Annotated in this window: 65 protein-coding genes, 1 tRNA gene and 1 pseudogene (2 of these 67 cut by a window edge); 57 read left to right on the top strand and 10 right to left on the bottom strand. The window is 40.0% G+C overall.

Features of this window, described 5'->3' with window-relative positions:
- The 17 genes and pseudogenes from rplU to CFH81_04150 form a co-directional block, all read left to right on the top strand.
- Window positions 1-279 carry the 3' portion of a 50S ribosomal protein L21 gene (gene rplU, locus CFH81_04230; GenBank protein DAB40705.1) on the top strand. 27 nt of this gene lie to the left of the window's left edge, so 279 of the gene's 306 nt are visible here — the last part of the coding sequence; its start codon lies off the left edge, out of view; its stop codon occupies window positions 277-279.
- Between the two features lie 9 nt (window positions 280-288).
- Window positions 289-543 (top strand): 50S ribosomal protein L27, encoded by a 255-nt coding sequence (locus CFH81_04225; GenBank protein ID DAB40704.1) that lies wholly within the window; start codon window positions 289-291, stop codon window positions 541-543.
- 447 nt (window positions 544-990) lie between these two features.
- Window positions 991-2103, top strand: coding sequence for a GTPase ObgE (locus CFH81_04220; protein ID DAB40703.1), 1113 nt, complete (start codon window positions 991-993; stop codon window positions 2101-2103).
- The gene (proB, locus tag CFH81_04215) at window positions 2104-2865 is read left to right on the top strand and encodes a glutamate 5-kinase (GenBank protein ID DAB40702.1); all 762 of its coding nucleotides are present in this window, start codon (window positions 2104-2106) and stop codon (window positions 2863-2865) included. It begins immediately after the preceding gene.
- A gap of 16 nt (window positions 2866-2881) precedes the next feature.
- Window positions 2882-3775, top strand: coding sequence for a methionyl-tRNA formyltransferase (locus tag CFH81_04210; GenBank protein ID DAB40725.1), 894 nt, complete (start codon window positions 2882-2884; stop codon window positions 3773-3775).
- Window positions 3756-4391 carry a biotin--[acetyl-CoA-carboxylase] ligase gene (locus CFH81_04205; protein ID DAB40701.1) on the top strand — a complete coding sequence of 212 codons (636 nt, stop codon included), beginning with the start codon at window positions 3756-3758 and terminating at the stop codon, window positions 4389-4391. Before CFH81_04210 ends, CFH81_04205 begins: the two co-directional genes overlap by 20 nt.
- Complete coding sequence (locus CFH81_04200; GenBank protein DAB40700.1) at window positions 4388-5173, top strand: sporulation initiation inhibitor Soj; 786 nt, start codon at window positions 4388-4390, stop codon at window positions 5171-5173. The genes CFH81_04205 and CFH81_04200 overlap by 4 nt, the downstream gene beginning before the upstream one ends.
- Before the next feature lie 2 nt (window positions 5174-5175).
- Window positions 5176-6115, top strand: a pseudogene (locus CFH81_04195) (chromosome partitioning protein ParB).
- Between the two features lie 35 nt (window positions 6116-6150).
- Window positions 6151-6573 (top strand): F0F1 ATP synthase subunit B', encoded by a 423-nt coding sequence (locus CFH81_04190; protein ID DAB40699.1) that lies wholly within the window; start codon window positions 6151-6153, stop codon window positions 6571-6573.
- Between the two features lie 15 nt (window positions 6574-6588).
- Window positions 6589-7134, top strand: a complete 546-nt coding sequence (locus CFH81_04185; protein DAB40724.1) for a F0F1 ATP synthase subunit B — start codon at window positions 6589-6591, stop codon at window positions 7132-7134.
- Entirely contained in the window at window positions 7134-7661 is a 528-nt protein-coding gene (locus CFH81_04180; GenBank protein DAB40698.1) for a F0F1 ATP synthase subunit delta, read from the top strand. Before CFH81_04185 ends, CFH81_04180 begins: the two co-directional genes overlap by 1 nt.
- Window positions 7662-7683: 22 nt before the next feature.
- Window positions 7684-9198, top strand: coding sequence for a F0F1 ATP synthase subunit alpha (gene atpA, locus CFH81_04175; GenBank protein ID DAB40697.1), 1515 nt, complete (start codon window positions 7684-7686; stop codon window positions 9196-9198).
- Between the two features lie 13 nt (window positions 9199-9211).
- A complete protein-coding gene (locus CFH81_04170) occupies window positions 9212-10099 on the top strand; it encodes a F0F1 ATP synthase subunit gamma (GenBank protein ID DAB40696.1) in 888 nt (295 codons plus the stop codon).
- Window positions 10100-10113: 14 nt separating this feature from the next.
- Entirely contained in the window at window positions 10114-11517 is a 1404-nt protein-coding gene (gene atpD, locus CFH81_04165) for a F0F1 ATP synthase subunit beta (protein ID DAB40695.1), read from the top strand.
- A 15-nt stretch (window positions 11518-11532) separates the two neighbouring features.
- Window positions 11533-11919 carry a F0F1 ATP synthase subunit epsilon gene (locus tag CFH81_04160; protein ID DAB40694.1) on the top strand — a complete coding sequence of 129 codons (387 nt, stop codon included), beginning with the start codon at window positions 11533-11535 and terminating at the stop codon, window positions 11917-11919.
- 55 nt (window positions 11920-11974) lie between these two features.
- The gene (locus tag CFH81_04155; GenBank protein ID DAB40723.1) at window positions 11975-12496 is read left to right on the top strand and encodes a biopolymer transporter; all 522 of its coding nucleotides are present in this window, start codon (window positions 11975-11977) and stop codon (window positions 12494-12496) included.
- A 2-nt stretch (window positions 12497-12498) separates the two neighbouring features.
- Entirely contained in the window at window positions 12499-12885 is a 387-nt protein-coding gene (locus CFH81_04150) for a biopolymer transporter ExbD (protein DAB40693.1), read from the top strand.
- Between the two features lie 196 nt (window positions 12886-13081).
- On the opposite strand, the gene CFH81_04145 is transcribed toward CFH81_04150, so the two are convergent.
- A complete protein-coding gene (locus CFH81_04145) occupies window positions 13082-13339 on the bottom strand; it encodes a hypothetical protein (protein DAB40692.1) in 258 nt (85 codons plus the stop codon).
- A 73-nt stretch (window positions 13340-13412) separates the two neighbouring features.
- On the opposite strand from CFH81_04145, the gene CFH81_04140 reads away from it, so the two are divergent.
- The 5 genes from CFH81_04140 (at window position 13413) to CFH81_04120 (ending at window position 17055) form a co-directional block, all read left to right on the top strand.
- Window positions 13413-13757 (top strand): hypothetical protein, encoded by a 345-nt coding sequence (locus CFH81_04140; GenBank protein ID DAB40691.1) that lies wholly within the window; start codon window positions 13413-13415, stop codon window positions 13755-13757.
- Window positions 13758-13835: 78 nt separating this feature from the next.
- Window positions 13836-15089: a translocation protein TolB gene (locus tag CFH81_04135; protein DAB40690.1), complete on the top strand. Its 1254-nt coding sequence runs from the start codon at window positions 13836-13838 to the stop codon at window positions 15087-15089.
- A 25-nt stretch (window positions 15090-15114) separates the two neighbouring features.
- A complete protein-coding gene (locus CFH81_04130; GenBank protein ID DAB40689.1) occupies window positions 15115-15642 on the top strand; it encodes a hypothetical protein in 528 nt (175 codons plus the stop codon).
- Window positions 15643-15649: 7 nt separating this feature from the next.
- On the top strand, window positions 15650-16486 hold the full coding sequence (locus CFH81_04125; GenBank protein DAB40688.1) for a hypothetical protein: 837 nt from the start codon (window positions 15650-15652) through the stop codon (window positions 16484-16486).
- A 32-nt stretch (window positions 16487-16518) separates the two neighbouring features.
- On the top strand, window positions 16519-17055 hold the full coding sequence (locus CFH81_04120; GenBank protein DAB40722.1) for a L,D-transpeptidase: 537 nt from the start codon (window positions 16519-16521) through the stop codon (window positions 17053-17055).
- Window positions 17056-17067: 12 nt separating this feature from the next.
- Here the strand turns inward: CFH81_04120 and CFH81_04115 are convergent, their stop codons facing one another.
- Window positions 17068-17829: a pyrroline-5-carboxylate reductase gene (locus CFH81_04115; protein ID DAB40687.1), complete on the bottom strand. Its 762-nt coding sequence runs from the start codon at window positions 17827-17829 to the stop codon at window positions 17068-17070.
- A 171-nt stretch (window positions 17830-18000) separates the two neighbouring features.
- On the opposite strand from CFH81_04115, the gene CFH81_04110 reads away from it, so the two are divergent.
- From CFH81_04110 to CFH81_04100, 3 genes are all read left to right on the top strand, one after another.
- Window positions 18001-19233 carry a glutamate-5-semialdehyde dehydrogenase gene (locus tag CFH81_04110; GenBank protein DAB40686.1) on the top strand — a complete coding sequence of 411 codons (1233 nt, stop codon included), beginning with the start codon at window positions 18001-18003 and terminating at the stop codon, window positions 19231-19233.
- A gap of 62 nt (window positions 19234-19295) precedes the next feature.
- On the top strand, window positions 19296-19811 hold the full coding sequence (locus CFH81_04105; protein ID DAB40685.1) for a peptidylprolyl isomerase: 516 nt from the start codon (window positions 19296-19298) through the stop codon (window positions 19809-19811).
- Between the two features lie 97 nt (window positions 19812-19908).
- A tRNA-Pro gene (locus CFH81_04100) sits at window positions 19909-19986 on the top strand.
- Window positions 19987-20229: 243 nt separating this feature from the next.
- Here CFH81_04100 and CFH81_04095 read toward each other — a convergent pair.
- Window positions 20230-20622, bottom strand: a complete 393-nt coding sequence (locus CFH81_04095) for a hypothetical protein (GenBank protein ID DAB40684.1) — start codon at window positions 20620-20622, stop codon at window positions 20230-20232.
- A 232-nt stretch (window positions 20623-20854) separates the two neighbouring features.
- Between CFH81_04095 and fabD the strand changes: the two genes are divergently transcribed.
- The 17 genes from fabD to CFH81_04010 all read left to right on the top strand — a co-directional run bounded on the left by fabD (window position 20855) and on the right by CFH81_04010 (window position 37983).
- On the top strand, window positions 20855-21793 hold the full coding sequence (fabD, locus tag CFH81_04090) for a [acyl-carrier-protein] S-malonyltransferase (GenBank protein ID DAB40683.1): 939 nt from the start codon (window positions 20855-20857) through the stop codon (window positions 21791-21793).
- Complete coding sequence (locus CFH81_04085) at window positions 21793-22488, top strand: 5'-methylthioadenosine/S-adenosylhomocysteine nucleosidase (protein ID DAB40682.1); 696 nt, start codon at window positions 21793-21795, stop codon at window positions 22486-22488. The genes fabD and CFH81_04085 overlap by 1 nt, the downstream gene beginning before the upstream one ends.
- A complete protein-coding gene (locus CFH81_04080) occupies window positions 22478-23281 on the top strand; it encodes a tRNA 2-thiocytidine(32) synthetase TtcA (protein ID DAB40681.1) in 804 nt (267 codons plus the stop codon). Before CFH81_04085 ends, CFH81_04080 begins: the two co-directional genes overlap by 11 nt.
- A gap of 3 nt (window positions 23282-23284) precedes the next feature.
- The gene (locus CFH81_04075) at window positions 23285-24244 is read left to right on the top strand and encodes an RluA family pseudouridine synthase (GenBank protein ID DAB40721.1); all 960 of its coding nucleotides are present in this window, start codon (window positions 23285-23287) and stop codon (window positions 24242-24244) included.
- Window positions 24195-24860, top strand: coding sequence for a hypothetical protein (locus CFH81_04070; GenBank protein DAB40680.1), 666 nt, complete (start codon window positions 24195-24197; stop codon window positions 24858-24860). Before CFH81_04075 ends, CFH81_04070 begins: the two co-directional genes overlap by 50 nt.
- Window positions 24861-24870: 10 nt before the next feature.
- Entirely contained in the window at window positions 24871-26046 is a 1176-nt protein-coding gene (locus CFH81_04065; protein ID DAB40679.1) for a tRNA (guanosine(46)-N7)-methyltransferase TrmB, read from the top strand.
- On the top strand, window positions 26039-26713 hold the full coding sequence (locus CFH81_04060) for an ABC transporter ATP-binding protein (GenBank protein DAB40678.1): 675 nt from the start codon (window positions 26039-26041) through the stop codon (window positions 26711-26713). Before CFH81_04065 ends, CFH81_04060 begins: the two co-directional genes overlap by 8 nt.
- Window positions 26700-27515: a cell division protein FtsX gene (locus tag CFH81_04055; GenBank protein DAB40677.1), complete on the top strand. Its 816-nt coding sequence runs from the start codon at window positions 26700-26702 to the stop codon at window positions 27513-27515. Before CFH81_04060 ends, CFH81_04055 begins: the two co-directional genes overlap by 14 nt.
- A gap of 8 nt (window positions 27516-27523) precedes the next feature.
- Window positions 27524-28822 carry a peptidase M24 gene (locus CFH81_04050; GenBank protein ID DAB40720.1) on the top strand — a complete coding sequence of 433 codons (1299 nt, stop codon included), beginning with the start codon at window positions 27524-27526 and terminating at the stop codon, window positions 28820-28822.
- A gap of 58 nt (window positions 28823-28880) precedes the next feature.
- On the top strand, window positions 28881-29588 hold the full coding sequence (locus CFH81_04045) for a UMP kinase (GenBank protein ID DAB40676.1): 708 nt from the start codon (window positions 28881-28883) through the stop codon (window positions 29586-29588).
- Between the two features lie 23 nt (window positions 29589-29611).
- Complete coding sequence (locus CFH81_04040) at window positions 29612-29815, top strand: DNA-directed RNA polymerase subunit omega (GenBank protein DAB40675.1); 204 nt, start codon at window positions 29612-29614, stop codon at window positions 29813-29815.
- Between the two features lie 5 nt (window positions 29816-29820).
- Complete coding sequence (locus tag CFH81_04035; protein DAB40674.1) at window positions 29821-31977, top strand: bifunctional (p)ppGpp synthase/hydrolase; 2157 nt, start codon at window positions 29821-29823, stop codon at window positions 31975-31977.
- A gap of 17 nt (window positions 31978-31994) precedes the next feature.
- Entirely contained in the window at window positions 31995-33194 is a 1200-nt protein-coding gene (locus tag CFH81_04030; protein ID DAB40673.1) for a tyrosine--tRNA ligase, read from the top strand.
- Complete coding sequence (locus CFH81_04025) at window positions 33194-34294, top strand: 2-nitropropane dioxygenase (protein DAB40672.1); 1101 nt, start codon at window positions 33194-33196, stop codon at window positions 34292-34294. Before CFH81_04030 ends, CFH81_04025 begins: the two co-directional genes overlap by 1 nt.
- A 79-nt stretch (window positions 34295-34373) precedes the next feature.
- Window positions 34374-35507, top strand: coding sequence for an N-acetylmuramoyl-L-alanine amidase (locus tag CFH81_04020; GenBank protein DAB40719.1), 1134 nt, complete (start codon window positions 34374-34376; stop codon window positions 35505-35507).
- Between the two features lie 168 nt (window positions 35508-35675).
- Window positions 35676-37547 carry a hypothetical protein gene (locus CFH81_04015; GenBank protein ID DAB40671.1) on the top strand — a complete coding sequence of 624 codons (1872 nt, stop codon included), beginning with the start codon at window positions 35676-35678 and terminating at the stop codon, window positions 37545-37547.
- A 1-nt stretch (window position 37548) separates the two neighbouring features.
- A complete protein-coding gene (locus tag CFH81_04010) occupies window positions 37549-37983 on the top strand; it encodes a CPBP family intramembrane metalloprotease (protein ID DAB40670.1) in 435 nt (144 codons plus the stop codon).
- 121 nt (window positions 37984-38104) lie between these two features.
- Here CFH81_04010 and CFH81_04005 read toward each other — a convergent pair whose 3' ends face one another.
- The 4 genes from CFH81_04005 to CFH81_03990 all read right to left on the bottom strand — a co-directional run bounded on the left by CFH81_04005 (window position 38105) and on the right by CFH81_03990 (window position 42632).
- The gene (locus CFH81_04005) at window positions 38105-38623 is read right to left on the bottom strand and encodes an inorganic diphosphatase (GenBank protein DAB40669.1); all 519 of its coding nucleotides are present in this window, start codon (window positions 38621-38623) and stop codon (window positions 38105-38107) included.
- A gap of 190 nt (window positions 38624-38813) precedes the next feature.
- Window positions 38814-40001 (bottom strand): MFS transporter, encoded by a 1188-nt coding sequence (locus tag CFH81_04000; protein DAB40668.1) that lies wholly within the window; start codon window positions 39999-40001, stop codon window positions 38814-38816.
- A 3-nt stretch (window positions 40002-40004) separates the two neighbouring features.
- On the bottom strand, window positions 40005-40763 hold the full coding sequence (locus CFH81_03995) for a molybdopterin-binding protein (protein ID DAB40667.1): 759 nt from the start codon (window positions 40761-40763) through the stop codon (window positions 40005-40007).
- A gap of 3 nt (window positions 40764-40766) precedes the next feature.
- Window positions 40767-42632 (bottom strand): RNA polymerase sigma factor RpoD, encoded by a 1866-nt coding sequence (locus CFH81_03990; GenBank protein ID DAB40666.1) that lies wholly within the window; start codon window positions 42630-42632, stop codon window positions 40767-40769.
- 243 nt (window positions 42633-42875) lie between these two features.
- On the opposite strand from CFH81_03990, the gene CFH81_03985 reads away from it, so the two are divergent.
- The 8 genes from CFH81_03985 to CFH81_03950 all read left to right on the top strand — a co-directional run bounded on the left by CFH81_03985 (window position 42876) and on the right by CFH81_03950 (window position 51205).
- Window positions 42876-43406, top strand: a complete 531-nt coding sequence (locus tag CFH81_03985) for a 3-isopropylmalate dehydratase (protein DAB40665.1) — start codon at window positions 42876-42878, stop codon at window positions 43404-43406.
- 3 nt (window positions 43407-43409) lie between these two features.
- A complete protein-coding gene (gene leuB, locus CFH81_03980; GenBank protein ID DAB40664.1) occupies window positions 43410-44477 on the top strand; it encodes a 3-isopropylmalate dehydrogenase in 1068 nt (355 codons plus the stop codon).
- Between the two features lie 110 nt (window positions 44478-44587).
- Window positions 44588-45763 carry a polynucleotide adenylyltransferase gene (locus CFH81_03975; GenBank protein DAB40663.1) on the top strand — a complete coding sequence of 392 codons (1176 nt, stop codon included), beginning with the start codon at window positions 44588-44590 and terminating at the stop codon, window positions 45761-45763.
- 48 nt (window positions 45764-45811) lie between these two features.
- A complete protein-coding gene (locus tag CFH81_03970; protein ID DAB40662.1) occupies window positions 45812-46369 on the top strand; it encodes an AMMECR1 domain-containing protein in 558 nt (185 codons plus the stop codon).
- A 137-nt stretch (window positions 46370-46506) separates the two neighbouring features.
- Complete coding sequence (purU, locus tag CFH81_03965; GenBank protein DAB40661.1) at window positions 46507-47343, top strand: formyltetrahydrofolate deformylase; 837 nt, start codon at window positions 46507-46509, stop codon at window positions 47341-47343.
- Window positions 47344-47838 (top strand): RNA methyltransferase, encoded by a 495-nt coding sequence (locus CFH81_03960; protein DAB40660.1) that lies wholly within the window; start codon window positions 47344-47346, stop codon window positions 47836-47838.
- A gap of 209 nt (window positions 47839-48047) precedes the next feature.
- Entirely contained in the window at window positions 48048-50096 is a 2049-nt protein-coding gene (locus tag CFH81_03955; protein ID DAB40659.1) for a glycine--tRNA ligase subunit beta, read from the top strand.
- Window positions 50096-51205, top strand: coding sequence for an FAD-dependent oxidoreductase (locus CFH81_03950; GenBank protein DAB40658.1), 1110 nt, complete (start codon window positions 50096-50098; stop codon window positions 51203-51205). Before CFH81_03955 ends, CFH81_03950 begins: the two co-directional genes overlap by 1 nt.
- Before the next feature lie 8 nt (window positions 51206-51213).
- Here the strand turns inward: CFH81_03950 and CFH81_03945 are convergent, their stop codons facing one another.
- Window positions 51214-51930, bottom strand: a complete 717-nt coding sequence (locus tag CFH81_03945) for an arginyltransferase (GenBank protein ID DAB40718.1) — start codon at window positions 51928-51930, stop codon at window positions 51214-51216.
- Between the two features lie 200 nt (window positions 51931-52130).
- On the opposite strand from CFH81_03945, the gene CFH81_03940 reads away from it, so the two are divergent.
- The 4 genes from CFH81_03940 to CFH81_03925 are packed head-to-tail and all read left to right on the top strand — an operon-like array spanning window position 52131 to window position 55310.
- The gene (locus CFH81_03940) at window positions 52131-52844 is read left to right on the top strand and encodes a methyltransferase (protein DAB40657.1); all 714 of its coding nucleotides are present in this window, start codon (window positions 52131-52133) and stop codon (window positions 52842-52844) included.
- A gap of 9 nt (window positions 52845-52853) precedes the next feature.
- Window positions 52854-53231 (top strand): zinc/iron-chelating domain-containing protein, encoded by a 378-nt coding sequence (locus CFH81_03935; protein DAB40656.1) that lies wholly within the window; start codon window positions 52854-52856, stop codon window positions 53229-53231.
- A complete protein-coding gene (locus CFH81_03930; GenBank protein ID DAB40655.1) occupies window positions 53213-54469 on the top strand; it encodes a hypothetical protein in 1257 nt (418 codons plus the stop codon). Before CFH81_03935 ends, CFH81_03930 begins: the two co-directional genes overlap by 19 nt.
- A 46-nt stretch (window positions 54470-54515) precedes the next feature.
- Window positions 54516-55310: an indole-3-glycerol phosphate synthase gene (locus CFH81_03925; protein DAB40654.1), complete on the top strand. Its 795-nt coding sequence runs from the start codon at window positions 54516-54518 to the stop codon at window positions 55308-55310.
- A gap of 84 nt (window positions 55311-55394) precedes the next feature.
- Here the strand turns inward: CFH81_03925 and CFH81_03920 are convergent, their stop codons facing one another.
- Window positions 55395-55838 carry a glutamyl-tRNA amidotransferase gene (locus tag CFH81_03920; GenBank protein ID DAB40653.1) on the bottom strand — a complete coding sequence of 148 codons (444 nt, stop codon included), beginning with the start codon at window positions 55836-55838 and terminating at the stop codon, window positions 55395-55397.
- A 141-nt stretch (window positions 55839-55979) separates the two neighbouring features.
- Here CFH81_03920 and CFH81_03915 point away from each other — a divergent pair, with 141 nt between their 5' ends.
- From CFH81_03915 to CFH81_03905, 3 genes are all read left to right on the top strand, one after another.
- On the top strand, window positions 55980-56246 hold the full coding sequence (locus CFH81_03915) for a phosphomannomutase (protein DAB40652.1): 267 nt from the start codon (window positions 55980-55982) through the stop codon (window positions 56244-56246).
- Between the two features lie 61 nt (window positions 56247-56307).
- Window positions 56308-56964 (top strand): hypothetical protein, encoded by a 657-nt coding sequence (locus CFH81_03910; protein DAB40651.1) that lies wholly within the window; start codon window positions 56308-56310, stop codon window positions 56962-56964.
- Window positions 56951-57178 (top strand): hypothetical protein, encoded by a 228-nt coding sequence (locus CFH81_03905; GenBank protein DAB40650.1) that lies wholly within the window; start codon window positions 56951-56953, stop codon window positions 57176-57178. The genes CFH81_03910 and CFH81_03905 overlap by 14 nt, the downstream gene beginning before the upstream one ends.
- On the opposite strand, the gene pdxA is transcribed toward CFH81_03905, so the two are convergent.
- Window positions 57175-57671 carry the 3' portion of a 4-hydroxythreonine-4-phosphate dehydrogenase PdxA gene (gene pdxA, locus CFH81_03900; GenBank protein DAB40649.1) on the bottom strand. Its footprint extends 424 nt past the window's final position, so 497 of the gene's 921 nt are visible here — the last part of the coding sequence; its start codon lies beyond the right edge, outside the window — the gene reads right to left on this strand; its stop codon occupies window positions 57175-57177. The two genes, CFH81_03905 and pdxA, sit on opposite strands and share 4 nt — an antisense overlap.

Here is a 57671-nt window from a genome sequence, read left to right as displayed (position 1 = left end):
CAACAATTCAAAGTCAAAGAAGGCGATATCGTCTGTTTTGACAATATGAATCTTGAGCCTAAAAGTGCAGTAGAATTCAAAGAAGTTCTTGCACTTGACAATGGTGAATTAACTGTAGGTACTCCTTTCGTAGAAGGTGCCGTAGTTAAAGGTGAAGTGATCAATGAAGGTAGAGATAAAAAAGTGATCATTTACAAAAAGAGAAGAAGAAAAGATTCTAAACTTAAAAGAGGTTTCAGAAGAGACTTCACTAGAGTAAGAATTACTAAAATCGCATAAGGAGCAAAGATGGCACATAAGAAAGGTCAGGGATCTACCCAGAATAACCGTGATTCAGCTGGACGTCGTTTAGGCGTGAAAAAATTTGGTGGGGAAGCAGTGATTCCTGGTAATATCATCATCAGACAAAGAGGAACAAAAGTGCACCCGGGTACAGGTGTAGGTATGGGAAAAGATCATACTCTTTTTGCACTTATTGAAGGTGTTGTAAAATTTGAAAACAAAACAGCTACACGAAAAAAAGTTTCGGTAGTTCCTGCTTAATTTAAAAAGTTCGGCTATAGCCGAACTTTTTGTTTTCTTCATTTGTTTAATTCAATCGGCATTTATTCCGACCCAGAAACCATCCCTCTCGATAATATTCGTTGGTGTTGAAAAGAGTATGTGATTTTTGATAATCGCCTCGAGCAGTAGTGCATCCATCCTGAATACCATCTTGAAAACTTTTGCTCAAATTTTTACCAAAATAAATACCGTTGTGATAATATCCTCCTTGGTTCTGAGGTGTTTTTGCGGGTGTGCAACCAATGAACAATACAGATAAAAAGCTTGACAACAGTAAAAAGTTTAATTTTGTGTTCATCTAAAAACCCCATTTCCCAGTCTTTCATGTAAAATTATAGCGATAATTTTTCTAATTTGGATATAATTTTGCAATTCATTTAGGCCTCCCTTAAAAGGGAGATGCTTATAACTTTAAAGGTTTAATTTATGTTTGTAGATAGTGTAGAACTTACAATAAGTTCAGGTAAAGGCGGAGCCGGAGCAGTTTCATTTTGGACAGAAAAATTTGTGATCAAAGGTGGTCCTGACGGAGGAGACGGAGGTCGAGGAGGTTCTGTTTTTTTTAAAGTAGATAACAATACCGATACGCTTTCTTCACTCCGCGGACGAAATGTCATTAAGGCTGAAAACGGCCGCCCCGGAGAAGGGCGTAAATGTTACGGGCGAAAAGGAAAGGATACAACTATCGTTGTTCCGCCGGGAACGCAGGTGATAGATATGGAGACAGGCGAAGAACTTTTGGACCTTGTGAATGAGGGGGAGGTGGTTTTGTTTCTTGAGGGAGGCAAAGGGGGACTGGGGAATATGCACTTTAAAAGCGCCAGCAACCAGAGGCCTACCTATGCACAGCCGGGATTGCCTGGAATCATAAAGCATGTCAGATTGGAGATGAAACTTATTGCCGACGTAGGACTTGTGGGGTATCCTAATGTGGGAAAATCAACATTAATTTCTACACTATCCAATGCAAGGCCGGAAGTAGCAAACTATGAATTTACCACTCTGACTCCCAAGCTGGGCGTAGTGCATATTGGTGATTATGATTCCTTTATGATGGCAGATATTCCAGGTATTATTGAGGGCGCAAGTGATGGTAGAGGATTGGGGCTTGAGTTTTTAAAGCATATAGAAAGAACTAAAACATTGTTGATAATGATCGATGTCTCCAACTATAGAGAAATGAAGTACCAGTATGAAACACTTTTGGTTGAATTGGAGCGCTATTCTGAGACATTATCAAAACGAAAATATGCGATAGCCATCACAAAGATAGATGCGTTGCCCCAAGAGGAAGCCAATCGATTGATCGAGGCTTTTTTGCAAGATATAGGCCTTGAAGCAAATGATACCTTGAAACAATATAAAGCCGACACAGATTTTTTTAGTTATGGATTTAAAAAAGAGTTTGGGGTTTTGTTGCCGCAAAAAGAACCTTTTTTTGTGCTTCCAATATCATCGGTTGCACATTTAAATACAGAGGCATTACGCTATGCCTTGGGCGATTTTGTAAAAAATGTAGTTGAGGAAAAAGAGGCATAAATGAAGCGTATTGTTATTAAGGTAGGTTCTCATGTTTTGACTGAAAATGGGGCTATGGCAAAAGAGAGGCTGCTTGGTTTGGTAAGCTTGATTGCCGATCTTGAAAAAAATGGGTATGAGACGATATTGGTAAGTTCCGGAGCTGTTGCTGCGGGATATACGCAACTCCCTTTAGATAAAAGTATTGTTGCCAACAGACAGGCTCTAGCTGCAATTGGACAACCCTTGCTGCTTAAAATGTATCAAGAGAAATTTGCAAAATTTGGAATGCTTTGTTCTCAGGTGCTGTTAAGCGCAGATGTGTTTGAAAACCCGGGACATATTGCACATGCAAAAGCTGCCATCGATACACTCTTGAAAAATAAAGTAATTCCTATTATTAACGAAAACGATACGGTCAGCATTGAAGAGTTGGTTTTTGGTGATAACGACAGGCTCTCGGCACATGTGGCGTACTATTTTGATGCAAAACTCTTGGTCATACTTTCAGATATTGATGCCTATTATGACAAAGATCCTCACAAGTACGAAGATGCGAAGCAGCGTTTGGTTGTTCATGAAATACGGGAAGAAGAATTGCATGCCGATCATACGCCAAACAATACATTTGCCACAGGAGGTATTGTTACGAAACTGCAGGCGGCAGACTTTTTGTTAAAGCATGAAAGAGAAATGTTTTTAGCAAATGGTTTTGACCTAAGTAATGTGAGGGATTTTCTGATTAAAAATCAACACAAGGGAGGCACTCTTTTTGTTAGGTAAGAAAAAGATTGTCTATATGGGAACCCCTTCGTATGCCAAAGAGATACTCCAAGTTCTTATAGATGCAGAAGATATGGATGTTAATCTGGTGATCACTCAGCCAGACAGGCCTGCAGGACGCAAAAAGGTTCTGACGCCGCCGCCTGTTAAGATATTGGCTCAAGCCCATGGTATCAGAGTATTGCAGCCAGAAAAATTAACTGACGAAGGTATTGTTGAGACTATTAGGGCCAGTACTCCTGATTTGATTGTTGTGGCAGCATTCGGACAGCTATTGCAAAAAGCCATTTTGGACATTGCGCCCTGTGTCAATCTTCATGCCTCATTGTTGCCTGAATACAGGGGAGCAAGTCCGGTACAGCAGTCGCTGCTGCATGGGGATGCCTATACAGGTGTTACAGCAATGTTAATGGAGGAGGGTTTGGATAGCGGACCGATTTTGGGATACTATTATTTCAAAATTCCAGAGCAGATAAGACTGCATGCACTTATGGCTAAACTGAGTCAAGATGCATGCCGATTAACTTTAGATATCCTTAGAAATTTTGAAAAGATCGCACCCCAAAAACAGATAAAAACAGATGCAAGCTATTGTAAAAAGATAAAGAAGGGCGATGGGGAAGTTACATTTGATGATGCAAGAAAACTGTATAACAAATATAGAGCGTTTGAGGGGTGGCCAGGTGTTTTTACCACATCGGGTACCAAGCTTTTGGAGATTGAAATCGTTGAAACCAACTCAAAGCATCGTAGGGGGGAAATAATGTGTGTTGCACAGGACGGCGTTACGGTAGGCTGCCTGAAGGGTTCTTTGAAGCTTATCACTTTGCAGCCTGTTTCCAAGAAACCGATGGATGCAAAATCTTATTGTGCGGGGAGGGGGTTAAAGGTTGGAAATATACTCATTTAAGAGTCTTCCTTCTACGCAAAAATATCTTTTAGAAAAGATAAAATCAGGTGCACTTAAATCTCCTGCGGCGGTTATTGCCTCAGAACAAAATGTCGGAGTAGGCAGTAGAGAAAATACATGGAGCGGAGGAGAAGGTAATTTTTTTGCTTCCATAGCTTTGTCTATTGATGCGCTTCCTAAGGATTTGGCTTTATCGTCCGCTTCAATTTATTTTTCTTTTATTATGAAAAAAGTTTTGAATGACTTGGGAGAAAAAGTGTGGCTCAAGTGGCCTAACGATTTTTATCTAGATCAAGATAAAGTGGGCGGAACAATTACACAAAAAGTCAATAATATTTTGATTTGCGGCATTGGTATCAATCTTAAAAATAATCAATACGGCTTTAGAGCACTCACGTGCGATGTTTCAGCAGAAAAACTACTTAAATTGTATCTTGAAGCACTTGACAAATTCCCTCAATGGAAGCATATTTTTAGTGAGTATCAGGTAGAATTTGAACGAAGCAGAGAGTTTTCGGTACATATTGAAAACTGCAAAAAGAGTCTTTCTGGTGCTGTTTTGTGCGAGGACGGCTCTTTAATCTTAGAAGGGAAGAGGGTGTTTAGTTTACGATGAGCGAAGTGATAAGCATTGCCAACCAAAAAGGTGGCGTAGGAAAAACAACAACAGCGGTAAATTTGGCAGCCTCTTTGGCTGAAAATGGAAAAAAAGTACTTCTCTTGGATATAGATCCGCAGTCTAATGCCACAACAAGTCTTGGGTTTAGCAGAGCAGATTATGAATTTAATATTTATCATGTATTGATAGGGAATAAAAGTATATCCGAAGTAACACTTAAAACCAAAGTGAAAGGCTTGCATCTTGTGCCATCGAATATAGGTCTGGTGGGCATAGAAAAAGAGTTTTATAATCCCAAGAGAAAAAATAGAGAACTGATACTTAAAGAAAAGATCAATGAGATTTCTCTGAGGTATGATTATGTTATTATAGATTCTCCTCCTGCGCTTGGCCCTATTACAATTAATGCATTGAGTGCATCAGATTCTGTTATTATCCCGATACAATGCGAATTTTTTGCACTTGAAGGTTTAGCTCAACTGCTTAATACTGTGAGTCTTTTAAAAAAAACTATTAATCCAAAACTGAAAATTAAAGGTTTTTTGCCGACAATGTACTCTTCTCAAAACAACCTTTCCAAGCAAGTATTGGCGGATTTGAGTCATCATTTTAAAGATAAGCTTTTTCATCTTAAGAAAGCAAAAGAGTGCATCGTGGTTCCCCGTAATGTAAAAATAGCCGAAAGTCCTAGTTTTGGAAAACCGGTGACAGAATATGCTTCGACATCTAAGGGATCTGTTGCTTATCGCGATTTGGCGACAGTAATTATAGGAAATTAAAAATGGCATTAGGAAGAGGACTGGGGGAAATCCTTAGCGAAGTTGAAGAAGCATACGAAAAAGATTTGAGCAATATTGATAGTTTTGAGCTTGAAGCCCAAGGGGCGCGGGTAGAAGAGCTGGATGTAAACAGCATTGTCCCCAATCCTTTTCAACCGCGTAAACATTTTGACGAAAAAGCATTACAAGAGTTAAGCGACTCCATTAAAGAGCACGGACTATTGCAGCCCATTGTTGTGATTGAAAAAGGGGATGGATATCTTCTAATTGCCGGAGAGCGTCGTCTTCGTGCGCATAAGCTTGCAAAACTTCAGCAGATTAAGGCAATTATTGCACAGGTTGATATCGGAGAGATAAGGCTTCGGGAACTTGCATTGATTGAAAATATTCAAAGAGAAGATCTCAATGCAATTGAGCTGGCCAATTCCTATGCTGAATTAATAGAAGTTCACAAAATCACACACGAGGAACTTTCTGGTATAGTTCATAAAAGCCGCTCCCAAATTACCAATACAATGCGCCTTTTAACCCTCAGTAGCTATGCGCAAAAAGAACTTATCAATGGAAAAATTTCTCAGGGACATGCTAAGGTATTGATAGGACTGGATGAAGAAAAGCAAAAAATCTTAATTCAAAGTATTTTGGGGCAAAAATTAAGTGTTCGCGATACGGAAAAAATGATTAAAAATTATAGGGAAAAAAAAGCTTTGCCTGCTGCTGAGAAAAAGGAAGATTTTTTAATTGAACCTTATCGGATACAATTGAGCAGCGCCCTTCCTTTTTCTCATAAAATTAAAGCAAACAGTATTGAAATAAATTTTAAAAACGAAGATGAAATAAAAACATTTTTGTCTTTGTTTTATAAATAAAGATAATTGTAGCCAATACTCCTCAATATTTTCTATAAAACGTAATATTTTAATCAAAACCTCATATCTATAATGGTAAAATAATGCGAAATTACATGAGGAGTATTAATGCTTGACATACACTTACCATTGATGTTGTTCGTCTTAGTGTTATTTCTAATTCTTCTTGTTCTTTTAAATTCAATGCTATTTCAGCCATTAATAAAATTTATGGATGACAGAAACAACTCGATAGCAAAAAATTTAGAAGCAGCAAAAAGTTTTAGTGGCAATAGTGATGAACTTAATGCCAAAGCAGATGAAAATATTAGCAATGCTAAGAATGAAGCTGCCGCGATACGACAAAAAGCAATCGATGAGCAAAAATTGTTGGCTGCAAGTAAAGTCGAAATAAAACAAAATGAACTCAATAAAGAGTATCAAGGTTTCTTGGAAAAGCTAACTATGGATAAAGAAAACCTAAAAAATGAACTTCTTTCTCAAATGCCTCTATTCAAAGAGAGCTTAAAAGCTAAGTTTAGCAAACTATAGGAGAGAGAGATGAATATGAAAAAATGGACAGCATTGGCTCTTTTGCTCATTCCTGCACTTGTTCTTGCAAGTAGCGGACATGCGGAAGAGGGGCGCTATTTTGCACAAACAGGCAGAGAAAATGACTTTATCCCGAGGGTGGTAAACTTTATTATATTTGCATCATTGCTTTATTATTTGGCTGCCAATCCGATCAAAAACTTTTTTAAAGAAAGAAAAGAAGGTATTGCGGCACAACTCCAAGAGATAGAAGAAAAGCTTCAATCAGCAAAACACGAAGAAAGAGAAGCTCATGTTCGCCTAGAAGAGAGTCAAAAAAAAGCTGATCAAATTATTGCTGATGCAAAAAAAGAAGCAAAGCTTTTAGCTGAAAAAATCAGTCAGGCAAATGAAAATGAGTTGTCTCTTATGGAAAAACAGCTTGAAGAAAAAATGACCATGGAAGAACGAAAATCTGCCAGAGAAGTGATTGATGAAGTTTTGAGTCAAAATATCAGCAATGACGATATCATGATCAATGAAAGCAAAGTAGTAGAAATCATCAGCAAGAAGGTGGCATAATGGAAGAGTTGATTGCTAAAAGATATGCCAAAGCATTAAGTTCAGCCAAAAAAGATTTAAAAGAGAGTTTGGAGCTTTTAAATCTATTGAGCAAAGCAATATGCGACAGTGAGATTCAAAAAGTCTTGACTTCACCGATTGTTTCAAGTCAGCAGAAAACTCAAATGTTGGTAGATGCATTAAATGGGACAAATGATACTATACTTATTAATTTCATTAAAATTTTAGGTGAAAATAAAAGATTGGATTTGATACCGGCAATTACAAAAGTATTGAACGCCGACGCACAAAAAAAGTCAAATATATACCAAGGTGTTTTGAGAAGCAAAGAATCACTTGGTGCGGAAGCCCTGAGCAGTCTTGAAGAGACACTCAAAAGATATACAGGCTCAAGCGTCAAATTAACACAGGAAAAAAGTGAACTTGACGGTATGCGTGTTTCAGTTGACGATTTAGGTATTGAGGTTAACTTTTCTAAACAGAGAGTGAAAGAACAATTAATTGATTTCATTAAGAAATCACTATAGTAATCTAAAGAAAGGAGTATCAGTGGCAGTTAAATTGCAAGCAGATGAAATAAGCTCAATCATCAAGGAAAGAATTGAAAACTTTGAGATTGATGTTGACATCAATGAAATAGGAAGAGTAGTAGGTATTGCTGACGGCATTTCAACCGTATATGGTCTTAACAACGTTATGGCAAGTGAGGTTGTAGAGTTTGAAAACGGCGCAAAGGGGTTGGTATTAAACCTTGAAGAGGCGAATGTTGGGGTTGTTGTACTCGGTTCAAGCGAAGGCATCAAAGAAGGCATGAGTGTCAAAAGAATTGGTGAACTTCTCAAGGTGCCAGTCGGCGACGGATTGATGGGTAGAATTGTAAATCCTCTTGGCGAATCATTGGACGGAAAAGGTGCACTCGAGGCAGCCGAGTACAGATTCGTAGAAGAAAAAGCACCCGGTATTATGGCGAGAAAATCAGTTCATGAGCCGCTTCAGACAGGAATTAAAGCAATTGATGCACTTGTACCGGTAGGCAGAGGGCAAAGAGAGCTTATTATCGGCGACAGACAAACAGGAAAAACTACCTTGGCAATTGATACCATTATCAATCAAAAAGGTCAAGATGTTGTATGTATTTATGTTGCAATCGGTCAAAAACAATCTACGGTTGCCGCAACGGTTAAAAAGCTTGAAGAGCACGGCGCAATGGATTACACTATCGTGGTAAATGCAGGTGCAGCAGATTCTTCAGCACTTCAATTTCTTGCTCCGTATGCAGGTGTAACAATGGCTGAATACTTCAGGGACAACGGAAGACATGCGGTAATTTTTTATGATGACCTATCTAAACATGCCGTGGCATACAGAGAAATGTCATTAATTCTTAGAAGACCTCCGGGCCGTGAAGCTTATCCCGGTGATGTTTTTTATCTTCACTCAAGACTGCTAGAAAGAGCAGCGAAACTCAACGACAATCTTGGGGCAGGATCTATTACGGCATTCCCTATTATTGAAACACAAGCGGGTGATGTTGCGGCATATATCCCAACAAACGTTATTTCAATTACCGATGGTCAAATTTTCCTTGAGACCGATTTGTTTAACTCAGGAATTAGGCCGGCAATTAACGTGGGTCTTTCTGTTTCACGTGTGGGCGGCGCTGCTCAGATTAAAGCGACTAAGCAGGTTTCAGGAACACTTAGACTTGATCTTGCATCATTTAGAGAGCTTCAGGCATTTGCACAGTTTGCATCTGACCTTGACGAGCATACAAGAAAGCAACTCGAGAGAGGGCAAAGAATGGTAGAGGTTCTTAAACAGGGACCATATTCTCCTATTGCTATCGAAAAGCAAGTTGTAATTATATTTGCAGGTTCAAAAGGGTTCTTGGATGATGTTCCTGTAGGGTCTGTAACAAAATTTGAAGCAGAACTTATGCCGTTCATGGAAGCAAAATACGCAAACATACTTGATAGCATTAGAAGCTCTCAAAAAATTGATGACGATACAGATACAGAATTACGTAAAGCTATCGAAGACTTTAAAGCATCATTTGCTGGATAAGAAGGGCTAAAAAATGGCTAATTTAAAAGAGATAAAGCGTAAAATTGGAAGCGTTAAGAATACGCAAAAAACAACGAACGCTATGAAGCTAGTCTCTTCTGCAAAATTGAAAAGAACAGAAGAATTAGCTAAAAGATCAAGAGTTTATGCTGCAAAATTGACCGAACTCATAAGCGAGATTGCTCAAAAAATGCAGAAAAACAATGCAGAGGGAATTGATAATGTTTATTTTAAGGAAAACAGAAATCCTAAAAAGGTAGATATTATCTTTATCACTGCTGATAAAGGTCTTTGTGGTGGCTTTAATGCCCAAACGATCAAAAGAGTCAATAAGCTAATTTCTGAATATAAAGCTCAAGACACAAAAGTGCGTCTTAGGGCTATAGGAAGAAAAGGTATTGATTACTTTAGGTTTAATGGTATTGAGCTCAATACTGAAATTGTTGGTTTGAGTGCAGCACCCGATTACAAAACAGCATCAGAATTTATCTCTGAAGTGGCTGACTCATACGTAAATGGCGAAACAGATAAAATTGTTTTGGTTCATAACGGTTATGTCAGTATGATTTCACAAGAGATACGTGAAGACCAGGTCTTGCCTGTTGATAGTTCAAAGCTACAGCTCAATGCTGTTTCAACTTCTGAGCTTGAAGTGGAGCCGGATGATGATGATACACTGCTTGATGCGTTGGTGAAACGCTATGTTGAATATACAATGTATTATTCACTTATTGATTCATTGGCAGCAGAACATTCTGCGCGTATGCAAGCGATGGATGCAGCGACAAAAAATGCCAAAGAGATGGTTAAAACACTTACCGTGAAATACAACAAAGCAAGACAAGAAGCCATTACGACTGAACTCATTGAGATTATCAGTGGTATGGAATCAATGAAATAATTAGAGGAGAAGTAATGACAGGTAAAATAGTACAAGTCTTGGGTCCAGTAATCGATGTGGATTTTACAGACTACTTGCCGGAGATCAACGAAGCGTTGGAAACAACCTATGAAATTGACGGCAAAAAACAAAAATTGGTGTTGGAAGTAGCGGCTCAACTTGGAGATAACAGAGTAAGAACAATTGCTATGGATATGAGTGAAGGCCTTGTGAGAGGACAAGAAGTCAAAGCAACGGGTAGTTCTATTAAGGTGCCTGTTGGGACTGAAGTCCTTGGACGTATCTTTAACGTTATCGGTCAAACAATTGATGACGAAGGTGAGCTTGAAGCCAAAGAGTATTGGTCAATCCATAGAGCTCCTCCGTCATTTGAAGAGCAGAGCACAAAAACAGAGGTTTTTGAAACAGGTATCAAGGTCGTTGACCTTCTTGCGCCTTATTCAAAAGGTGGTAAAGTCGGACTGTTCGGCGGTGCCGGTGTCGGTAAAACTGTTATTATTATGGAGCTGATCAACAACGTTGCAATGAAGCATAGCGGATATTCAGTATTTGCCGGTGTTGGTGAGAGAACACGTGAAGGTAACGACCTTTATCACGAAATGAAAGAATCAAACGTTTTAGATAAAGTTGCTCTATGCTTTGGTCAAATGAGTGAGCCTCCGGGAGCAAGAAACCGTATCGCATTGACAGGTCTTACCATGGCAGAATATTTCAGAGATGAGATGGGTCTAGATGTATTGATGTTTATTGACAACATCTTTAGATTTGCACAATCAGGTTCAGAGATGTCAGCATTGCTTGGACGTATTCCTTCGGCCGTAGGATATCAACCGACTTTGGCTAGAGAGATGGGTGCACTTCAAGAAAGGATTACCTCTACAACAAAAGGTTCTATTACTTCTGTTCAAGCGGTATACGTTCCTGCAGATGACTTGACTGACCCTGCTCCGGCTTCAGTATTTGCACACCTTGATGCTACAACCGTTCTTAATAGATCGATCGCTGAAAAAGGTATCTATCCTGCAGTTGATCCATTGGATTCAACTTCAAGAATGCTTGATCCGCAGATTATTGGAGACACACACTATAAAGTGGCAAGAGGTGTTCAGCAAGTTCTTCAAAAATATAAAGATCTTCAAGATATTATCGCAATTCTAGGTATGGATGAGTTGAGTGAAGATGATAAACTTGTTGTTGAAAGAGCCAGAAAGATTGAAAAATTCCTTTCTCAGCCATTCCACGTTGCTGAAGTGTTTACGGGATCTCCAGGTGTATATGTAACACTCGAAGATACATTGGAAGGTTTTAAGGGTCTTCTTGAGGGCAAATATGACCATATGAATGAAGCTTCATTCTATATGGTAGGAAACATGGCTGAAGCGATTGCTAAAAACGATAAGATTAGCGCAAAAGCATAATCTTAAAGGATAACTATGAAACTTTTGAAGCTAGAAATAGTTACACCCGATGGTGTAATTTTTGACGCTGAAGTAAAACAGGTAACGTTGCCCGGTAGCGAAGGTGAATTTGGCGTATTGCCAGAGCATGCTACCTTGGTGTCGTTGCTTGATACAGGTGTGATTGTGATTGATCAAGCAGACAATTCAGAAGTGGCCGTGGCTATTAATTCTGGGTATGTTAAAGTCGATGAAGAAAAAACGACTTGTATTGTTGATGGTGCAGTTGCAATTTCGGGTGAGGATAGTGATCTTGCTTTGGCACTAGAGAAGGCAAAAGCCTTACTGAAGAGTACAGAAGCCTCAAATACTGCTATCGCATCTGCGGTTAGCAGAATAGAACGTATTGGAAAGTCTTTTTAATTTGAACTCTTTTCTTGATTATTTCATAAGCAGCAGCGCAATAACTATCTTTGTGATGGTGTTGCTGTCGGGCTATTTTATTACAACATTTTGGATATTTTTTGATCGATTGTATATTCTGAATACACGTATTGTGTCAGAAGGAAAATCGCTTAAAGCGCTCTATACGGGACAATCGAAAAATGTACAGCATACGTCGCTTCTTTATACCTATCTCGCACGTGTCAATGCACCCAATAAAGCTATACTTGAAGCTGCGTCATCAGATGCAATTCGTGTCTCCACTAAAGGATTGACGTGGCTGTCTATTATTGCTTCCACTTCTCCGTTTATTGGTCTTTTTGGCACTGTCATAGGCATACTTGAAACTTTTACGAAGCTTGGAGGACAGTCTAGCGCCTCTTTAAGTGTTGTTGCTCCTGCAATTTCCGAAGCGCTAATCGCGACTGCAGCAGGTATAGCAGTTGCTACTTTTGCTTATACTTTTCATTTGATTTTGAAACGCAAGGCTTATGAATTGAGTTCATTGTTGAGTTCTCAATCAGAAGTTATACTCTCTCAAATAAATGAGGCATAAGTATGTTTACCTGGGATGATAATCCGGACTTAAACATCACACCGCTAGTGGATGTGATGCTGGTACTCATGGCTATTCTTATGGTTACGGCACCAACTGTCACATTTCAGGAACAAATTACCTTGCCGCAGGGCTCCAAGTCGGTTCAGGTTGAAAAACCTAAAACACTAACGATTCGTATGGATAAAAATGAAAAAATTTATCTCAATAATGATGTTTATACTGTAGAGACTTTCGCTGACGATTTTGTCAATGCTTCGGTGAAATACGATAAAAACAGTGAAGTGTATATACGTGCAGATGAAGAGTTGCAGTATAAAAGCGTTATGTATATTCTTAAAAGTGTTAAAGCTGCCGGTTTTGAAAAGGCATCTCTTATTACCCAATGATGGAAAAAAATTCAAAACTTGTCTCAGGTGCCCTGGCATTTGGTATTTATTTTGCATTGCTTGGCGTGCTATTGTATTATTTCAATGTGCATAATGCAAAAAAAAGCATCCATTTTGTTGAAAAAAATGAACATCGAATTCAGGTTTCAATCAGTTCTCCCATACAAAAAACAAAATCTGAGTCAAAAGCTGCACCTCACTCAAAACCAGCGCCCAAGCCGCAACCCAAACCTATCAAAAAGCCAGAACCCAAACCGATTCCCGAGCCTGCAGTAAAACCAGCGCCAAAGCCTATACCAAAACCAACGCCAAAACCAACGCCAAAGCCTGTGCCAGCTGAAAAACCTCTTCCTAGGGAAAAAGTTATTCCAAAGGCAGTTGAAAAACCGGTGCAAAAGCCAGAAGAAAAGAAGCAGCCGCCAAAAGTTGTTAAGACAAGCGATCTTTTTGCCAAAGTCAATACGCCTGAAAAGAAAGATATTGTTAAGCCAAGCGAAACACCGGCTGAAAGTAAACCTGTCAATAATATGATTAAGGTTTCAGATAAGCCAAGTGCAAGCGATCTTGTATCCAATTCGTTAAAAATACAAAAAAACAGCGACAGCGGAGTGGAAAATGCTTATTTTGCAAAAGTCGAAAAAATACTTCAAGGATGGCCTGCACAAAGTGAATTTGCCGGAGAGAAAGCTAAAGTTTGGTTTAAGGTGCAAGTAGATGGGTCCTTTCAATTTAGAATAATAACAGGGTCTTCGGCTCCCGGCTTTAACGAAGGGCTAGAAGCGTATTTGACGCAATTGCAAAAGATAGGTTTTGGTCCGCATCAGGGCGGCAGGCCTTATGAATTAGATGTTGAATTTGAAGCAAACGAATAAAGAGAATTTGAATTAATGAACATTTCAACACATGACTGATACAATACGCAATACAATAGAAAATTAGAAGGATTTTGTTTGAAATATTTTTTAACTTTATTGCTTGTGTTGCATGTTTTTGCGACAACACTATTTGGGGTTGATGCTACCCTAAAAGTACAAAAAGACGTAGAGCAGCGTTCTCGTATTGCGTTGGTTGATGGTTCTTCTGTTCCCAATGAAAAATTTTTCAATCTTTTACTTTCGGATCTTAAAATATCCGGTCATTTTTTGGCAGACACAATCCACAACCAAGATGACTTCGCTTCAAATTTTATCTCTCCTGCACTAAAGAGTAAAGAGTATGTATTGAAGTATGCACTCTCTTCAGAGAATGGAGTGAAGCTTATGGTGCGCCTGTTGAAAGCTTCTGATGGTTCAGAGCTCTTTAAAAAAAGTTACGCCATACCTGCTGTTGAAAAATTACCTTTTTTAGGACATAAAGCTATCAGTGATATCAATAGTGCATTAAATTATCCCGATATCTCTTGGATAAATCGTTATGTAGTTTTTTCTCGCTATACAACACCGGGACGCAGTGAAATATTGTTGGCTGATTATACCTTTAACTATCAGAAAGTCATTATCAGGGGGGGGCTCAATCTTTTTCCTAAATGGGCAGATGTCGAGCAAAAGAGCTTTTATTATACCTCATATGCCGGTTTGATTCCAACTCTTTATAAAATCAATATTTATAGCGGAGAAAGACAGAAAATCGTTTCATCTGAGGGAATGTTGGTTTGTTCTGATGTCAGCAGAGATGGCAGCAGGCTCTTGTTGACCATGGCTCCGGAGGGACAGGCAGATATTTTTGAATTTAATGTTGGATCAAAATCAAAATCAAAAATAACAAATTTTAATGGGATTGATGTAAATGGAAAATATGTAGACGACGAAAGCAATATTGTCTTTGTTTCCAATAGATTAGGATATGCAAATATTTTTAAACAATCGTTGCATGGTGCAGCTGTTTCGCAAATAGTTTATCATGGGCGCAATAATAATGCATGTGATGCCCATGGGAATCAAATCGTCTATTCTAGCAGAGAAAGTCAAAATACTTTTGGAAAAAACACTTTCAATCTTTATTTAACTTCTTCTTTAGGATCCGGTACTCGTCCATTAACTACCACGGGAGCCAATCAGTTTCCGAGATTTTCTGCAGATGGAAGCGTGATTTTATTTATTAAGCATAGCGGCCGTGGCTCTTCAGTTGGTTATATCAATCTTGAAAGCCATCAAAGTTTACTTTTCCCAATTTCCGGAAGTAAAATGCAATCGATAGATTGGTAATGAATTTAAAAAAAAGGATAAAAAAATGATTCAAAAATTTATAATGACAACAGCAGCAATTTCTGTGCTAGTTTTTACAGGATGTAGCCAAACGGCTCCTGATTTGGCTGGAAAAAACAATGTATCTGATGCTACACAATTTGGAGATGATACTGTATCAATCGACGAAAACAAGTATGGAAATGAAGCTGGCGCCGGAAGTAATTACAACAGCAGCAGCGATGGTTTCCAAAGTATTTATTTTGGATTTGGAGACTATGGTATTTCTTCTTCAATGCAAGAACGTATAAGCACCAATGCAAATGTAGCAAATAATGCCAGAGGATCGCAGGTTAAAATCGAAGGAAACTGTGACGAATTTGGTACGGATGAGTACAATTATGCACTAGGCCTAAAAAGAGCTAATGCGGTGAGAGATTCTATTGCTGCGCAAGGCGTAAGCACAAGCAAAATGGTTATTGTTAGTTTCGGTGAAAGCAACCCTGTGTGTAATGAGCCTACAGATGAATGCTATGAAAGAAACAGAAGAGTTGATATTCGTTTAGCAAACTAGGACAGACATGAAAAAAGTGACTTTCAAGCATTTTGTTATGGTTTTGCTGCTTGGTTCAGCAATACTGACGGCTGAACCGTCAGTATATGGTTTTGGAGATTCCGGCAATGGAATGGACGATAGCTTAACATCAGGTGAAAGAGTCGTCTTTGAAAATAGAAAAGCTATTGCGGAACTAAAGCAAGAAGTAGCAAGACAGAATGAAAGAATTGATGGTTTAATATCTATTATAGAAGGCTTAAGTGCTTCACTCAACGAGCTAAGAGAAGGCGGTGCGAGCGGTCAAATGCCAATGGGAGCATCCGCTAACAATGAAGGGTTGCTCAAAGATCTTGCCAATATGATTGATAAGATCAACGCAACTTATGTCAGCAAAGAAGAACTTCAAAAAGCACTGGGAAAGGGCCAAAATATTCAACCTTCTTCTTTTCAGTCCAATCAGACTGTAGAACCTTCATCTTCTTTGGAAAATTTAGAGAATCAGCCGGCTGCCAATCTTTACAGTGAGGGAGTCAGACTGTTTGGTAACTCTCGTTATGATGAAGCAAAAAAAAGATTTGCCATCACCGACAAAAAGGGATACAAGAGTGCCGCATCTAACTATTATCTAGGGGAAATTGCTTATTACACAAAACAGTATGAGGATGCAATTTTCCACTATAAAAAAAGTGCCGGTCTTTATGATCAGGCGGGTTATATTGATACACTGTTGCTGCATACGGGCATATCATTGGAAAATATTGGCGATAAAGCACAGGCAAAAGCATTTTATGAAAATATCATAGCAAATTATTCAGGTAAAAAAACTGCAGAGATTGCAAAACAAAGGCTGAAAGGCCTATAATGTTTTGGCTAAAAACATTTTTTATTTTAGCCATGCTGTCTCCTTCTTTCGTTTGGCCAGATCAGCCTAAAGTAAAAGGTTCTGAGACCATCCCTCTTTCTAAAACGGAATTTTTAATAATTCATCACAAAAAAAGAGAAAAAATAGATCTAACCGGAAAAGATTTTATTCTGGTTTCTGTGAGAGAAAAAGGAAGCGACGGAAGATTTTATGCTGTTGACAGAGACGGCACGGTTTGGTGGAGCGGACCTGTGACTTCCGGTGTGCCTGAGTTTGCAAGTCCTTCGGGTGTTTTTTCTGTTATCCAAAAGCGTCGTTATCACATGTCTACAGCTTTTCCTGATCCTAGCGGCATAAACAATATGGATTATATGATTAAGTTCACCCAAAGAGGTCATGCGCTGCACCAAGGCAGCGTGGATTGGATGTCTCATGGGTGTATTCATGTCGATAAAAAAGATATCCCTGTCATTTTTAAATGGGCACGCATAGGAATGAGAATAGTCGTTACCAGACATTCCTATATGCCTTATGCCCAAGAGGATTTGCGTAAAATTTATCTGAAGTGATGAATGAAATTTTCATAATTCCTTTGCTTTGTTGTAGGCTTTTTCTATGGCATTGATGCATGAAGACCTGACATTTCCTTCTTCTAAGGCACTGTAGCCAGCTGCAGTGGTCCCGCCGGGACTCATAACTCCATCTTTAAGCAATGCGGGATGAATGTCTTGTATGAGTTTTCCAAACCCCCCAAACAGCCCTCTCATCACTTCCATTGCATCGGTTCGTTTCATTCCTTGCTTGACTGCTCCGTCACTCAGAGCTTCTGCAATAAGAGCAAGATATGCAGGCCCTGAGCCTGCCAAGGCAGTCGCGATATCTAATTCTTTTTCACTCTCAAGCCACAATGTGAAACCAATGCTTCCAAGTAGAATTTTAGCTTCTTCTTGAAAGGAGATCGTGCCCGTAAGTGTGGTCATTGAATAGCCAATACTGGCTGCAAGATTTGGCATACATCTTACAATAGCATCGGTTTCAAAGTGTGTTTTAAGTTTTTCTATGGATGTACCGGCCAATACAGAATAAAGGACCCTTGATTTTCCTTTGAGTTTAGCAGAAACCTCTTCTACGTTTGCAGGCTTTATGCATAGAAGAACTGTTTTCCCCGAAATATTGAAATCGTCTATAAGATATTTATCTATTTTGACACCAAGGGCTGATTCAAACGCATCAAGTTTGTGCATATTTCTTCCTGCAACCTCTATATGGTATTTTTCTTTAAGACCTTTTGCGATACTTAATCCCATCTCGCCATTGCCGATAAATGTAATTGTCTGCTTCATTTCTTTCCTGTTTTTTCTTAATGGTATGATTATATCATGATTGCCTGGAAATAAAAAATGGATCCTAACACAGTGTCCATTGCATCATGGACAACAAATATGGTTCAAATATCATTGATTAACCATTAGTTTGTTAAAATAAAAACAACAGTTAACAAACAGAGGTATCAAATGGAAGCATTTTTGGCAAAAGCAAAAGAGGGAAGCAGGGTATTGGCTGCTTTAAGAGGGTCTCAAAAAAATCGTATTCTCAAAGAGATGGCAGAAGCATTGAGAGTAAACAGTAAAACACTGCTGGAAGCAAATGCATTGGATATACTAAATGGAGAAAAGAACAATCTGTCATCGGCTTTGATGGACCGGCTTTATCTGGATGAAAAACGAATCGAAGGAATGGCAGTGGCGATAGAGGAAATAGCGGCACTTAAAGAGCCTGTCGGAAGGGTATTGGACGGCTGGGTGACTGAAGATGGATTAAAAATAGAAAAAGTGTCCATTCCCATCGGCGTGATAGGCATCATCTACGAGTCCCGTCCAAATGTAACAAGCGATACAGCAGCATTATGTTTTAAGAGCGCTAACGCCTGCGTGCTAAAAGGCGGCAAGGAGGCTGAAAATTCAAATAAAGCTATAGCTGACATACTTAAAAATGTTTTGATTCAAAACAACCTCCCTTCCTCTTTGATATCCTTGGTGCCGGACTCTTCAAGGGAGAGCGTGGCAAAGCTTATCAAAATGGATCAATATGTTGACTTGATTATTCCCCGCGGAGGAGCAGGACTTATAAAGTATGTGAGTGAAAATGCTTCTGTCCCCGTAGTGAAACACGATAAGGGACAATGCCATACATACATTGACAAAAGTGCAAACCTTTCTAATGCAATTGCAATAGCGCTTAATGCCAAAGTGCAAAGACCCGGGGTATGCAATGCAATGGAAACACTTTTGGTAGACAAGAGTATTGCAAAAGAGGCTTTGCCTCTTTTGAAAATCGCTTTTGATAATGCGCATACCGTACTTAAAGGATGCAAAGAGACGCAAAAATTAATTACTGTTGCTCCTGCAAGCGAAGAAGATTTTGATACAGAATATTTGGCTAATATATTAAACATTAGGGTAGTAGAGGGTGTAGAAGGTGCCATAGAACATATCGTGCGTTTTGGTTCTGGGCACTCCGAGGCAATCATCACAGAAAATATTACTACGGCAGAAACTTTCCTTAACAGCGTTGACGCAGCCGCTGTTTATGTAAATGCTTCTACAAGATTTACTGACGGAGGTGCATTCGGTTTTGGTGCGGAAGTAGGGATTAGCACCAATAAGCTTCATGCAAGAGGGCCTATGGGGATTGAAGGGCTTACCACCTATAAATATAAAATATACGGATCGGGACAAATTAGATAAAGCTAAGGCTGACTAAAGTTTCCTTAGCTACAATAGCAGAAATTCAAAAATATGGAGTCAGCATGGCAATTCAAAACGAAAATAGTGTTGTAGCTATCGAGTATGAAGTAAAAGAAGCAGGTTCTTCTGAAATTGTAGACAGCAATAAAGGTGGTCATCCTTTGGAGTTTATTACAGGTAAAGGTCACATTATCCCTGGACTTGAGAATGCTCTTGTGGGGATGGAAAAAGGTCAGAGTGGAGACATGTTGGTAAAAGCAGCCGATGCTTATGGAGAAATTGATCCGGAAGCAAAACAGACGCTTCCTGTTGAACAATTTGAAGGCGTAGATCTTAGAGTGGGTATGACGCTTTATGGTCAGGGAGAGCACGGACAGACTATACAGGTAACAGTAACTGCTTTTGATGACAATGAGGTCAGTATTGATTTCAATCATCCGTTGGCCGGAAAAGATCTTATGTTTGCTGTGACTGTTCTTGATGAGAGAGAGGCAACTACTGAAGAGGCGGCTTCCGGTCAAGTTGGGGGTGCTGAAAGCGGCTGTTGCAGTACCCATGGCGGATGCGGCTGCAATTAAATATTTTCAGATGTACTTAAAATGGTAAATTTTAAGTACATCTCTGTGATATTTATCTGTTTTTTAGCAATTGTTGTTTAAAATTACATTTCAAAATCGGGGTGTGGCGCAGTCTGGCTAGCGTGCTATCTTGGGGTGATAGAGGTCGCAGGTTCAAGTCCTGTCACTCCGACCATAACTTAAAACTTCAAAAAATCTCACAAAGTCCAATACGTAAGATACCAAAAATTTTTAATACCATTTTCACCGCCTAAAAAATATTTGCTACCTCAAGCACTGCGCACCTCTCTTCTCAATGCAAACAATGTTAAATCATAATAAATATAACAACTTCCCTTTGAAAAGTAGGTACATAAGTAGAAAGTATGCCTGCTGTTAGACGATAAGTATGTTTAAAAGGGAATAAATAAACATAAATTTATTGGTCATACTTATGGTAAAGATACTCGGCTAATTCGTTTACCTCGCTCTCTGTCATGACACCCTTGAGTGATGGCATAAGGCCAAACTTTTTAATGGCTTTTTCTCCGTAGAGTGATTTTCTTTTATCGGGTTCGTTGATGTAATCTTTGATAAATTCGACAAACGCCTCTTTTGTTTTGGTTTCGGCTTTTAACTTATCAATCACATCCTTGGCATACGGCGCACCATATACATTTGTAACTTTGCCGCCGGCTTCATTTACACCCAGTATGGTAGCATGACAATCTGCGCAATGTGTGTCAAAGAGTACTGCTTCTGATTGAGAAAACAGCACAGATGTAGTCAACAATGTATAAAGTGTGATATTTTTCATTCTCATTCGGAACATCCTTTTTTTGTTTTATTTATAAAAATTATAACACATAATGATACTAAAAAGCAGATAAAAATCTTGAAGATAAGCTAAAATCGGCAAAAGGCAGTAAAAAATCAGGCCGGGCTCTCAAAATAGTCTTATAGATATTTTAGTGTATGGCTATTCTTTATGCCAAAAAGCTCATTTCATCCTAAGGATAAATTTAACATGGTAAAATACATTTATATTATATTGAAGGATATTCATGGCAGTTAAATGTGCATTTTTATTTCCGGGACAAGGGTCTCAAGCTATTGGAATGGGAGAGGATTTTTTCAACAATTCTGATGTGGCCAAAGAGATGGTTGCAAAAGCAAGTGAGCGAACCGGAATCGATTTTGAAACACTACTTTTTAAAGAAAATGACAAATTGGGCCAAACAGAGTTTACGCAGCCTGCTATTTTGCTTGTGAGTGCAATTGCTCATAAACTTTTTACCGATGCGGTAGACAGTAAGCCTGTATTGGCATTAGGGCACTCGTTGGGTGAATTTTCTGCGTTGGTAGCCGTAGGCGCATTGGATGCAATAGATGCAGTGGAGTTGGTGAATCTCAGAGGAAAACTTATGGCTGAGGCATGTGCCAAACAAGAAGTTGGCATGTTGGTTTCTTTGGGACTGGATGATGAAACTGTAGAGAAAATTTGTCAAGAACAAAGAGATGCAGGGTTTCAGGTGTGGCCGGTGAACTATAATGCAGACGGTCAAATCGTGATTGCCGGAATCAAAAAAGATCTAGAAGCATTGGTGCCTATCCTGAAGGAAGCCAATGCCAAAAGGGCGATGCTTTTGGATATGTCTGTGGCATCACATTGTCCTTTGCTTGAAAGCGCATCGGCACCCCTTGGAGCGAAACTCAAAGAGATGCTAAAAGAGACTTTTACTGCTCCTGTGGTTTCAAATGTAACCGCACAAAAATATGCAAGTAAAGCAGAGGCACTGGCTCTTCTTCCTAAGCAACTGGTCGAACCTGTGAAATACAAACAATCTATTGCCAGCATAGATGATGAAGTAGACTGCTATATAGAGTTTGGACACGGAGCCGTTTTAAAAGGTCTAAATAAAAAAGCAACCAATAAACCTCATTTTAACGTTTCGGACATGGCTTCATTAAAAGCAACGATTGAAGCAATCAGAGAGCTTTAATGGGAAAGATAGCCATTATGGGCGCAATGCCCGAAGAGATAGAGCCGCTTTTGACTAAACTCAGTAATGTCAAGGAGAGTATTTATGCCGCAAATGCGTATTACGAAGGATTCTATGGCGATAAAGAAGTGGTGGTGGCCTATTCAAAAATAGGAAAGGTGTTTGCTGCTTTAACTGCAACGATACTGATAGAAAAATTTGATTGTGAAAAATTGCTTTTTTCAGGTGTTGCCGGGGCAATTAGTGATGATTTGAAAATCGGAGATTTAATTATTGCAGACGGACTGTGTCAGCATGATCTGGATATCACGGCATTTGGGCATCCTTTTGGTTATGTGCCTGAAGGGGATGTGTGTATTGCTACGGATATAACGTTGCGAAATATTGCCAAAGCGGTTGCCAAAGAAAAAGGGCTGATCCTTAAAGAGGGTGTAATTGCAACAGGAGATCAGTTTGTAGCAAACCCTGAACGTAAAGAGTGGGTAGGAGAAACTTTTAAGGCAGATGCTCTAGAGATGGAGGGTGCAAGTGTTGCCGTAGTCTGTAATGCACTTAACGTACCTTTTTTTATTCTAAGAGCAATTAGCGACAGTGCGGATATGGATGCAGGATTTGATTTTGATACTTTTTTGGAGAGTTCTGCAAAAATAAGTGCCGATTTTATTTTAGAAATGGTGGGTCGGATTGAAATATAATCAAAAGAGCAAAAGCCTTATAGTGAGCAAAAAGCTTCTTAAACTCATAGGTAAAACTAATGCCCAGTTTAAACTCATAAATCATGAGGACAAGGTGTTGGTGGGATTGAGTGGAGGGAAAGATTCATTAGCTTTGGTGCATGCGCTTAAGCATATGCAGCATCATGCACCTTTTGATTTTGAGTTTGAAGCGTGTACGGTGAGGTACGGAATGCCTGATGAGCACTATACTTATCTGGAAGAACATTGCAAAGAGTATGGCATTAAACATACGGTATTTGATACAAATATTTTTGAGGTTTCCAAAGATACGATTCGCGAAAACAGTTCTTATTGCAGTTATTTTTCACGTATGAGACGAGGAGCGTTATATACTTTTGCTGAGCAGAATGGTTTTAATAAAGTGGCTCTGGGACATCATTTTGATGACACCGTAGAGAGTTTTTTTATGAATATGTTTTATAATGGCACAATGCGTGCTTTGGCACCGATTTATAAAACGGGCAGAGGATTTCATCTTGTTCGTCCTTTGATACAGGTTAGAGAGTCGCAGCTTAGGGCTTTTGCCGATGAGAATGATTTGCAGACGATAGGTGACGAGGCATGTCCTGCGATGCTGAAAAATGTCAAAATGCCTTATGCCAGAGCCCAGACCAAAGAGTGGCTTTCAGGAATGGAAAAAGAAAATAAAGAGCTTTTTAAGCGCATCCAAGCATCTTTTAAACATATCCACGATGAGACCTTCCTTGATCCGGAGCGCTGGGATAGGGATGATATTTTGGTGAGTAGTTAAGTGGTGGAGCGCGGGAATTTAACAGTAAAAAAAAGCGAACGCTTAGATAGGTTTTTGGCTGAAGCGTTGGATGTCAGCCGCAACCAGGTGGAGAAACTCATCAAAGAGGAGCTGGTCAGCGTCAACGGCAAGGTGATTGCCAGGACCAGTTTCAAGGTTGAAACGGGCGATGAAGTGGCATATGCATTCAGGGAAGCAGAAAAAAAGGAAGCCGTGACGGTGGATTTTGACGTGGAGGTATTGTATGAAGACGACTGCCTCCTGGTCATCAATAAACCCGCAGGTCTTGTCGTGCATCCTGCTCCTTCGGTCAAGGAGCCGACGCTGGTGGACTGGCTTATACAAAGAGGAATATCGCTCTCTACTATCAGCGGAGAGGAGCGTCACGGCATTGTCCACCGCATTGACAAGGAGACCACCGGGGCGCTTGTGATAGCCAAGACCAACGAAGCTCATGAAAAACTGAGTCTTCAACTCCAGGATAAAAGCATGGGAAGATATTATCTAGCATTGATAGACTATCCTTTGAAAGAAAATATTATCATAGATAAACCCATCGGCCGCAATCCTAGAAACAGATTAAAAATGGATGTTGTCTCAGGCGGGAAAAGTGCCAAAACAGCATTTATTAAACTTATCACTTCTCCTCATGATATAGAGCTTATCGCTGCCAAACTTTTTACCGGCAGAACCCATCAGATAAGAGTCCATTTGAACAGCCTAGGAAGACACATACTTGGAGATGATTTATACGGTTTTAAGAGCAAAAGAGATAAAATAACACGAGTTAATTTACATGCATATTTATTATATCTCACACATCCTATCAGTGGACAGAAAATGGAGTTTATTGCTCCTTTGTTTGAAGATATGCAACTCTTTCTGTCTAAAAATTTTGATCAAGGTGATATAGATGAAAAAATCAACCCTCTTGCTTTGGCTGCCCAGTTTATTGATATTTAGCGGGTGCGGCAGTGTTCAGGGATTGATGATTTACGAAAAAGATGCCTCTTTGAATACAATTACGCAAATCAAAGCGCTCCCTGCGATGAACACTGTCGGTTTTGAATGGCAAAAAATAGAAGATTCTCGCGTGCGCGGAATAAATATTTATAGAGGCACCCCTCAAAATAAAGAGCAAAGTTTTAAGCAAATCGGGAGCATCAGCAATCGGTATGCAACACACTTTGTAGATACGCAGGTATCTCCCAATACAGAGTATGTCTATACATTCACGACCTTTTCTTTAGGTAAAGAATCTGGGCACGGTAAAGTGCTTTATGTAAAAACACGCCCGACTTTTAGACCGGTTTCTTTCGTTAAGGCGTATAAGGTTGCATCAGATGCCGTAAAAGTACTATGGAAACCTCATGCAGATCCAAGGATCAATGCATACATTATCCAAAGATCGGTGGACGGAGGGGAATGGCAATATGTCGCTCTGGCCAAAGGACAATTGATGGCTGAGTATATTGATATATTTGTCAGAAGCAATCACACCTATCAATACCGTATCATTGCCAAAAGCTATGATGGAATTGAAGCTCAAACCAGTCAAACAACCAGTATTTCACTATAAGAAGAAAAGCATGCCACATTTAAAAGTAACCCCATTTGATACCTCATTAATAGAAGAAAAAATTGGCAAGGATGCTCTCCTTCGTTTTCACGCAACAGCGTTGCAGGGAAACGAAGAAATTTTAGGTGTGGAGTATAAGAATGAAGAATTTTTACTCCAGCTTAAGCCTGACGATAAAGCGTATCTGTTGAAATACGATAAAGTTACAAGGCCATTGAAGGTCAATCTTCTTAAAGAGGCGCTTGATTATGTATCCAAGCGACTAGATTTGGAGATTTTGAGTTCAAACATTGCTATGCATCATGCAAAACCCCCGCTTTCATCAGAATATTTTAAAAAAATAGAAGATTTTGAAAGCATTGTTTATCCTAAAGAAAAAATATCTGTAGAGGTAGGGTTTGGAAGCGGCCGTCATTTATTGTATCAGGCTAAGATGCATCCCGATACACTTTTTATCGGTATAGAGATTCATACGCCATCGGCACAACAAGTGCTAAAGCAGATAGAGTTGCAGGGATTGCATAATATTTGGGTTGTCAATTATGATGCCAGACTTTTTTTGGAGATGCTCCCCTCTAATGCTTGTGAGCAAATTTTTGTACATTTTCCTGTGCCTTGGGACAAAAAACCGCACAGAAGGGTGATCAGCAAAGGTTTTTTGGATGAATCCATGCGTGTACTTAGAAAAGGCGGACGGTTGGAGCTGCGTACAGACAGCGATAAGTATTTTTGGTATGCATTGGAAACTTTTTTTACAGCTTCTAAAATAGAAGTAGAGATAAGAAAAAATGAACGTCTTGAGGTGACAAGCAAATATGAGGCCAGATGGAGAAAGCAGGAAAAAGATATTTACGATGTCTATGTTAAATGTATGCAAGAAGATGAACCTAGAGTCCATCAGATCGATTTTGATTTCCATAAAACCGTATACACGCATGGTTTGGAAAGGCGTTTGATTGGAGATGCGATAGTGTTTGAAGACTATTTTATACATTTTGAACGCATCTACAAAATAGGAGAAGAGGGGCTTCTGATGAGATGTGCTTTTGGAAGTTTTGATAGGCCGGAGCACAAATATATCTTGGCGGATAGGAAAGGTTGCCGTTATTTTGTCTCTTGTCCCGTGAAGACAACGGTCAACCTTAAAGCACATCAAAAAATAGTGGAGTATTTAAATTATGTCTAACGTTATTAGTGCCTCACATCTTACTTTGGCCTACGATAAAGGCCAAAAAGAGATTATCAAAGATGCAAATTTCAACATTAAAAAGGGTGATTTTGTTTTCATTACCGGGCCAAGCGGTTCAGGAAAATCAACACTTTTAAAGGCGCTTTACGGACAGATCAAGCCCAGTGAAGGAAACCTTGTGGTGGGAGGGCTTGATCTTGCAGCTGCACGCCAAAGCAAATTGCAAGATTTGCGCACCCATATGGGGATTATTTTTCAAGATTATAAGCTTATTAACGAATGGACTGTAGCCAAAAATGTGGTTTTGCCTTTGATGATAGCAGGTTATTCTATGGATGTGCAGCATACGCAGGCCCAAAGACTTCTTAAGCATGTCAAGCTTTCCGAGCATGCGGACAAATATCCTATGGAGCTTAGCGGAGGAGAACAGCAGCGAGTCGGAGTGGCAAGAGCATTGTCCAAAAATCCGGTTGTGATATTGGCGGATGAACCTACGGGTAACCTTGATGATTATTCTTCCAATGTGATTTGGGATCTTATGGAGAATGCCTGCCAGCAGCTTGAAACAACCGTGTTGGTGGTTACCCATAAGATACCTTCTATTTTTTCTTTACCGTACAGACATTTTATTATAGAAAGCAAGGGTGTATATGAAGTTCATTAAAAACCATCTTATGTTTATTTTACCGCTTATGGCAATTCTTTTAGGGATAGAGTTTTTTCTTGTCTTTGACAGGACGACTGATTCGTATGAAAAGGGACTCAAAGAGGGGTATTCCATGCTGGTGGTTGCAAAAAAAACAATAACACTCGAAGAGCTCAAGCAACTCAATGCCCATATAGACAGCAGTGAAAATATAAAAAGAGAAAGTATTGTTTCCCAAATTGCCAAAGGCATCAATAAAAGCAGTGCCGAAGAGATATTGCAGGCATTGCCTTATTTTTATTCAGTTAGGTTAGATAGCTATGTAAGCACCTCGGATCTAGAAAAGATCAAAAAAGATCTTGAAAAAGATGAAAAAATTAAAAGTGTAGAAACCTTTGGAAGCAGTTATAGCTCCAGTTACAGACTTTTTTCTTTCATCAAGTTTACACTGAGAATATTTATTGTTTTTACGGGTGTTATCAGTTTGTTTTTAATTATCAAACAGATGGAGATTTGGAAGTATGCACACAAAGAACGTATGCAAATTATGGAAATTTTCGGGGCACCTCTAATGCTTCGAAGCGGGGTGCTTTTTAAGGTGGCCCTTTTGGATGCACTGATCGCGACCATAATGACAGGTGCACTCTTTTTGTATTTGAAGTTTCAGTGGGCAGGACAGAGCGGGATAGATATTATGGTACAAAATCAAGAGGCACTTTTCAGGATAACTGACATTGCCATTTTGTTGGCTACGGCGGTGGCGATTGTTATTTTTGCTGTTTATACGGTTGTGTTTTCTTCGGCAGGAGCGCAAGAGTGAAATGTTTTATGGTGTATGTTGTAACCGCTTTTGTATTGGCGTATGGTGCTTCAACTACAACAAAGATCAAAGATTCTGAAAAAAATTTAAATGCTGCGGTTTCTGCTAAAAAACAAGCAAGCAGGCAACTTGAAAAAATAGCACAGGATATCAAAAAAGCCGAACAAGAAAGTTTGTATCTTGAAAAAAAAATAGAAGAGCTTGGGCGCGAGAAAGAAGCAACAAATAAAGAGTATCAATCTCTCAAAAATGTTTTAAGCACCTCTGAGCAATCCTTTAAAAAAACAAATAGTGAATTAGAAGCGAAACATAAAGCTTTTATTGCTTTGCTTTCCGAGCAGTTTTCGGTTATCTTTGCAATGAGACAATTTCACACTCCGACGGAGCATTCGGTTATTGCGTACGAAGTATATGAGGTTTATAAAAAGTATAATGCAAAAGAGCTGGAAAAACTTAGAGCAGATATTTCATCGCTTAAAACCAAAAAACAAAATATTCTTGTCCAGCAGAATAAAACAAAAAAAGAATTGGAAAAAATTGTCCAAAAACGACAAGAGTTTGAACAAAAAAAGTTAGCAAAAAAGCGATTGCTTGAAAAATTGTCCAAAGACGAAAAAAATTATAACAAACAACTAGAACAAATAGAAGAGAAACAAAGTTCGCTTCGGGCAACATTGGCGAAACTCAATATTTTGCACACTCAAGAAGTAGAAGCTGCTCGCAAACGTGCTGCGGCAAGAAAAGAAGCTATTCGTCTTGAGACATTACGAAAAAAACGATTGCGGGAACAACAGGCATTGAAAGGATCGGATGCACAACAAACAAAACAAAAAGCAGACAACATAAGATCTTCAGAAGAAACACAAAGTACCCAAGTGAGAAATCTTAATGCTTCGTATCGCGCCTCCTCGGTCTACGCGTATAACGGCGGAAAAACAATCTCTCCGCTTTCGGGTGCCCGGGTTGTCAAAAAGTTTGGCACCTATGTGGATCCTATCTATAAGATAAAGATATTTAACGAATCCGTAACGCTTCAGGCGCCTTCTTCGGATGCAAAAGTGCAAAATGTTCTTAACGGAAAAGTAGTATTTGCCGGAGAAAGCAGCATGCTTGGAAAAGTGGTGGTTGTAGCGCATGGAGATAAAATGCATACTGTCTATGCCGGTCTTTCAAAGATTGCTCCCAATATTACAGTGGGACGCAAGGTAATCAAGGGGTATGTGCTAGGTAAAGTAAACAGCAAGTTGGTTTTTCAGGCGACAAAAAATTCAAAACATATTGATCCGTTAAAGCTAATCCAAATTTAGTTTAAACCCCCCCTAAACCTCTTTTGGATATAATCGCGAAAATAGAAGGGGTGCATCTGTGACGAAACGTGTATTGGTAAAATTTTCTGGTGAAGCATTAGCTGGTGAAGACGGGTATGGCATCGATACCAAAATCTTAAAATATATTGCAGGTGAAATTAAAGAACTTGTTGAGAATGGTGTGGAAGTCGGTATTGTTGTAGGCGGCGGAAATATTGTTCGAGGTGTAACCGCTGCAGCCGATGGCATCATCAAAAGAACATCCGGTGACTATATGGGAATGCTTGCTACGGTAATCAACGGAGTGGCGATACAAGAAGCTTTGGAGCATATAGGACTGGAAGCAAGACTTCAAACCGCCATAGATATGCAAGAGATAGGTGAAGCGTTTATTGTGCGCCGTGCCAGAAGACATTTGGAAAAAGGCCGCGTAGTGATATTTGCAGGGGGAACAGGAAATCCTTATTTTACTACCGATACGGCAGCTACACTCAGGGCTTCCGAGATAGAAGCCGAACTTCTTATCAAGGCAACCAAAGTTGATGGCGTGTACGATAAAGATCCAAATAAGTTTTCCGATGCAGTCAAGCTCAATACACTTACCTATGATCAGGCCATGAATGATCATATCAAGGTAATGGATGATACGGCAATTGCTTTGGCAAAAGACAATGGATTGCCTATTGTAGTATGCAACATGTTCGAAAAAGGCAATCTGCTTGCTATTATCAAAGGCGATATGAGTCTTTGTTCGATTGTTAAATAATCTAAGAAAAAAAGGATCACATAATGAGAACAGAACAACTTACAGCAAAAGCTCTGGAAAAAGTAGATTTTGATAAATATCTGTTGGCAAAAGCCGTAGGCAAAAGAGCTGAAGAGATTTCAAAAGGCGCAAAGCCCTGCATAGAAGTAACTTCTGTGATGAAATTTACCGATATTGCACTTCAAGAGATAGCAGAAGGTAAAATCACAGTCACTCTAGAGGGTTAATTATTTTGGACGTTTTTCTTTCTCGCGCGAAAGAGATAGAGACGATAGAGGAGGCGAAAGCCCTTTTATTTGAACAAATTCCTTCCCCTTCGACTACCACGATCAAAGCATTGGATCTTGCCCTGAATGCACATGAAGGCCAAAATCGTAAAAGCGGTCAGCCTTATATTGTGCATCCCATTTTAGTCGCAGCTATTACTGCGATGGTCAGCAATGATGAGACAATGGTGCAAGCAGCTTTGTTGCATGATGTGGTTGAAGATACCAATTATTGTGTTGAAGACTTGCAGCAAGAATTCAGTTTGGATGTTGTGCATATGGTGGAAGGCTTGACAAAAATTGTTGAAATTAGAGACGAAAAACTTATTCCTTCAGGCTCAGATGAGCGCTTGATCAATTCCGCACTTACTTTCCGCAAAATGCTCATTGCTTCTATTAAAGATATCCGTGTCTTGGTGATTAAACTTTGTGATAGATTGCACAATATGCTTACCCTTGATGCACTGAGGCCGGAAAAGCAAAGGCGTATTTCTGAAGAGACGTTAGTTGTATATGCACCTATCGCACACAGACTCGGTATTGCGCGTATGAAAAATTACTTGGAAGATTTGAGCTTTTATTATATCTATCCTGAAGATTACAAACTGATAGATGATTACATCAAATCCAATGCACAAAATTTGCATTTTAAGCTGAATGCTTTTATTCAAAAAGTTAAAAATGTACTCCAGAAAGATGGGTTTTTGCCTGATGAATTTGAGGTTATCGGCAGAGTAAAGCATTATTATTCTATCTATCTAAAGATGCATCGCAAAGGAGTAAGTATCGATGAGGTCTTGGATCTTTTAGCGATCCGCATTATTGTAAAAGAGCCTATCGAGTGTTACCGGGTGCTGGGGTTGCTGCATCTAAATTATACACCGCTTATTTCACGCTTTAAAGACTATATCGCTGTGCCAAAAGAAAATGGCTATAAGACGATACATACCACACTTTTTGATGAGGAGGGTATTGTTGAAGCGCAGATTCGTACTGCCAAAATGCATAAACTTGCCGAATTTGGCGTGGCAGCTCACTGGAAGTATAAAGAGGGCGCTGATAGAGTAAATTTGGAATGGCTTGAGAGTCTAAACTATCAAAGTGAATCGATTGAAGAGTTTTATGAACTTGCTAAAAGCGATCTTTTTTCAGAAGACATAACAGTCTTTTCGCCCAAGGGTGACTACTATACGCTGCCCAAGGGATCGGTGGCCTTGGATTTTGCCTATGCTATACATTCTCAAATCGGTCTTCATGCAAAAGAAGCATTGATCAATAAGCATCCCTCCTCTCTTTTGACGACGTTGAAAAATGGGGATATCGTTAAGATCATCGATGATACCAGACCCCATTTGCATTGTTCCTGGGTTGATACTGTTAAGACTTCCAAAGCGCAAGAAGGGATACGAACCCATTGTCGGGCCAGAATAAAAGAATCTGATACATTAAGCGCTTATAATATTTTAGCAACATTGTTTCATCAGGAGAACAAAACCGTCAACGAGATGATAGAAGCGCTGGGAATGAAAGATACATTGTATAAATTGCCCAATCAAATTGATTATTTCAAAGAGGCTATACGCAAAACAGCAGACTACATGGGGGCCCGTGAAGTGCGTTTTTGGGAACTTCTTAAAAAAGGATACAAAAAACCTGTCAAAAAAGAGATGGAGCATTTTATCTTTTTTACAAATAAAACTTTGGACGGTGTAGAGTTTGACTATTGCTGTCACCCGAAAATGGGCGATCAGATAGTTGCATTCTATAAAGACGGCAAAGCAATTGTTCATCATAAATTATGCAAAAAAGCGTATGAAAAAATTATCGCGCAAGAGCCTATGGTTTTTATAAAATGGCGTACATCAAAACTTTCACGCTATAGGTTAACGATTGGATTGCAAAACCAAAAAGGCGTCTTGGCGGATCTGCTGAGAAAACTTACAAAGCTGGATTTAAATGTTATTAGTATTGAATTGGGGATACAAAGCAGCGAAAGTGCAGAATATTGTCAGATAGAAGTTGAGAGTAGCGAATCTAAAAAAAGTATATTGTCTGAAAAGATTTCACAGAATTTCAAGCTTATAGAAATCATTAATTTAGACGATGCATATAACAACAAATAATATAAACAGGAAGGGCAATGGTAGCAAAAGCATTAGAAGAGATACGCAGAGGAACAGCAGAAATTATAGATATAGAGCGTATTGAAGTATTGGTTCGAAAATATTATGAAGATGGCACAACCTACACGGTTAAAGCGGGTTTTGATCCTACGGGAGCAGATTTGCATCTGGGACATACGGTATTGCTTCAAAAACTTAGAATATTTCAAAATCATGGAGCAAGAGTTCAATTGCTCATAGGCGATTTTACTGCAACCATTGGTGATCCCACGGGCAAAAGCGAAACGAGAAAAGTACTTGATAAAGAAACGATTATGGCAAATGCAAAGACCTATCAGGATCAGGTATTTAATGTGCTTGATCCTTCTAAAACCGATGTGGTATTTAACTCGAAATGGCTTGATACTCTGGGAGCCGGCGGACTCGTGGGGCTGGCAACACTGTTTAATGTGGCGAGAATGCTGGAGCGTGATGATTTTGAAAAGCGTTATAGGGGAGGACAAAGTATCTCTATCTCCGAATTTTTATACCCGCTTCTTCAGGGATACGATAGCGTAGAGCTTAAAAGCGATATCGAAATAGGAGGAACGGATCAAAAATTCAATCTTCTAATGGGAAGACATTTGCAGCGCGCCTATCACACAGGCAAAGAGCAAGCGGTTCTTATGATGCCGATTCTTGAAGGGCTTGACGGGGTGCACAAAATGAGCAAATCATTGGGCAACTACATTGGAATTGCCGAAGATCCTAAAGATATTTATGCCAAGACACTCTCTATATCGGATGAGCTAATGTGGCGCTACTATGAACTTTTGAGCGCAAAATCCCTTGCAGAAATTGTGCAGATGAAAGAGGATGTCGAAAAAGGTACGCTTCATCCTAAAGCAGTCAAAGAAGCATTGGCTTTGGAGCTGACCGAAAGATTTTATAACGCAGACGCAGCCCGGGAAGCCAAAGAAGCATTTGACAATGTGTTTAAGGCCAACATGTTGCCCGAAGATATCCCGGAAGTGGGGGTAGAAAATAATATTTGGATATGCAAAGCACTAGTGGATGCCGGCATAGAACCGTCAACGTCACAGGCAAGAAGAGATATTAAGCAAGGAGCTGTTAGAATAAACCAAGAAAAAATAAGCGACGATCAGCTTATATTGAGTACCGGCGAGTATATTCTGCAGGTAGGGAAAAGAAAATTTGCAAAAGTAAAGGTAGACTAATGGCATTTAAACCATTAAAAATAGGAAAATATACGATTGATATCCCCATTATTCAAGGCGGCATGGGAGTAGGCGTTTCTTGGGACCAGCTTGCCGGCTCTGTTTCAAAAGAAGGAGGACTCGGTGTTGTCAGCGCAATAGGTACAGGGGTTTATAAAAATAGAATATATGCTGATAAATTAGCCGCAGACGGCAGGCCCGTCGGTACGGCTAATTTTTATTCCTCCAAGGCATTGCATGCGATTTTTGAAAATGCAAGGAAAATTTGCGGCGACAAACCGTTGGCAGCCAATGTACTTTATGCAATCAATGATTACAAACAGGTAGTGATTGATTCTTGTAAAGCAGGTGCCAATATCATCATCACAGGAGCAGGGCTGCCTTTGACATTGCCGGAGTGTACCAAAGATTTTCCTGATGTTGCCTTGGTGCCTATTGTTTCAACGGCCAAAGCGCTGAAGATATTGTGCAAAAGATGGCAAAAGACACACAATCGTTTGCCTGATGCTGTTATCGTTGAGGGACCGTTAAGCGGCGGCCATCAGGGGTTTAAATATGACGAGTGTTTTTTGCCGGAAAATCAGCTTGAAGCGATTTTGCCGCCTGTTATAGAGGAGGCAAAAAACTGGGGTGATTTTCCTGTGATTGCTGCTGGGGGTATTTGGGACCATGACGATATTGTCAAAATGATGAAGCTGGGTGCCAGCGGTGTGCAGATGGGTACGCGTTTTATCGGTACGGTAGAGTGTGATGCGCATCAAAAATTTAAAGAGACTATCATCGCTGCATCACAAGAGGATATCCAATTGTTTAAATCTCCGGTGGGGTATCCTGCGCGGGGGGTAAAAACCAATCTTCACAAAATGATAGAAAAAAAAACAGCTCCCAAAATAGTCTGTATTTCCGACTGTGTAGCCCCATGTCATCATGGAGAGGAGGCCAAAGTGGTAGGATACTGCATTGCAGACAGACTGAGCGATGCGTATGATGGAGATATTGAAAAAGGACTCTTTTTTACCGGAACAAACGGCTATAAACTCAAGGAGATCATCACGGTCAAAGAGCTGATGCATAAATTGGTTGAGGGAGAAAACGACTAAAGTGAAGTTTTTAAAAATCTTTCTTCTCTTTATTGTGGGAACAAATCTGCTTGTCGGTTCGGTGAATAAACTGGAGGATATGGAGATACAAAAGGACGAACTTCGTCTGCATTTTAGCGGTTTGTTCAATAAAACCAATGTACACTATTTCTCACTGGAGAAACCTTATAGAAAGGTTTTTGATATTCGAAATGCACGTCTTTCTTCAAAGAATCTTCAAAAAAATCTCAAAGGCCCTCAAGGTGCAACCGTGAGGATTTCACAGTATCAAAAAGATATTGTGCGGCTTGTTATAGAGTGCAACAAGCCTTATGCATGCACCGCTTATCAGCCGATGCTTTCGAAAAAATCATACCATATTCCTTTGCCAAAAGCAGCTTTCGTGCCAATGCACGAAAAAACAGGTGCGGCATCTCAGAGGATAGTTCGCGAACAAAATAGTGTGCCTTCTCAAAAAGAAGAAAAAGGTTTTTTTGGTTCTATATTTGAAAAGAAAAACACATCCGGTTCTTCCAGTCATGAGGTTGTTGTGATCGATGCCGGACACGGGGGACACGATTCTGGCGCTGTGGGCGGAGGCAAAAAAGAGAAAGATTTGGTACTGCAGATATCCAAAAAACTGGCCAAAGAACTTCAAAAACACGGATATACAGTCTATCTGACCCGGACCACCGACCGATTCTTAAAGCTTCCGGAGCGAACAAAAATAGCTGATATCAAAAATGCAAAAGTGTTTGTTTCGATCCATGCCAATGCAGCGCCCAATGAGAAATCCAAAAACAGACTGCATGGGGTTGAAACCTTTTTTCTGCAAAATACCAGAGACGAAAGGTCGCAGCGTGTTGCCGCAAGAGAAAATGAAGCCGTTTTGAAAGGTACGGATAATCTAAGTAAAAATGTTATTGTTGATTCTGTGCTTTCGGGACCAAAAATCGTTCAATCGCATAAACTTGCCATAGATGTCCAAGCCAAGATGCTCCAAAATCTCCGAAGCCGTTTTGGGGGAGTGAAAGACGGGGGAGTGAGAAGTGCGCCGTTTTGGGTTCTTGTGGGAGCAAGCAGGCCTTCGATACTTGTAGAGGTCGGGTATATCTCTCATCCCTCAGAGCGCAAACAGCTCTTTACACCGCGCTATCAGGATCTTATCGCAAAAGGTATCGCAGAAGGGATCGACCGGTATCTATATAACCGCAAAAGAGAGATCGACCTTTAGCATTAAACTAAACCCGTAGAAATCTCATTTTCCCCATTTTTTCTTTTAGTTTTAGGATATTCAGATTTGTCACCGCCTGTCGCCCCATATCACTATAGATTTGCTATAAACTTAGCTTAATTTTATTTGTACTATAGTGAGAATGTAAAAACACCAAAGGGGGACAAAATGAAAAAAGATCCGAATGTAACAAAATGGCTAAAGGTGATCATAGGAAAGGGTATGTTGATCGGATGTATGGCACTGATGGCACAGACGACTGCCTCGGCGGCGGTTTTGAAGCCTGCATTGTTGGCGAAAGCAGCACCCGATGAGTGTTTTAACGGGGTTGGTGAAACGTATGTACCGTTAAACCCCAATGGTCCGACATATGAACAGGATGTCCAAAACTGTATAAATGGTGGCTATCAGCCCAAAGTCAATCAGGCCTATGTGTGGGGACTTGCCAATACCGAGGCGTATGTGTGGTTTGGTACCGCGCCCAATACGCTGTGTTTGGTAAACGGCACCTATCATCAGCAGTCAGAGCCGACGCTGAATGACTCATGGGTATGCGAACTCAGTGAAAGCCAATATCCTGTCTATATGGCAAATATTACAGGACAAAGTTCTTATTTAGTGTTGGGAGCAATGGGGCTGGGTGACTGGCGTGTGCCTAAGATCTATCGATACAACAAAGCAACAGGTGCCAACGAAGATATTACGCCTACTCTCCAACAAGATCCCAGCGGAAGAATCTTGTCCACCTTAGGAATACGATCTGCCGGGACACATAACGGTGTGGTATTTTTTGCCGGGCCAGGATTTGGAGGCGGAGGTTTGAGCGTCAATATGTTTGCCTTTAAGGATGATGCAAACCATACCTATTTGGGTTCGCATTCATTTGCCGAGTATAGCAATATCAGAAAGTGGATCGTAGTAGGCGATGAGCTGTATACGGCCGTGGGTGATCAAAACGATACGGGAAGAGTGCTGAAATGGGAAGGCGATGCAACGGATCCTTTTCATTTTGCAGAAGTCGGGAGACTGCCTGGTTCGGGCGCGGAGCTGGCGTACCATGAAGGCAGACTGTTTGTGACAAGCTGGCCAGGTTCCGAGCTGCCCGGGGGTTCTTCGGTAGCGGGAGTCTATATGAGCCCGGTTGTCGGTGAGGGTTTGCCTGCATCAGAGGAGATGTGGACAGAAGTATGGAAAGCCTCAGACTATGAACCTGATCCCGTAGTGGCAGCAACATACGGAGGCGGGGCGATCGCGTCATTTGATGGACAGCTCTACTGGGGGACCATGCATGTACCGATGGTAGCAACAATGGCCGCAGTGAACGTCTATGACATCAATACAAGCGATGAAGAAGCTATGACGGATACGATGCTGGGAACACACCGGGCGATATCTATCTTCCGTGCCGGCAATATTGACGAAGACGGCAATGCAACTGTTGAACTGCTGTACGGAGAAACGATGTTGCCCCGATATATTCCAGGCCAAGGATTTGTTGATGTACCCAATAATATGGGAACTGCACCGCTCTGGGGAGAATCCGGCTTTGGCAACACGTTTAACAACTATACGTGGACAATGGAAGTTTTCAAAGAGAGGCTCTATATCGGAACGATGGACTGGAGCTACTTGATGACTGAAATGCTTGGAGATATGAATTTATCATCAGAACTGAGCTTTTTGCTGTCGTATGAGGTCAATAACGGTGCCGATTTGTGGAGGATAGACGGCAGTACAAAGAAGGCGGTTGCAGAAGATGTAACCGGAGTCGGAAACTATGGAAGCTATGGAATCCGAACGATGGTAAGCGATGCGGATCATTTTTACCTGGGTATGGCCAACCCGATGAACCTGATGACGGATGTAACCGACAATAAACCCGAAGGCGGTTGGGAGCTGATCCAAATGGATGAGAAAGTAAGCACAGGCGGCGGCGGTGGATGTACCTATAATCCAAACGTTGACAAGTTTGATATGATGTTCTTTGTCTTATTGGCGCTTTCAGTACTCTATCCATGGAGACGCAAACTGATCAGATAAGATGCTCATGCGATCACTACACGTACAATACGGAGCAGCACTCATGGCTGCTCCTGTGTTTTGTTTTGGTTATCTACTTGTTTTGAAAGAAAAGCCTGTTGATGTATTTTGGCTTTTCTTTGATATGAAATCTCTTTTTTCCCTTGTCTTTTTTTATCCCGTCGTAGAGGAGCTTGTTTTTAGAGGCATCACCCAAGAATATCTGCATGAAAAAACAAAACAGCTTCCCTCTTTTTTTATTTTTTCGATTGCCAATATTTTAACTTCTGTGCTTTTTGTGTTGATGCATATGATACATCATGCCCCTTTCTTTGCATTGTTGACCTTTGTGCCCTCTTTGCTGTTTGGTTATTTTAAGGATCGATACAACCATATAGTATGCAGTATTTTTTTGCATATGTTTTATAATTTATGTTATTTTTCACTTATCGTGTAAGGTATATCGGTTAAATTGGCATAATAATAAACAAGCAAGAGTACCTAAAATAAATAATTTTTTGTTTCTTGGATATTAAATTGTTTTGCAGATAAGCGAAGGCTAAGCCTTCGCTTTAAAATTATTTGTAGTTTTTGATCGCTTTTGCAAGAATAGCTTCTGCTTCTGCTTTGTCTTTGAAGCCGGCTACTTTTACCCATTTGTTTGGCTCAAGCATTTTATATGTTTCAAAGAAATTTTTGATGCGGTTAAGTGTATGTTTTGGCACATCTGCAAGATCATTAATGTTGGCATAGGTAGGATCGATCTTTGTTGTAGGAACGGCTAGCAATTTTTCATCACCGCCGCTTTCGTCTTCAGTCATAAGTACGCCCACAAGTCTGCATTTGATGACTGCGCCGGCTTGAAGCGGATAATCACAAAGTACCAATATGTCTGCCGGATCACCATCATCTGAAAGCGTATTAGGTACGAAACCGTAATTTGCCGGATAGTGCATTGCGGAGTAAAGGATTCTATCAACCTCTACGGCTCCGGAATCTTTGTCGATTTCATATTTGATATTTGAGTTAAGCGGCACTTCGATGATTGCTTTGACTGCATTGGGGTTCTCGCCATGACCGATTTTTGAAATATCCATATTTTGTTTCTCCGTAGTAAATTTTTAGAATATTAACATAAATATGATAAATACCTCGTCAAGAAATGGCACAATACTGCCAAAGGTAAAAGAAATAATTAAAACTTTTGATTAAATCGTAAAGTTTGGGTTCGCAATAATAAAAAATCCATTATTTGTTAGGCGTTGACCTCTGATTGTTTAAAAAAATCTATTGTAAATACCGCTTTTTGAACCAAAGATAATACGCTGCAGTCAGTACAAATCCGCATCCCAAAGTCACTGTTATGATTTCAAGAGAGAGTCCCCATTTAGCGCTGTATCCTATAAAAAGCGCAGTAAGTACGTTCGAGAGCATGAAAAACATATCATTATAAGAGATGATGCGCCCCAAAAAAGGTTTTTCTGTTTCTTCTTGAATGAGAAGATAGGTATAAGACCAAAGTGTAGTTGTAAAAAAACCTGTAACAAACATGCCTGCAAGACTAAGATAAAAGTGAAATTCAAACAATGCCCAAAGCATAATGCCTAAACTTTGCAAGATAAAAAAATAGTGTAGAGTGTCTTTGCTGATCCATTTTCCGATAAAAAAAGGCCCTACGATAAGTGCCGCGGCTCTTGTGGCATTGATCCATCCTATAGCAAGAGGAACTGCAATAATCTCTTTGTATCTTAGATCGGCCAGCAGTGTTACAAGCGCATCAAAGCTTGTCAGTCCTAAAGAGGCATGGAGAAAGATGAGATGAAGAATTTTTTTTTGGGTGATCAGATAGTAAAACCCTTTTTTGAACATAGTCCAATTTGAATCAAAGTGTACGATTTTTATTAAAGACAATTTGAGTCCAGAAAGCAGAAAGATAGCAAAAAGATAGAGTGTGGCGTCTATTAAAAAAGCTGTGTCGTGCCCCATAAGGTGTGTTGTCAATCCCCCTACAGCCATACCCGAAGCATAACAGAAAGACCAGATGATAGAATGGATTTCATTGGTATTTTTAAGCATTTTGCCTTCAAGAATTTTGGAAAAAAGAGTCATCTCGGCAGAAAAAAGCATGGAGGCTGCGGCAGAACGTGTAAAGATCAGCAGCATTAAAATCCAGACATACTCCAGCGAGTTAATGGCCATAAAACAAAGTGTCATAACTATCTCTACAATCAAAAGCAGGAACATGAGTTTCTTAAAGTCTATCCTGTCAATTATAATGCCGGTAAGTGGAGCCAAAATAACTGCAGGAAGCATGCTCGCTGCTGCAGTTATGGCAATAGTGATCTCATCTGCACCAAATCCGACAAGCATAGAAAAGATGGCAACCTGTGAAAACCAGGTACCAAAATAGGAGATCAACTGGATAAAAGAGAGTCTCCCGACAACGGGATGCTTAAGTGTCTTTAAGTAATTCATGTATTAGGAAAAATTGGGTTCATCGTGAAAACCGTAAGAAATCTTTTTTTTATCAAGTGCGCGGATATACATTTCAAATGCTTCTTTTGCTAATGCATCGTCGTAGGATGCTATAGAGATGCAAACACGCGGACCATCACTGTAAAGTTTGGGCAAAGAAGAAAGCTCTACGCCTTTTGGCATTTTTTCCATCACCTCAATCAGTTCGTTTTCTCTGCAGAGTGCAGTGAGTGTGTAGCGATAATAGGTTTGTTTCTTGGGAAGAAATTTTATGAGTATTTCTTCTGCCATGGGATGGCTCATTTGCGGAAAACCAGGCATAAAGAAATACCGGTCATCCAATGAAAAGCCGGGCATTTTATTGATGGGATTATCAAGAAGTTTTGCACCCCTTGGAAGTTCTGCCATACGGATAGGATAGGGGTAGGCTTTGTCCCCCAATGTGGTCTCTATGATCTTCTTGGCTTCTTCATGGACTAAAATCGAGCCGTCTCTCAATGCGGCAGCGGCACATTTTCTTGTATGGTCATCCGGAGTTGAACCGATGCCTCCAAAACTAAAAAGAACGCTATGGGGCTGAGATGCTATAAATTTAATGGTTTGCGTGATCAATACAGGATCATCTTCGATAACAAAAGAGCCGGAGAGTTTTTCTCCCCTTTTGGCCAACGCATTTGCCATAAAATCAAAATGTTTGTCCGCTCTTCTTTGATTGAGTATCTCTGTGCCTATAATAAGAACAAAAAAACGAGGACGGTTCACCGTTTACTCTTCAATGTAGTTTTTCAGTTTTCTGCCCACTTTGGGGTGTTTGAGTTTCTTGATCGCAGAAGATTCGATTTGACGAACTCTTTCGCGTGTAACATTGAGTTCTTTGCCGATCTCTTCAAGCGTTCTGTCACTCTCGTCTTCAAGCAGTCCAAAGCGCATGCGTATGACAGCTTTTTCTCTTTCGTTGAGTTGGTCAAGCACATCATCGATTTGGGAGTTAAGGTCATCTTTGAGTACAACATCGGTTGGGCTGAGTGTTGTTTTGTCTTCGATAAAGTCGCCAAATCTGCCATCATCTTCGTCTCCCACCGGCGTTTCGAGGCTCACAGGTTCTTTGGTGATCTTGATGACATTTTTGACTTTATCTACGGAGAGCCCCACCTCTTTAGCGATCGTATCAAGATCAGGCTCTTTTCCTGTTTCTTGAAGGTATTTACGGATGATTTTATTGATGCGGTTGATAGTTTCTATCATATGGATAGGGATACGGATCGTTCGCGCTTGATCTGCAATGGCACGGCTGATTGCTTGACGGATCCACCATGTGGCATAGGTTGAAAATTTGTAACCTTTTTCATATTCAAATTTATCTACGGCTTTCATCAATCCGATATTGCCTTCTTGAATAAGATCAAGAAACGGAAGTCCGCGGTTGGTATAGCGTTTGGCGATAGAAACAACCAATCGAAGATTTGATTTTGCCATACGCGTTTTGGCTTTTTCGCTGATGGCTTTGCCTTGGCGGATTTGATTGAGAATCTCCTGAAGCTTTTCTTCGCTCAAATCAAATCCGCCCTTGCTTGCTTCTCTGGTTTCGAACAGTTTTTTGATTTCGACATACGTACTCACCATAGTAGTTTCAGGCACAGCATTGATAATGTCGTCTTTGTCCATATTGATGATATTGTTTAAGATTTTTTGATGGTTTTTTTTAAGTGTATCATTAAAAAGCGGAAGTTTGTATTCCAATCGTTTAAGCTCTTTATCGAAACTGTCATCAGATTTGAGTGCTGTTTCCATCGCCTTGACAAGCTCATTGATAAGTTTGCTTGTAGGCCCAAGGTTAAGCAGCGCTGACTTGAGTTGTTCTTTTTTGAATGCCACCTTAAGACGTTCATGCAGAATGATGTCTTCATCCGTTTGGGATTGCAGTACTTTAAAAAGTTCATCACGCGATTTCATCCACTCTTTTTTGGCTTTTTCGAGTTGTTTAAAGCTGTCTACGACCTGCATGACTCTTTTGTCGTTTTTGGGTACGCCTTCTTCTCTTTCTTCTGCTTCCGTATCTTCATCGTCGCTGTCGTCTTCATCATTATCCGAATCGCCTTTTTCATCTTCAAAACTCTTAAAAAGCTCTTTTACCCGTCTTTCACGATTTAAAAGTGGTTCTTTATAGTTTAAAATATATTGGATGAGATAGGGAACCGAACAGATTGCATCGATAATGATTTCTTCTCCTTCTTCAATACGTATACTTAAATCGATCTCTTCATCTTTTGTAAGCAGAGGGATTTTGCCCATTTCGCGCAAGTACATTCTTACAGGGCTGTCTGAACGGCTCCATTCGAGAAGTTCTTTTTCTTTATGGAGATCAAATTCATCTTCGGCATCAGACTGTGAAAGCTTTTTTCTGTCGTCTATTTTTTTTTGCGCCTCTTTGGAGGTAATATATTTGGCATGTTCTGAGGCAGAAATAATTTCTACTTTTGTATCGGCTGCAAGTTTTTGAATTTTTTTTGCCTGAGCGAGTGTGATTTGTTTGCCGAATTCTTTTGCAATGTTTTCAAGAGTGATGACATCGCCTTTTTTCTTGGAACTAAATAGTGTTTCTACGTTTTTTATACCGTCTTTTACTGACATGGAGATCCTTGATTGGGTGAGGTTATATTTAAGTTAAGAATAATTTAAGGTGGATTATACCCAAATTTAATTAAAAAGTGAGTTAAATTTGATAAATTTTATTTTTTCGGCTATAATCGCAAAAATTTTTACTCTTTCTTCCGGGGAAACAGAGTTGTTTTGTGTTTCGGCGTGAAAGCAAAGCTTTGGCAGACAATAAACAATTAAGCAATTTTGTCTGTTCTTGTTGAAAGAGAAAACGAAATGCTCCTGAATAAAATTAGAAAAAAAGGAATAGTTTTGCAAGGTAAAGTTTGGAAATTTGGTGATAATATCGATACAGATCTTATTATCGCGGCAAGATATCTCAACACAAGCGAGCCAAGCGAATTGGCAAAACATGTTATGGAAGATGCAGATCCTGAGTTTGTTTCCAAGATGAAAGAGGGAGATATCATTGTTGCGGGAGAAAATTTTGGTTGCGGCTCAAGCCGAGAACATGCGCCTATTGCGCTGAAGGCAGCAGGAGTTAATGCCGTCATTGCGCCTACATTTGCACGTATTTTTTATAGAAATGCGTTCAATATGGGGCTTCCTATCTTTGAGCTTAAAGAAGCCGAAGAGATCAATGAAGGAGATGTGGTGAGAATCGATATGAATGCGGGGGAAGTCATCAATGTTACACAGGCAAAAACATATAAATTTTCTTCCATTCCTGATTTTATGCAAGAACTTGTCAATGCAGGCGGATTGATAGAATTTGCCAAAGAAGAGATTAGAAAAGCAAAGGCGTAATAAATGAAAAGTTATAAAATAGGTATCATTAAAGGCGATGGAATAGGCCCTGAAATTGTGGACGAAGCGATCAAAGTGCTTGATGCTGTGTCGGTTGCACAAGGGTTTAATCTTAAGTATGAAGAGATGTTGCTCGGCGGTGCGGCGATAGATGAGGCAGGCGTACCTCTTCCTGATGAGACGATTCAGGGGGTCAAGAAGTGTGATGCTGTGCTTTTTGGTGCAATCGGCGGACCTAAATGGGACAAACTTGAAAGACATCTTCGTCCGGAAACAGGTCTTTTGGGGCTTCGTAAAGAGATGGGAACCTTTGCAAATCTTCGTCCGGCAATTGTTTATGATGAATTGGTCAATGCTTCAAGTTTGAAACCCTCTGTGATCAAAGGGGTGGATATTATGGTTGTGCGTGAACTTACCGGCGGTATCTACTTTGGCCAGCCAAGAGAGCTTCATGAAAATGAAGCTTTCAATACGATGCGGTATACGAGAGAAGAGGTAAAGCGCATCGCAATTGTAGCATTTGACATAGCTATGAAACGCAATAAACGTATTTGTTCGGTAGATAAAGCCAACGTGCTTGAAGTGAGCCAGTTTTGGAGAGAGATCGTTGAAGAGGTAGCTAAAGATTATCCTGAAGTGGAGCTTTCTCATATGTATGTAGATAATGCGGCTATGCAGCTTATTCGTGACCCAAAACAGTTTGACGTTATCTTGACAGGAAATATTTTTGGTGACATTCTTTCGGATGCAGCGAGTATGCTAAGCGGTTCCATCGGTCTTTTGCCTAGCGCAAGTATAGGCAAAGGAGTAGGGCTTTTTGAACCGATTCATGGTTCTGCGCCGGATATCGCCGGACAGGGGATTGCCAATCCGCTTGCGACCATCTCCAGTGCAAGCATGATGCTTCGTTATGCGCTCAATGAAAGCAAGGCGGCCGATAAGATCGATGAAGCGATCAAGAAAGCATTGAGCGAAGGATACAGAACGGCTGACATCGGAGATTATGATGCCAAAGAGATCTGCACTTGCAGTGAAATGGGCGACATCATAGCTGATTATGCCTCAAGATAGCATTTCTTGCTAAGGTGCGTTCTGTAACGGCCCGCTAAAAGGGTCCAATGCCGGGGTTCTTTGTCAAGAAGCCCGGCCGGCCGGTTATCATTTATGACCATGGCTAGAGAATGATAAAGGGGTCATCTATGCCCACTACCACATCTTTTTCAAATTTCTTCTCTCAAACCTCTTCTGATACACTCCGGCATATACAAACGGCCACTCAATATTTAATGCACAACTGTCATGCTAAATGCTATATTGTCGGCGGTGCTGTACGCGACAGACTGCTTGGGCGTGATTGTCAAGATTATGATATTGAATGTTTTAATATCTCCATAGAAGAGTTTGAAAAAGCAATGATAAATTTGGGGGCAGAAGGCGTAGGCAAAAACTTTTTTGTTTATAAATTTCACAATCTGGATATCTCTTTGCCTCGAAAAGAGACGAAATCGGGCAAAGGACATAAAGGCTTTCGTGTTGTGTTGGCCAGCGGCGAGAGAGAAGCATCGAGACGAAGAGATTTTACCATTAATGCATTGATGTATGATATTGAAAAGGAGCAGATCCTTGATTTTTGGAACGGACTGGAAGACTTGCGGCAAAAACATCTTAAAGTGGTTGATGAAAAAAGCTTTGCTGAAGACAGCTTGAGGGTGCTGCGTGCAATGCAGTTTGCGGCACGTCTTGGCTTTAAGGTAGAAAAAAAAAGTTGCAATTTGTGCCAAAATATTTCGCTGGAGGATCTTCCCAAAGAGCGTATCTTTTTGGAATTTGAAAAAATGTTTAAAGGCACCTATCTGCATTACGGGCTTTACTACTTGTTTGCGCTGGGGATTGCGAAAAAACTTTTTAACGAAAAGATAGATCAAAAAACGTTTATATCGTGGAGCAAAGAACTGCAAAATGGGCAAAAGTATTTTCAAGAGGCGCTGCGACCCTATTATTTTCTTTTTATTGCTAGAAAATATCTCAAAACTGACATAGAGCACGTATTAAAACTATTGGGCGTTCCTAAATGTTATTACAAAAAAGTAAGCCGGCTTCCACTTTTGCCTTCTGCGGTAGATGTTGGATTTGTATTGCGTATGGCCCTAAAAGAAGGAATTATCCAGTATTTGGGAAATTATGATCCTCGCGTGGTTTCTTTGGCTCGGGCACTTGGCGTTTGGGAAAAACCATTTAAGCCTGCGACAACAGCAAAACTATTGCTAGATGAGGGTTTTCTGGGTAAGGAGTTGGGAGAGGAGTTAGCCAAAAGAATAGAAAAAGAGATTGCTTTTTACACCAAAAAGGGAGTATAATTTTTAAGAGTATTTTAAGATTTCAAAAATAAAAAGCAGGATAGGAATATGGATAAAAGAATATTATTGGATATTGCCCTAGAGGCTATCGAAGAAGAATTTGCAGGCAGACAACAACAAATAGACAAAAACAAATGGATTGCACAGTATCCTTGGCTTCAAGAATATGGAGCGGTTTTTGTCACACTTAATGAAAATCATAGGCTTAGAGGATGCATTGGCTCGATCATAGCTCATCGGCCTTTGATAGAGGACGTCATTTATAATGCCAAAGCCGCAGCATTCAGTGATCCGAGATTTTTGCCTCTGGGTGTAGAGGAGTTTGATAAAATAGAATTGGAAATCTCTCTTCTTACTTCTCCCAAAGAAGTTTCTTACGCCGACAAAAAATCTTTGCGCCAAATTATCCGCCCCAAAACAGACGGAGTTATTTTAAAGCAAGGAAATTATCAGGCGACCTATTTGCCGTCTGTATGGGAGCAGTTGCCTCATTTTGATGATTTTTTTGGTTCTCTTTGCCAAAAAGCAGGTTTGTCGGGGAATTGTCTTGATGCACATCCCGTTATTTACCGATATCAGGCAGAAAAAATAACAAGAGATCTTTAAGGGCAAGCGGATATATATTTAATTTGATGGAGATTGATATTGGCTACAAAGCGAGGACGCCGCAAGATAAACTCTAAACGAGATGACCTTAGAGAAAAGTTGGTATAATGGCGCAATTTTAAATACAAGAGTGCAGAATGGAAAAAAAAGCCAGGGTTTTGATCGATTGCCGCGATGAAAAAGGACTTGTTTACAAGATAAGCAAAGTTTTTTATGATCGAAATCTCAATATAGACAACAACCAAGAGTTTGTTGACAAAGAGATAGAAAAATTTTTTATGCGTTCGGTTGTGAGCGGAATGTTTGATGTGCAAGAGTTGAGTGCCGCGTTAAAAGAGGCTATTCCTAATGATGCGAATGTAAGGGTGATAGAGCCCAAACCAAAAAAAATTATACTGATGGTTACCAAAGAATCTCATGCGCTTGGGGATATTCTCATTAAGTATGCCGACGGGGAGCTGGATGCGGAAATAGAGTGTGTGATTTCAAACCACGATATCCTCGAAGAGCTGGTGAGAAGATTTGATATTCCTTTTTTCCATGTGCCTGCAGAGGGACTTGAAAGAGAAGAGCATGAAAGACATGTGATGAAGCTGGTGAATGAATTTGAATTTGACTATATCGTTCTTGCAAAATATATGAGAATCCTAACCCCTTTATTTGTGGAGGCATATGGGCAAAAAATCATTAATATTCACCACTCTTTTTTGCCCGCATTTATCGGCGCCAATCCCTATAAACAAGCATTTGAAAGAGGTGTGAAGATTATTGGCGCGACAGCGCATTATGTGACAAATGATCTGGATGAAGGCCCCATTATCGCCCAAGACGTGATTGCTGTAAGTCACCGGTTTGAATGGAGGGATATGCAGCGTGCAGGGCGCGATGTGGAGAAAATCGTTCTTTCGCGTGCGCTCTCTTTGGTGTTGAGCGACAGAGTCTTTGTAAACGGCAATAAAACGGTAGTTTTTTAAATGTTCAATATTGTACTTGTAGAGCCACAAATCCCGCCCAATACAGGCACCATAGGCAGACTTTGCGTCAATCTTGGTGCGACGCTGCATCTGGTTAAGCCTCTTGGTTTTGATATTGATGACAAGGCCGTCAAAAGAGCAGGGCTGGATTATTGGGACAAATTGGATCTGGTGGTGTGGGAGTGTTTCTCTGATTTTCTTGCAGCGCATCCGGTGGATGAGCATATGCATTTGGCTACAACAAAAACAGACAATCTTTATTTTAATGCAACATTCAAAAAAGGGGATTTTATTCTTTTTGGGTCAGAAACCAAAGGAATCGACGAAAAAGTATTGCTTAAAAATCCAAAGCAGTGCATCACAGTCCCGATGGGCGGCGAAGGAAGAAGTTTGAATCTTGGCATCAGTGTAGGGATCATCACTTATGAAGCCTTGCGTCAAAATTATGAGGGATTTAAAAAGATTACCATTGCTAACAGCTTAAAGGAGAAATGATGTCGTTCGGAGATATAGTGTATGTTGCTGCAGTAATAATTTTTGTTTTTATTACCTTTGGTATCGTGAAAAACTACTATAAAAGCAAATTTGATGACGAGGGAAGAAGAATAGACATGCTAGATGACCCTGGCGAGAAAGATTAACCCCCTCTTTACTAACTCTTGGATAAAATAATGCCTATTTAAACTTTCATAGGATTGTCCAAAATGACACAACCGCTACTCATAGAAATCGGTGTAGAAGAATTACCCGCTATACCACTGCTTAAGATTGTTTCAACTATTGAAAATTCTTGGAAAACGATACTTGAAGAGTATAGATTAGACTGTGATTTTGAATTTATCTATACCCCCAGAAGATTGGTATTAAACCATAAAGCAATAGCCCTCAAGCAAGAAGACAGCCTAATCGAACTCATGGGTCCTCCTCTCGCGGCTGCTTTTAAAGAGGGCAAGCCTACAGGTGCAGCCGAGGGATTTGCACGCAAATGCGGTGTGAGTATATCTGAGCTGAAACAGATAGAAAGCAATGGCAGGGGCGTATTGTATTTTAAAAAAGAAGAGAAGGGTGTCCCGACTGCTTTGCTTCTTGAAGAGATGATAAAAAAATGGATCTTTTCGATGGCATTTGGAAAAATGATGCGATGGGGGAGCAGAAGTGATGAATTTATCCGCCCCATCAGATGGATTCAGGCGAGACTGGGAGAAAAATCCGTACCTGTTGAACTGTTTGGTGTCAGATCAGATACCAAAACGTTTGTGCACCGGATGGTCAACCAAGAGGCTGTCGAGGTGCCCAATATAAACGAATACGAAGAGATTCTTGCACGTAGCGGAGTTGTACTTTATCCTCAGAGCAGAAAAGAGAGAATACTTAATCAGTTTGATGCATTAGAATCAGAGTATCATGTTTTTATAGAGCGGGATGAAGCATTGCTGGATGAAGTAGTTGCTATCACAGAAAATCCTAAAGCCTTACTGGGTACGTTTGATAAGCTTTTTTTAGAACTTCCTCCCGAAGTTATCATCACATCCATGAAAGAGCATCAGCGGTATTTTCCGGTTTTTGAAAACGGAAGAATCGCCAACAAGTTCGTTGTGGTAAGCAACGCGTATACTGATGATTACAGCAAAGTGATAGCAGGAAATGAACGTGTTCTTAAGCCAAGGCTCTCTGATGGGCTTTTCTTTTATGGAAATGATCTTAAAAAAGGTCTCAGTACGGCCGGATTGGAAAAGGTGCAGTTTATAGACGGATTGGGGACATTGAAGGACAAGATCGTAAGAGAAAAACATATTGCGATGCGTTTGCTGGGCCTTTATATGGAAAAAGTAGAGGCACAGACAGGAAAAAACAATATTGTACTTGAAAAAGAGATGGATAAAGCCATTAGTCTGGCCAAAGCAGATCTTATGAGTGAAATGGTATATGAATTTACCGAGCTTCAGGGACTGATGGGATATTACTATGCAAAAGCGCTCGGAGAAAAGGAACTGGTCTATACGGCAATCAAGGAGCAGTACATGCCTGTAGGCGAAGGCGCAGAGCTTCCCGGCTCCATCTTTTCTGCCATTGTAGCGATGTCTATTAAACTTGATACGCTTTTTGGACTCTTTAGCATCGGAAAAATCCCTACGGGATCCAAAGATCCTTTTGCGTTGCGTCGTGCAGTTAACGGTATAATAAGAATTGTTACGGCTTATGATTTAAGTTTTCATATCGAAGATATCATTACGTTGCTTAAAAATGAATACGCAGATTTTGATACGAAAATGCTAAGCGATTTTATCATCGAACGTATCAACAAATCATTCGATGCCAATCCTTCAGTGATCGCAGCGGTATTGGCATCCGGAGAAAGAGATATCAATGAAATAGCCAAAAAAATAGCTGCGCTTAACAGGGTTGTCTCAAGCGAATTTTTTAAAGAGCAGTTTAGCACCTTTAAGCGTGTGGCAAATATTTCTAAAGAATTAAACCTGGAAGATGACTTGAGTGTGGATGTTGCACTTTTTAAAGAAGAAGCGGAAGTGTCACTCTACAATGCGTACGAGAAAGTGCTCAACGGTACATTTAGCGACTACTCACAGCGTCTTGACGCGCTTTTTAGCCTCAAGAGAGAGCTTGATGCTTACTTTGATGATGTAATGGTTAATACCGAAGAGACTGCTCTTAGAATCAATAGACAGCACATGATAGGTTCTGTTTATAAAACATTCAAAGATATTGCAGATATTAAAGAGATCACTATTTAATGCCAATAACGTATGATACCATTGTCATTGGAGGTGGTATCGCAGGTTCTTCTGCTGCCTATTTCCTTTCACAAAAAGGGCAGAAGGTATTGGTTATGGATAAAAATGGCATTGCATCAGGAGGTTCGGGAGCGGCAGGGGCTTTTGTCTCTCCCAAGATAGGCAAAGGCGGACCGCTTCAATCTCTAACCAATGAAGCCTTTGAGTTTGCCACAAACTTTTATCTTGAGTATTTTCCTGCTTTTTATCATCAAAGCGGTGTTGTGCGCATTCCTAAGGATGAAGAAGATGCAGCAAAGTTTCCCCTTTATGAGCCATCCAATGAAAACCGTTATACACATTTTCGTGGAGAAAAATTGAGGGCACTGGGTATCAAAACTCCATTGGAGAGTTTCTTTTTCCCTGATGCGGGTGTGTGTGATGCGCCTGATATGTGCCATGCACTTTTGAAAGGCATAGCGTACATTCAAGATGAAGCCGAAGAGCTTGTTTTTGAACATGGCGTGTGGCAGGCGGGGGAACATCGGGCTAAAAATGCAGTTTTGGCCACAGGCTATGAAAATAGGCTTTTTGATATGCGTTATATGGGGACGAAAGGAACCTGGGGGACAAGGGGGGATTTTAGTTCAAACCTTTCACTTAAAGTCAGCATGCACCAGTCTATGTCGGTTTCGGCAAACATGAACGGAATCATCAGACTGGGTGCCACCCATGAAAAAAATATCAAGAAACCGATTGTTTGCGAGGACGAGCAGGCATTGGGGCTAAAAGAGAAAGCTTCTGCCCTAGTCGATACTTCGGATATGGATCTTGTTAAAACAGTATGCGGAATGAGAGCAGGAAGCAGAGATTATTTTCCATTGGTAGGCAGGGTTATCGATGTGCCTTTTATGCTTGAAGCTTATCCGGATATCATTCGGGGTGCCACACCTAAACTCAGATATTTGGAAAATCTGTATATCTGCAGTGGTTTTGGCGGCAGGGGATTCGTTTTTGGACCTTTGATGGGAAAATGGTTGGCTGATTATATCCTTGATGCAAAAGAGATTGACAAGCGTATCGACCCGGACAGATTATTTTTCAAATGGTGTAGAAAACAGTATAAATAGCCACTAATTTATTGCGTATTATTGATATTCCAGTGTTTCCAATGAGGATTTACGGTTACATCAGGAAATCCGTCAAGTATCTCTTGGGGTTTGAATTTTGGTTTATAAGCAAACGCTTTGCATCCATCAACCCAGTATCCCAGATAGATCCATGGAAGATCAAGAATCTTGGCGAGTTTGATCTGATACAGCAACGAGTATGTTCCCAAAGAAAGATCGGCATAGTCAGGATCATAATAGAAATAGATTGCGCTGATCCCGTCATCAAGGATATCGATCAGATCCACTCCGATAAGTTTGCCCTCTCTCACATAGAGAACCTCTTTTCCAAAATCATGCGCACCTTCAACAAAATTTTCATAATATTCCCGCTGAGAGATATTGCGGTGCTGCCAACCGTCTTTATGGTGTTTATGGGAATGATATTTATTGTAAAGGGCAATATGCGATGATGTCAGGGTGGGTTTTTGGACGAGTATCTCTGTTTCTTTATTGCGTTTGATTACTTTTTTTTGTGATTTGCTATAGTGGAAATCATGCACATTGATACGTATGCTTTTGCATTCGTTGCACCCATTGCATATGGGGTGAAAATAGTATTTTCCAAAACGCCTCCATCCCCTTTCAATAACGGCAGTCGCAAACGCTTTGCTTGCATGGGGAACATACTTATAGTTCATACGCACAGAATTTCCCGGAATATAGGCGCAATCATAATCCAGCATCGAAAAATCCGTTGACGGAGGATAGAGTAAGTCTAACTTTTCATTCATAACCGCGATTATACTGAAATTAGTGTAAAATCTGCTACTGTTTAAATACTCAATAGACATGATTCTCCTGGCCGCATCGTTGTTTGATTTGGTTTGAGAACGGGTTTGGGACAAAAATAGGTAAGTTTAATTATGTTAAAAAGGTTTTTTATTTGTTACTCTACCAGCCAAGCAGCGGTTACTGCTACAATAGTGATTCAATATTTTTATACGATTTTATCTCTTCATTCTCTCCGAGGGGAGCGCTTTTGGATGTAGGATGCGGAGCGGGAATTATCTCCTTGCTTTTGAGCAGAGATTTTCCAATAAAAACAAGCGTTATTGACAAGCAAGAAAAGATGCTTGTTTATGCTAGGCATAATTATTTTGTGAATAGCATAAACGTAAATGCCTATTTGGGAGATTTTGTAATGTTGTCTTTGGATGAAAAATTTGATTTTATTGTTTCCAATCCTCCCTTTTATGATAGCAAAGTCACACAAAGCGAGAATGTGCATCTTAACATAGCGCGCTATGCCCACCATCTCCCGATAGATACTTTTGTAGCAAAAGCAAAAAGACAACTCAAGCCAAGAGGATGGTTTATTTTCTGTTATGATGCAAAACAGATTGATTTGCTCTTGCATCATTTAAAAATAAATGGTATAAACCCAGAGAAAATACGTTTTATCCACTCGAAAATAGACCGAGAGTCTAAATTGGTCATGATTGCTGCGCGTATGAATTCAAAAGCAATGACGCAAGTAATGCCGCCTTTGGTTGTTTTTGATGCGGAGGGTAACTATACTTTAGAGGCAGCCGGAGTATTCGAGCGGGCAGATACACACAGTATTAAGGGTGATTTTGAAGAAAAACAACTGGTATAAAGGATAGCAATATTGGACTTAATAACAGAGGAAGGCTACAGCTATAAGTTTGCACCTAACGCCTGCGAAGCATGCGGCGGACGCTGTTGTACGGGCGAGAGCGGATATATCTGGATAAACTATGACGAAATAGAAAAAATGGCAGCATTTTTAGGGTTTAGCGTCGAAGGGTTTGCTGCACTATATCTGCGCAAAGTAAAACATCGTTATTCCCTTACAGAAAAACCTCTTGCGAAAGACAATTTTGCCTGTATTTTTTTTGATGAATCTAAAAACCGCTGTTCTGTGTATCCTGTACGGCCTCTGCAATGCCGCACTTTTCCATTTTGGCAACAATTTAAAAATAATGAAGATGAGGTAAGAAGAGAGTGTCCCGGAATCGTATAATATCTATATTTGTCACTATTTTTGTCCTATGCTTTGGCAGTATTCAAGCTAAAGAATTAATGGTTTTAAGTGAAGATGAGCTTATCATCAGGGGACTTTTTTATGAAGAGATCGGTGCGTTTGAGCAAAGCAGGGAATTGTATGGAAAGCTTTTTGATACTACAGGAGACAAAGTGTATCTTTTTAAGGAGATTACCTCTTCTTTGTTGGGCAAAACCAATATATCACAAAGTATCACCAGATTGAAACTGTGGGATAAAAAGCATCCGGAAACTTTAGAGGTGAAGCGGCTTTTAATCCCTTTGTATCTTGTCAATGATGATGTCAAGGAAGCAAAAAAAGAGGCAGAATATCTTTTGGAGAGATCAGACACGGCAATCGATCTTGAACTGGCTTCCAATCCATTTTTGTATACGGGAGAATTTAAAAGAGCGCTGGAAATTTTGACCAAAGTATATGAAAAAACAGCCAATGAAGATGTACTTTTGCGAATGTCTGTCATTATGAATGAGTATACCAATGAACAAAAAAGAGCTATACAGCTTTTAGAAATGCATCGGCGCATGCATCATAATTCCAGCAATGAGGTTTATCTTCAGCTGTTATCGCTGTATGTGAAGCAAAATGACATTGATGGCGTCTTGGAAACCTATAAGGCGCTTTATGCAAAAGATCCTCAAAAAGAATTTTTAAGCAAAATTATTGATGCGTATGCCTATAAAAAAGATATTGAAGGGGCGATCGTATTTTTGGAAACTAATCATGAGGGGAAAGATATACTTTATGCGCTCTATAAAGAAAAAAAAGATTTTAAAAAAGCCATAGTACTTGCAGATCAATTTTATGAAAATGAAAAAGATCCAAGGTGGCTTGCTGAAAAAGCGATACTTACTTTTGAGGGAGCCCAAAATAAAGACGATAAAAAAATGATACAAGAAGTCATCGCCTTTTTTGAAAAAGCGATTGAAATGGGCGTAGACGACAGTGTTTACCTTAACTATTATGGATACACACTGATTGACAAAGAGATTGATATCAAAAAAGGTATGAAGATTATCGAAGATGCATTGGTGCAGCAGCCCAATAATTCCTATTATCTTGATTCGTTGGCTTGGGGATATTACAAAGAGCATCAATGCGAAAAAGCTTATGAGATGATGAAAAAGGTTGTAGACCAAGAGGGGATTGAAGAGCCTGAGATTGCAGACCATTGGGAAAAGATCCAAAAGTGTAAATAGATTGCTTTTGGATATAATACGCAAAAAACTACTCTAAGGCAGAGGTATGGCTCGAATATTGGATGAGATTATAAAGCAGACCAAAGAAGATTTAAAAAAAAGAAAAGCAGAATATCCATTGGAATGGCTGGGGCGTTCTCTCTCTTTCAATCCTTTTGTGCCCAAAGATGTGCAGTCTGCTTTACGCTCTACAGAAGAAAATCCTTATCGTATTATTGCTGAAATAAAAAAAGCAAGCCCAAGCAAAGGCGTGATTCGCAAAGATTTTGATCCGGTACGTATCGCGCAACAGTATGAAAAGGGCGGAGCGGATGCTCTTTCGATACTGACGGAACCGCACTTTTTTAAAGGAAATATCGAATATTTGGGCATGGTTCGCCGGTATGTGAATCTTCCCTTACTCAGAAAAGATTTCATTGTGGACAAATATCAGATTGTTGAAGCATTGGTCTATGGAGCGGATTTTATCTTACTTATCGCAAAAGCACTCTCTCGCAAAGAACTCAAAGAACTTTATGAATATGCGTTGCATATGGGGCTAGAAGTGCTTGTTGAGGTTCACGACAAAACCGATCTGATAAAAGCGATATTTGCCGGAGCCACTATTATCGGCATCAACCATAGAAATTTGGAGACTTTTGAAATGGATATGAGTCTTAGCGAAAAACTTATCCCGCTTATCCCAAATGGTAAGATTATCGTAGCTGAAAGCGGTATCAATGATCATGAGACTGTAGTTGAACTTGCCAAAATAGGAGCCGATGCTTTCTTGGTGGGCGAACATTTTATGAAACAAGAGGATGTTACCAAGGCAATTAGAGAAGTAAAGTACGGAAAGTAGTTTTATTTCAACAACAAGGGCCAACCCGGCGTATTGACCATAAAACCGACGGCCGAAACTAGTTCGGCCCTCGGTTTTTTCTTTTTAAGAAAGTAATTTTTTTACTGCCTGGTTGATGCGGCCGCCATCTGCACGGCTTCCTACGGCTGCTTTTGCCGCACCCATCACTTTGCCTATGTCAGCCATACTCGAAGCACCTGCTGAGACGATAATTTCTTTGAGTATATTTTCCAGCTCAGCATCTCCTAACGGTTCTGGCAAGTAGCTTTTTACAAGGGCAAGCTCTGCTTCTTCTTTGGCAACAAGATCATGACGTTCGGCTTCCTTGAACTGTACCAAGGCATCTTCTCTCTGTTTGGCGTATTTTAAAAGAATTTTTTCCACCTCTGCATCGGTCAGTTCTTTGCGTTCATCCACTTCAATCTGTTTGATGGCTGCTTGAATATTTCTGAGTGTGTCTCTTTTTGCATTCTCTTTGGCTCTCATCGCCTCTTTCATATCGTTCTTGATTTGTTCTTTTAGACTCATGGTCACTCCTTGTTTTTGTTTGATGAAGCCGGCTGCATCCTGTTAGCTGCCTACGTTATTGCGGCGACAGCGAACTGTTTTTTTGGTTTTGCTCGAAAAGCGTCCACCAAATGAATAGGAAGATTATACTATAATCACCCTATGATAATTACAATAGAAGATAAACAATTTGATACGGCAAAGATTACACAGCTCTATCCGGCAGCGGTTATAAAAACAGGCTATGAGGAGGAGACCACACAAGTAAGCCTTGAGTGGTTGAGCATGGAAGCCAAAGGTAAAGTAGAAGTGGTGGGATTTGGTATTTTTGTGTATTTAGGAGAAGAGGAAAAACACTCTTTTGTATTTAAAACCAAAGAAGAGATGGATGAAACCATAAAATGCATTGCTTTACAACTCCAAAAATAAATAATTTCTTTGGATTTAAGTTAGATTACCCTATCATTCGTTATTTAAAGAGGGAGTTTTGATGACTATTTTTCAACTTTTGCTTCTCGTCGTTGCGGGGACAGTTTTTTATCTTTTTTTTAAGCAGCTCTTGTCGGGAAATCACCCCAAAAGAGGCGTAGATTTTGAAGCAAAAACGGCCAACGAACAGATTGGGGGCATTTCACGGCCTGATAAAATATTTTCTACTCCCAAAGAAGAGCAGCCTGCACGGATGGAAACTCTGCTGCAGATGGCAGATGACGCTGTAGCAAAAGGAGATATGCTCGAAGCACTGAAGGCACTGCAAAGTGCACTGATTGTTGATGAAAAAAGTATTGAGACGTTGAAGCGAATCGGTTATGTTTATCTTCAAATCAAAGAATATGATAAGGCAAAAGAGGCTTATGAAAAGATACTTTTTTGGGATGAAGAAGATGATTTAGCGCATGCAAGTCTTGCCAATGCACTCTATAAGTTGGGAAAAGAAGAAGAAGCGCTTGTGCATCATGAGCGCGCTATTGCACTAGATTCTGAATATGCTCCCCATTATTTTAATTATGCCAATACGCTCTACGGTCTGGGCCGTAAAAAGTTGGCATTGGATGCATACCAAAAGGCCTACGAGCTTGATAATGCATTGAATGAAGCTAAAAAGATGATGGATCAGCTTTCAGGAGAAGCAAATGAGCAGCAGTAGTCCGTGCTTCATAAGAGAAGACGCAACAGAAGGGACCCTTTTGCGGGTAACGAACGTGTGCGGTGAGTGTTATGAAGATTTGCATACAGGAGATGAAATCTACTATGATATGCAAAATTATCGTTATGTTTGCCAAAAGTGCCAGAAAGTACTTAGTGAACGCATGAATGATCAATGCGAAACCATCGAAGAAGAAAACAAGGTGCTTTTTTAGCTCTCAAAAATATAATTAACAGCATTGATATAGCTTAGGCTGTTAAGGCTTTCGTTTTTGTAGGCAATATCAAACGCAGTGCCGTGATCAACCGATGTTCTAAGGATAGGCAGGTTTAAAGAAATATTGATCCCTTCGTCAAAATAGAGCGCCTTAAGAGGAGCCAGCCCCTGGTCGTGGTACATAGCAATATAGTGCGTATAATTTTTTCTGACTTTGGGAGTAAAGGCAACATCCGGTACAAGCGGGGAAGTAAATATTTTATGTCCGATATGCCGGTGTGCATTTTTAATAGCCTGTTGAATGATAGATTCTTCATTCCCCAAAACGCCGTCATCTCCTGCATGAGGATTGAGCCCCAGAACGGCTACATTCTTAGTGGGTTTTATCGCAAGATAAAAGTCAATCAAAAAGCGTGTCAAATCTTTTTCATTGATGCAGCCAGCCACTTCTTTGAGAGGAATATGCTCAGTAAAAAGTGCTACGTACATTT

Origin of the sequence: Sulfurovum sp. UBA12169 (assembly GCA_002742845.1) — a bacterium.
Lineage (GTDB): Bacteria > Campylobacterota > Campylobacteria > Campylobacterales > Sulfurovaceae > Sulfurovum.
Note: the sequence above shows the minus strand (reverse complement) of the source record. Positions and strands in the feature narration are given on the sequence as shown.

Coding starts and splice junctions, on each gene's coding strand:
- CFH81_04060 (DAB40678.1), top strand. CDS start 26,039: ATGTCTAACGTTATTAGTGCCTCACATCTTACTTTGGCCTACGATAAA.
- CFH81_03960 (DAB40660.1), top strand. CDS start 47,344: ATGTTCAATATTGTACTTGTAGAGCCACAAATCCCGCCCAATACAGGC.
- CFH81_03915 (DAB40652.1), top strand. CDS start 55,980: ATGATAATTACAATAGAAGATAAACAATTTGATACGGCAAAGATTACA.
- CFH81_04155 (DAB40723.1), top strand. CDS start 11,975: ATGGTGTTGCTGTCGGGCTATTTTATTACAACATTTTGGATATTTTTT.
- CFH81_04055 (DAB40677.1), top strand. CDS start 26,700: ATGAAGTTCATTAAAAACCATCTTATGTTTATTTTACCGCTTATGGCA.
- CFH81_04170 (DAB40696.1), top strand. CDS start 9,212: ATGGCTAATTTAAAAGAGATAAAGCGTAAAATTGGAAGCGTTAAGAAT.
- CFH81_04180 (DAB40698.1), top strand. CDS start 7,134: ATGGAAGAGTTGATTGCTAAAAGATATGCCAAAGCATTAAGTTCAGCC.
- CFH81_04025 (DAB40672.1), top strand. CDS start 33,194: ATGGCATTTAAACCATTAAAAATAGGAAAATATACGATTGATATCCCC.
- CFH81_04095 (DAB40684.1), bottom strand. CDS start 20,622: ATGTTCCGAATGAGAATGAAAAATATCACACTTTATACATTGTTGACT.
- CFH81_03990 (DAB40666.1), bottom strand. CDS start 42,632: ATGTCAGTAAAAGACGGTATAAAAAACGTAGAAACACTATTTAGTTCC.
- CFH81_04220 (DAB40703.1), top strand. CDS start 991: ATGTTTGTAGATAGTGTAGAACTTACAATAAGTTCAGGTAAAGGCGGA.
- CFH81_04065 (DAB40679.1), top strand. CDS start 24,871: ATGCCACATTTAAAAGTAACCCCATTTGATACCTCATTAATAGAAGAA.
- CFH81_03970 (DAB40662.1), top strand. CDS start 45,812: ATGGATAAAAGAATATTATTGGATATTGCCCTAGAGGCTATCGAAGAA.
- CFH81_04070 (DAB40680.1), top strand. CDS start 24,195: ATGAAAAAATCAACCCTCTTGCTTTGGCTGCCCAGTTTATTGATATTT.
- CFH81_03955 (DAB40659.1), top strand. CDS start 48,048: ATGACACAACCGCTACTCATAGAAATCGGTGTAGAAGAATTACCCGCT.
- CFH81_04185 (DAB40724.1), top strand. CDS start 6,589: ATGAAAAAATGGACAGCATTGGCTCTTTTGCTCATTCCTGCACTTGTT.
- CFH81_04015 (DAB40671.1), top strand. CDS start 35,676: ATGAAAAAAGATCCGAATGTAACAAAATGGCTAAAGGTGATCATAGGA.
- CFH81_04160 (DAB40694.1), top strand. CDS start 11,533: ATGAAACTTTTGAAGCTAGAAATAGTTACACCCGATGGTGTAATTTTT.
- CFH81_04140 (DAB40691.1), top strand. CDS start 13,413: ATGATTAAGGTTTCAGATAAGCCAAGTGCAAGCGATCTTGTATCCAAT.
- CFH81_04200 (DAB40700.1), top strand. CDS start 4,388: ATGAGCGAAGTGATAAGCATTGCCAACCAAAAAGGTGGCGTAGGAAAA.
- purU (DAB40661.1), top strand. CDS start 46,507: ATGGAAAAAAAAGCCAGGGTTTTGATCGATTGCCGCGATGAAAAAGGA.
- CFH81_03945 (DAB40718.1), bottom strand. CDS start 51,930: ATGCTGGATTATGATTGCGCCTATATTCCGGGAAATTCTGTGCGTATG.
- CFH81_04085 (DAB40682.1), top strand. CDS start 21,793: ATGGGAAAGATAGCCATTATGGGCGCAATGCCCGAAGAGATAGAGCCG.
- CFH81_04210 (DAB40725.1), top strand. CDS start 2,882: ATGGGAACCCCTTCGTATGCCAAAGAGATACTCCAAGTTCTTATAGAT.
- CFH81_04040 (DAB40675.1), top strand. CDS start 29,612: ATGAGAACAGAACAACTTACAGCAAAAGCTCTGGAAAAAGTAGATTTT.
- CFH81_04115 (DAB40687.1), bottom strand. CDS start 17,829: ATGAAGCAGACAATTACATTTATCGGCAATGGCGAGATGGGATTAAGT.
- CFH81_04130 (DAB40689.1), top strand. CDS start 15,115: ATGATTCAAAAATTTATAATGACAACAGCAGCAATTTCTGTGCTAGTT.
- CFH81_03910 (DAB40651.1), top strand. CDS start 56,308: ATGACTATTTTTCAACTTTTGCTTCTCGTCGTTGCGGGGACAGTTTTT.
- CFH81_04225 (DAB40704.1), top strand. CDS start 289: ATGGCACATAAGAAAGGTCAGGGATCTACCCAGAATAACCGTGATTCA.
- CFH81_04050 (DAB40720.1), top strand. CDS start 27,524: ATGGTGTATGTTGTAACCGCTTTTGTATTGGCGTATGGTGCTTCAACT.
- proB (DAB40702.1), top strand. CDS start 2,104: ATGAAGCGTATTGTTATTAAGGTAGGTTCTCATGTTTTGACTGAAAAT.
- CFH81_04105 (DAB40685.1), top strand. CDS start 19,296: ATGGCAATTCAAAACGAAAATAGTGTTGTAGCTATCGAGTATGAAGTA.
- leuB (DAB40664.1), top strand. CDS start 43,410: ATGAAAAGTTATAAAATAGGTATCATTAAAGGCGATGGAATAGGCCCT.
- CFH81_03920 (DAB40653.1), bottom strand. CDS start 55,838: ATGAGTCTAAAAGAACAAATCAAGAACGATATGAAAGAGGCGATGAGA.
- atpD (DAB40695.1), top strand. CDS start 10,114: ATGACAGGTAAAATAGTACAAGTCTTGGGTCCAGTAATCGATGTGGAT.
- CFH81_04000 (DAB40668.1), bottom strand. CDS start 40,001: ATGAATTACTTAAAGACACTTAAGCATCCCGTTGTCGGGAGACTCTCT.
- CFH81_03975 (DAB40663.1), top strand. CDS start 44,588: ATGATAAAGGGGTCATCTATGCCCACTACCACATCTTTTTCAAATTTC.
- CFH81_03905 (DAB40650.1), top strand. CDS start 56,951: ATGAGCAGCAGTAGTCCGTGCTTCATAAGAGAAGACGCAACAGAAGGG.
- CFH81_04010 (DAB40670.1), top strand. CDS start 37,549: ATGCTCATGCGATCACTACACGTACAATACGGAGCAGCACTCATGGCT.
- CFH81_04110 (DAB40686.1), top strand. CDS start 18,001: ATGGAAGCATTTTTGGCAAAAGCAAAAGAGGGAAGCAGGGTATTGGCT.
- CFH81_03985 (DAB40665.1), top strand. CDS start 42,876: ATGCTCCTGAATAAAATTAGAAAAAAAGGAATAGTTTTGCAAGGTAAA.
- CFH81_04030 (DAB40673.1), top strand. CDS start 31,995: ATGGTAGCAAAAGCATTAGAAGAGATACGCAGAGGAACAGCAGAAATT.
- CFH81_04190 (DAB40699.1), top strand. CDS start 6,151: ATGCTTGACATACACTTACCATTGATGTTGTTCGTCTTAGTGTTATTT.
- CFH81_04120 (DAB40722.1), top strand. CDS start 16,519: ATGCTGTCTCCTTCTTTCGTTTGGCCAGATCAGCCTAAAGTAAAAGGT.
- fabD (DAB40683.1), top strand. CDS start 20,855: ATGGCAGTTAAATGTGCATTTTTATTTCCGGGACAAGGGTCTCAAGCT.
- CFH81_03950 (DAB40658.1), top strand. CDS start 50,096: ATGCCAATAACGTATGATACCATTGTCATTGGAGGTGGTATCGCAGGT.
- CFH81_04020 (DAB40719.1), top strand. CDS start 34,374: ATGGAGATACAAAAGGACGAACTTCGTCTGCATTTTAGCGGTTTGTTC.
- CFH81_03925 (DAB40654.1), top strand. CDS start 54,516: ATGGCTCGAATATTGGATGAGATTATAAAGCAGACCAAAGAAGATTTA.
- CFH81_04125 (DAB40688.1), top strand. CDS start 15,650: ATGAAAAAAGTGACTTTCAAGCATTTTGTTATGGTTTTGCTGCTTGGT.
- CFH81_04150 (DAB40693.1), top strand. CDS start 12,499: ATGTTTACCTGGGATGATAATCCGGACTTAAACATCACACCGCTAGTG.
- CFH81_04005 (DAB40669.1), bottom strand. CDS start 38,623: ATGGATATTTCAAAAATCGGTCATGGCGAGAACCCCAATGCAGTCAAA.